At 72.6% G+C, this 56092-nt stretch carries 52 protein-coding genes, 1 pseudogene and 1 riboswitch (2 of these 54 cut by a window edge); of the genes and pseudogenes, 18 read left to right on the forward strand and 35 right to left on the reverse strand.

The genetic code is table 11. From position 1 onward, the window contains the following. Window positions 1–830, forward strand: the 3' portion of a protein-coding gene (locus tag ACGFYU_RS19425; RefSeq protein ID WP_393828518.1) for an AAA family ATPase. 1090 nt of this gene lie to the left of the window's left edge; 830 of the gene's 1920 nt are visible here — the last part of the coding sequence; its start codon lies beyond the left edge, outside the window; the stop codon is at window positions 828–830. Window positions 831–1044: 214 nt separating this feature from the next. Here the strand turns inward: ACGFYU_RS19425 and ACGFYU_RS19430 are convergent, their stop codons facing one another. The 10 genes from ACGFYU_RS19430 to ribD all read right to left on the reverse strand — a co-directional run bounded on the left by ACGFYU_RS19430 (window position 1045) and on the right by ribD (window position 9731). Then, entirely contained in the window at window positions 1045–2088 is a 1044-nt protein-coding gene (locus ACGFYU_RS19430; RefSeq protein ID WP_393828519.1) for a hemolysin family protein, read from the reverse strand. Continuing rightward, window positions 2085–3545 (reverse strand): hemolysin family protein, encoded by a 1461-nt coding sequence (locus ACGFYU_RS19435; RefSeq protein WP_393828520.1) that lies wholly within the window; start codon window positions 3543–3545, stop codon window positions 2085–2087. Before ACGFYU_RS19435 ends, ACGFYU_RS19430 begins: the two co-directional genes overlap by 4 nt. Window positions 3546–3745: 200 nt before the next feature. Beyond that, window positions 3746–4210: a PH domain-containing protein gene (locus tag ACGFYU_RS19440; RefSeq protein ID WP_393828521.1), complete on the reverse strand. Its 465-nt coding sequence runs from the start codon at window positions 4208–4210 to the stop codon at window positions 3746–3748. 38 nt (window positions 4211–4248) lie between these two features. Continuing rightward, the gene (hisG, locus tag ACGFYU_RS19445; protein ID WP_393828522.1) at window positions 4249–5097 is read right to left on the reverse strand and encodes an ATP phosphoribosyltransferase; all 849 of its coding nucleotides are present in this window, start codon (window positions 5095–5097) and stop codon (window positions 4249–4251) included. 59 nt (window positions 5098–5156) lie between these two features. Next, complete coding sequence (locus ACGFYU_RS19450; protein WP_393828523.1) at window positions 5157–5438, reverse strand: phosphoribosyl-ATP diphosphatase; 282 nt, start codon at window positions 5436–5438, stop codon at window positions 5157–5159. Window positions 5439–5496: 58 nt separating this feature from the next. Then, window positions 5497–5982 (reverse strand): 6,7-dimethyl-8-ribityllumazine synthase, encoded by a 486-nt coding sequence (gene ribH, locus ACGFYU_RS19455; protein WP_007262951.1) that lies wholly within the window; start codon window positions 5980–5982, stop codon window positions 5497–5499. Between the two features lie 51 nt (window positions 5983–6033). Next, window positions 6034–7332, reverse strand: coding sequence for a bifunctional 3,4-dihydroxy-2-butanone-4-phosphate synthase/GTP cyclohydrolase II (locus tag ACGFYU_RS19460; RefSeq protein ID WP_393828524.1), 1299 nt, complete (start codon window positions 7330–7332; stop codon window positions 6034–6036). Then, window positions 7329–7973 carry a nicotinamide riboside transporter PnuC gene (locus tag ACGFYU_RS19465; protein ID WP_393828677.1) on the reverse strand — a complete coding sequence of 215 codons (645 nt, stop codon included), beginning with the start codon at window positions 7971–7973 and terminating at the stop codon, window positions 7329–7331. The genes ACGFYU_RS19460 and ACGFYU_RS19465 overlap by 4 nt, the downstream gene beginning before the upstream one ends. Window positions 7974–7978: 5 nt before the next feature. Then, window positions 7979–8584 (reverse strand): riboflavin synthase, encoded by a 606-nt coding sequence (locus ACGFYU_RS19470; protein ID WP_393828525.1) that lies wholly within the window; start codon window positions 8582–8584, stop codon window positions 7979–7981. 1 nt (window position 8585) lies between these two features. After that, window positions 8586–9731 (reverse strand): bifunctional diaminohydroxyphosphoribosylaminopyrimidine deaminase/5-amino-6-(5-phosphoribosylamino)uracil reductase RibD, encoded by a 1146-nt coding sequence (gene ribD, locus ACGFYU_RS19475; protein ID WP_393828526.1) that lies wholly within the window; start codon window positions 9729–9731, stop codon window positions 8586–8588. Window positions 9732–9880: 149 nt separating this feature from the next. Next, a riboswitch (FMN riboswitch) is annotated at window positions 9881–10011 on the reverse strand. 286 nt (window positions 10012–10297) lie between these two features. Between ribD and ACGFYU_RS19480 the strand changes: the two genes are divergently transcribed. From ACGFYU_RS19480 to ACGFYU_RS19490, 3 genes are all read left to right on the forward strand, one after another. Further along, window positions 10298–12655 (forward strand): chitinase C-terminal domain-containing protein, encoded by a 2358-nt coding sequence (locus ACGFYU_RS19480; protein WP_393828527.1) that lies wholly within the window; start codon window positions 10298–10300, stop codon window positions 12653–12655. Window positions 12656–12753: 98 nt separating this feature from the next. Beyond that, window positions 12754–13644: an RNA polymerase sigma-70 factor gene (locus ACGFYU_RS19485; RefSeq protein ID WP_393828528.1), complete on the forward strand. Its 891-nt coding sequence runs from the start codon at window positions 12754–12756 to the stop codon at window positions 13642–13644. Between the two features lie 50 nt (window positions 13645–13694). Further along, window positions 13695–14444 (forward strand): SDR family oxidoreductase, encoded by a 750-nt coding sequence (locus ACGFYU_RS19490; RefSeq protein ID WP_393828529.1) that lies wholly within the window; start codon window positions 13695–13697, stop codon window positions 14442–14444. Window positions 14445–14503: 59 nt separating this feature from the next. Here the strand turns inward: ACGFYU_RS19490 and ACGFYU_RS19495 are convergent, their stop codons facing one another. After that, entirely contained in the window at window positions 14504–15655 is a 1152-nt protein-coding gene (locus tag ACGFYU_RS19495; protein ID WP_393828530.1) for an ROK family transcriptional regulator, read from the reverse strand. 147 nt (window positions 15656–15802) lie between these two features. On the opposite strand from ACGFYU_RS19495, the gene ACGFYU_RS19500 reads away from it, so the two are divergent. From ACGFYU_RS19500 to ACGFYU_RS19510, 3 genes are all read left to right on the forward strand, one after another. Next, window positions 15803–17017, forward strand: coding sequence for an MFS transporter (locus ACGFYU_RS19500; RefSeq protein ID WP_393828531.1), 1215 nt, complete (start codon window positions 15803–15805; stop codon window positions 17015–17017). 77 nt (window positions 17018–17094) lie between these two features. Next, on the forward strand, window positions 17095–18489 hold the full coding sequence (locus tag ACGFYU_RS19505; protein WP_393828532.1) for a uracil-xanthine permease family protein: 1395 nt from the start codon (window positions 17095–17097) through the stop codon (window positions 18487–18489). A gap of 87 nt (window positions 18490–18576) precedes the next feature. Continuing rightward, window positions 18577–19236, forward strand: coding sequence for a DUF5995 family protein (locus tag ACGFYU_RS19510; protein WP_393828533.1), 660 nt, complete (start codon window positions 18577–18579; stop codon window positions 19234–19236). Between the two features lie 79 nt (window positions 19237–19315). Here the strand turns inward: ACGFYU_RS19510 and ACGFYU_RS19515 are convergent, their stop codons facing one another. The 4 genes from ACGFYU_RS19515 to ACGFYU_RS19530 all read right to left on the reverse strand — a co-directional run bounded on the left by ACGFYU_RS19515 (window position 19316) and on the right by ACGFYU_RS19530 (window position 23152). Continuing rightward, window positions 19316–21013, reverse strand: coding sequence for a flavin monoamine oxidase family protein (locus ACGFYU_RS19515; RefSeq protein ID WP_393828534.1), 1698 nt, complete (start codon window positions 21011–21013; stop codon window positions 19316–19318). 55 nt (window positions 21014–21068) lie between these two features. Continuing rightward, window positions 21069–21869 (reverse strand): carbon-nitrogen hydrolase family protein, encoded by an 801-nt coding sequence (locus ACGFYU_RS19520; RefSeq protein ID WP_393828535.1) that lies wholly within the window; start codon window positions 21867–21869, stop codon window positions 21069–21071. A gap of 165 nt (window positions 21870–22034) precedes the next feature. Next, window positions 22035–22418, reverse strand: coding sequence for a hypothetical protein (locus ACGFYU_RS19525; protein ID WP_393828536.1), 384 nt, complete (start codon window positions 22416–22418; stop codon window positions 22035–22037). A gap of 593 nt (window positions 22419–23011) precedes the next feature. Next, window positions 23012–23152: a hypothetical protein gene (locus ACGFYU_RS19530; RefSeq protein WP_393828537.1), complete on the reverse strand. Its 141-nt coding sequence runs from the start codon at window positions 23150–23152 to the stop codon at window positions 23012–23014. A gap of 149 nt (window positions 23153–23301) precedes the next feature. On the opposite strand from ACGFYU_RS19530, the gene ACGFYU_RS19535 reads away from it, so the two are divergent. Beyond that, on the forward strand, window positions 23302–24012 hold the full coding sequence (locus ACGFYU_RS19535) for a GNAT family N-acetyltransferase (RefSeq protein ID WP_393828538.1): 711 nt from the start codon (window positions 23302–23304) through the stop codon (window positions 24010–24012). Between the two features lie 130 nt (window positions 24013–24142). Here the strand turns inward: ACGFYU_RS19535 and ACGFYU_RS19540 are convergent, their stop codons facing one another. Beyond that, complete coding sequence (locus ACGFYU_RS19540; RefSeq protein WP_007262967.1) at window positions 24143–24598, reverse strand: Lrp/AsnC family transcriptional regulator; 456 nt, start codon at window positions 24596–24598, stop codon at window positions 24143–24145. 10 nt (window positions 24599–24608) lie between these two features. After that, window positions 24609–26078, reverse strand: coding sequence for an amino acid permease (locus ACGFYU_RS19545; RefSeq protein WP_393828539.1), 1470 nt, complete (start codon window positions 26076–26078; stop codon window positions 24609–24611). Window positions 26079–26398: 320 nt separating this feature from the next. On the opposite strand from ACGFYU_RS19545, the gene ACGFYU_RS19550 reads away from it, so the two are divergent. From ACGFYU_RS19550 to ACGFYU_RS19595, 10 genes and pseudogenes are all read left to right on the forward strand, one after another. Then, window positions 26399–27523: an LLM class flavin-dependent oxidoreductase gene (locus ACGFYU_RS19550; protein ID WP_393828540.1), complete on the forward strand. Its 1125-nt coding sequence runs from the start codon at window positions 26399–26401 to the stop codon at window positions 27521–27523. Further along, the gene (locus ACGFYU_RS19555) at window positions 27520–28335 is read left to right on the forward strand and encodes an SDR family NAD(P)-dependent oxidoreductase (protein WP_393828541.1); all 816 of its coding nucleotides are present in this window, start codon (window positions 27520–27522) and stop codon (window positions 28333–28335) included. Before ACGFYU_RS19550 ends, ACGFYU_RS19555 begins: the two co-directional genes overlap by 4 nt. Window positions 28336–28373: 38 nt before the next feature. Beyond that, the gene (locus ACGFYU_RS19560) at window positions 28374–29378 is read left to right on the forward strand and encodes a GDSL-type esterase/lipase family protein (RefSeq protein ID WP_393828678.1); all 1005 of its coding nucleotides are present in this window, start codon (window positions 28374–28376) and stop codon (window positions 29376–29378) included. Between the two features lie 117 nt (window positions 29379–29495). Further along, a complete protein-coding gene (locus ACGFYU_RS19565) occupies window positions 29496–30416 on the forward strand; it encodes an SCO0930 family lipoprotein (protein ID WP_393828679.1) in 921 nt (306 codons plus the stop codon). 94 nt (window positions 30417–30510) lie between these two features. Then, window positions 30511–31329 (forward strand): LytR/AlgR family response regulator transcription factor, encoded by an 819-nt coding sequence (locus ACGFYU_RS19570; protein ID WP_393828542.1) that lies wholly within the window; start codon window positions 30511–30513, stop codon window positions 31327–31329. 153 nt (window positions 31330–31482) lie between these two features. Continuing rightward, on the forward strand, window positions 31483–31758 hold the full coding sequence (locus ACGFYU_RS19575; RefSeq protein ID WP_393828543.1) for a hypothetical protein: 276 nt from the start codon (window positions 31483–31485) through the stop codon (window positions 31756–31758). 218 nt (window positions 31759–31976) lie between these two features. Continuing rightward, complete coding sequence (locus tag ACGFYU_RS19580; protein WP_393828544.1) at window positions 31977–33707, forward strand: cation acetate symporter; 1731 nt, start codon at window positions 31977–31979, stop codon at window positions 33705–33707. After that, a complete protein-coding gene (locus tag ACGFYU_RS19585) occupies window positions 33704–34939 on the forward strand; it encodes a histidine kinase (protein WP_393828545.1) in 1236 nt (411 codons plus the stop codon). Before ACGFYU_RS19580 ends, ACGFYU_RS19585 begins: the two co-directional genes overlap by 4 nt. Before the next feature lie 104 nt (window positions 34940–35043). Further along, a pseudogene (locus ACGFYU_RS19590) lies at window positions 35044–35406 on the forward strand (ATP-binding protein); the annotation flags it as partial. Window positions 35407–36355: 949 nt separating this feature from the next. Beyond that, the gene (locus ACGFYU_RS19595) at window positions 36356–37786 is read left to right on the forward strand and encodes a LuxR C-terminal-related transcriptional regulator (RefSeq protein ID WP_393828546.1); all 1431 of its coding nucleotides are present in this window, start codon (window positions 36356–36358) and stop codon (window positions 37784–37786) included. On the opposite strand, the gene ACGFYU_RS19600 is transcribed toward ACGFYU_RS19595, so the two are convergent. The 18 genes from ACGFYU_RS19600 to ACGFYU_RS19685 all read right to left on the reverse strand — a co-directional run. Then, on the reverse strand, window positions 37756–38283 hold the full coding sequence (locus ACGFYU_RS19600; RefSeq protein WP_393828547.1) for a sigma-70 family RNA polymerase sigma factor: 528 nt from the start codon (window positions 38281–38283) through the stop codon (window positions 37756–37758). The genes ACGFYU_RS19595 and ACGFYU_RS19600 overlap by 31 nt on opposite strands. 406 nt (window positions 38284–38689) lie before the next feature. Next, complete coding sequence (locus ACGFYU_RS19605) at window positions 38690–40132, reverse strand: GuaB1 family IMP dehydrogenase-related protein (protein WP_393828548.1); 1443 nt, start codon at window positions 40130–40132, stop codon at window positions 38690–38692. 145 nt (window positions 40133–40277) lie between these two features. Next, window positions 40278–41417: an XdhC family protein gene (locus tag ACGFYU_RS19610; protein ID WP_393828549.1), complete on the reverse strand. Its 1140-nt coding sequence runs from the start codon at window positions 41415–41417 to the stop codon at window positions 40278–40280. Next, window positions 41417–42667, reverse strand: a complete 1251-nt coding sequence (locus tag ACGFYU_RS19615; protein WP_393828550.1) for an IS701 family transposase — start codon at window positions 42665–42667, stop codon at window positions 41417–41419. The genes ACGFYU_RS19610 and ACGFYU_RS19615 overlap by 1 nt, the downstream gene beginning before the upstream one ends. 133 nt (window positions 42668–42800) lie before the next feature. Beyond that, entirely contained in the window at window positions 42801–43448 is a 648-nt protein-coding gene (locus tag ACGFYU_RS19620; RefSeq protein WP_393828551.1) for a TMEM175 family protein, read from the reverse strand. A 103-nt stretch (window positions 43449–43551) separates the two neighbouring features. Continuing rightward, entirely contained in the window at window positions 43552–43893 is a 342-nt protein-coding gene (locus tag ACGFYU_RS19625) for a nuclear transport factor 2 family protein (protein ID WP_393828552.1), read from the reverse strand. A gap of 16 nt (window positions 43894–43909) precedes the next feature. Continuing rightward, window positions 43910–45400: an ATP-binding protein gene (locus tag ACGFYU_RS19630; protein WP_393828553.1), complete on the reverse strand. Its 1491-nt coding sequence runs from the start codon at window positions 45398–45400 to the stop codon at window positions 43910–43912. Continuing rightward, window positions 45397–46656 carry an MFS transporter gene (locus tag ACGFYU_RS19635; RefSeq protein WP_393828554.1) on the reverse strand — a complete coding sequence of 420 codons (1260 nt, stop codon included), beginning with the start codon at window positions 46654–46656 and terminating at the stop codon, window positions 45397–45399. Before ACGFYU_RS19635 ends, ACGFYU_RS19630 begins: the two co-directional genes overlap by 4 nt. 29 nt (window positions 46657–46685) lie before the next feature. Then, window positions 46686–47507, reverse strand: coding sequence for an FAD binding domain-containing protein (locus ACGFYU_RS19640; protein ID WP_393828555.1), 822 nt, complete (start codon window positions 47505–47507; stop codon window positions 46686–46688). Continuing rightward, window positions 47504–49945, reverse strand: a complete 2442-nt coding sequence (locus tag ACGFYU_RS19645) for a xanthine dehydrogenase family protein molybdopterin-binding subunit (RefSeq protein ID WP_393828556.1) — start codon at window positions 49943–49945, stop codon at window positions 47504–47506. The genes ACGFYU_RS19640 and ACGFYU_RS19645 overlap by 4 nt, the downstream gene beginning before the upstream one ends. 4 nt (window positions 49946–49949) lie before the next feature. Next, window positions 49950–50438 (reverse strand): (2Fe-2S)-binding protein, encoded by a 489-nt coding sequence (locus ACGFYU_RS19650; RefSeq protein WP_393828557.1) that lies wholly within the window; start codon window positions 50436–50438, stop codon window positions 49950–49952. 2 nt (window positions 50439–50440) lie between these two features. Then, entirely contained in the window at window positions 50441–51055 is a 615-nt protein-coding gene (locus ACGFYU_RS19655) for an NADPH-dependent F420 reductase (RefSeq protein ID WP_393828558.1), read from the reverse strand. 39 nt (window positions 51056–51094) lie between these two features. Further along, on the reverse strand, window positions 51095–52579 hold the full coding sequence (locus ACGFYU_RS19660; protein WP_393828559.1) for an aldehyde dehydrogenase family protein: 1485 nt from the start codon (window positions 52577–52579) through the stop codon (window positions 51095–51097). A 31-nt stretch (window positions 52580–52610) separates the two neighbouring features. Further along, window positions 52611–53351, reverse strand: coding sequence for a type 1 glutamine amidotransferase domain-containing protein (locus tag ACGFYU_RS19665; protein WP_393828560.1), 741 nt, complete (start codon window positions 53349–53351; stop codon window positions 52611–52613). Between the two features lie 70 nt (window positions 53352–53421). Next, window positions 53422–54165 (reverse strand): AAA family ATPase, encoded by a 744-nt coding sequence (locus ACGFYU_RS19670; protein WP_393828561.1) that lies wholly within the window; start codon window positions 54163–54165, stop codon window positions 53422–53424. Beyond that, on the reverse strand, window positions 54165–55424 hold the full coding sequence (locus ACGFYU_RS19675; protein ID WP_393828562.1) for a PP2C family protein-serine/threonine phosphatase: 1260 nt from the start codon (window positions 55422–55424) through the stop codon (window positions 54165–54167). The genes ACGFYU_RS19670 and ACGFYU_RS19675 overlap by 1 nt, the downstream gene beginning before the upstream one ends. Next, window positions 55406–55885, reverse strand: coding sequence for an ATP-binding protein (locus ACGFYU_RS19680; RefSeq protein WP_393828563.1), 480 nt, complete (start codon window positions 55883–55885; stop codon window positions 55406–55408). The genes ACGFYU_RS19675 and ACGFYU_RS19680 overlap by 19 nt, the downstream gene beginning before the upstream one ends. Before the next feature lie 191 nt (window positions 55886–56076). Further along, window positions 56077–56092, reverse strand: partial view of an STAS domain-containing protein gene (locus ACGFYU_RS19685; RefSeq protein ID WP_393828564.1) — the end only. Its footprint extends 296 nt past the window's final position; only the last 16 of its 312 coding nucleotides appear in the window; its start codon lies beyond the right edge, outside the window; the stop codon is at window positions 56077–56079.

The following is a 56092-nucleotide window of genomic DNA, read 5'->3' on the forward strand; positions in this document are numbered from 1 at the left end:
CCGTCAAACGGCAGGTGAAGGCGCTGTCCGCGCAGCTGCACATGGCGCGGCTGAGAGCGGGTCAGGGACTGCCGGTGCAGCCGCCGAAACGCCACTTCGTCTTCTCGGGGCCGTCGGGGACGGGCAAGACGACGGTGGCGCGGATCCTGGGGCGGGTCTTCTACGCGCTGGGGCTGCTGGGCGGGGACCACCTGGTGGAGGCCCAGCGGGCGGATCTGGTGGGAGAGTTCCTCGGCCAGACCGCCGTGAAGGCGAACGAGCTGATCGATTCGGCGATCGGCGGGGTGCTGTTCGTGGACGAGGCGTACTCGCTGTCGAACTCGGGCTACAGCAAGGGTGACGCGTACGGGGACGAGGCGCTGCAGGTGCTCCTGAAGCGGGCCGAGGACAACCGGGACCACCTGGTGGTGATCCTGGCGGGGTACCCGGCCGGGATGGACCGGCTGCTGGCGGCCAATCCGGGGCTGTCCTCGCGGTTCACCACACGGGTGGACTTCCCCAGCTACCGGCCGCTGGAACTGACCGCGATCGGCGGGGTCCTGGCGGATGCGAACGGGGACCGGTGGGACGAGGAGGCGCTGGAGGAGCTGCGGAGCATCAGCGGGCACGTGGTGGAGCAGGGGTGGATCGACGAGCTGGGGAACGGGCGGTTCCTGCGGACCCTGTACGAGAAGAGCTGCGCGTACCGGGATCTGCGGCTCGCCGGCTTCGCCGGGGATCCGTCGCGGGACGACCTGGCCACGCTCCGGCTGGCGGACCTGATGCAGGCCTACGGGGAGGTCCTGTCGGGCCGCGGCCCCCAGGAACGCCCCGAGCCGCCGCCCCTGTAGCCGGGGCCGGGCCGCGGGTGCCGCTGCGCGGAGCTGTCCCCCACCCCGCCCCTTCCCGAAGCCGGGGCTCCGCCCCAAACCCCGGCCCTCAAACGCCGGGCGGGCTGAAAATGCCGCTGCGCGGCATTTCCGCCTCGCCGGCGTTTGAGGCGCGGGTCCGGGCAGCGCCCGGGGAACGGTGGAAGGGCGGGTAGGGGACCGCTCCGCGCAGCGGCTACGCCCCCCGCACGTACGACCGGTGCGACGGGTCGCGGACCTCTCCCACCAGCATCTCCAGGACGTCCTCCAGGGCGACGAGCCCCAGCACCCGCCCGCCCGCATCGGCGACCTGCGCCAAGTGGGTGGCGTCCCGCCGCATGACGCTGAGGGCGTCGTCCAGCGGGAGGGTCGCGGACAGGGTCGTCATCCGGCGCCAGACCCGCTGCGGCACGGCCCGTTCCCGTTCCTCCAGGTCCAGGACGTCCTTGACGTGCAGGTAGCCCATGAAGGCGCCGCTGTCGGACCGGACGGGGAAGCGGGAGTAGCCGGTGCGCACCGTGAGCTGTTCGATCTGGCGCGGGGTGGCGGAGGGGCCGACCGTGACGATGCGGTCCCTCGCCAGGAGGACGTCGGTGACCGGGCGGCTGCCCAGCTCCAGGGCGTCCTCCAGCCGCTCCTGCTCGCCCGGCTCCAGGAGCCCGGCCTGCCGGGAGTCCTCGACGAGCCGGCCGAGCTGGGCGCTGGTGTAGACGGCCTCGACCTCGTCCTTGGGCTCGACCTTGAAGAGCCGCAGGACGAGCGCGGCGCATGCGCCCAGGGCGGTGGTCACCGGACCGCAGACACGGGCGAAGGCGACCAGGCCGGGGCTGAACCACAGGGCGGTCTTCTCGGGGGCGGCCATGGCGAGGTTCTTGGGGACCATCTCGCCGATGACCAGGTGGAGGAAGACCACCGCGGACAGGGCGACCACGTAGCCCAGGGGGTGGATCAGGCCCTGCGGTACGTGGACGGCGTGGAAGACGGGCTCCAGCAGCCGGGCCACGGTGGGCTCGGCGACCGCGCCGAGGGTGAGCGAGCACATGGTGATGCCGAACTGGGCGGCGGCCATCATGCGGGGCAGGTTCTCCAGGCCGTGGAGCACCTGGCGGGCCCGCTTGGAGTCGGCCGCGAGGGGCTCGACCTGGCTGCGCCGTACGGAGACGAGGGCGAACTCGGCTCCGACGAAGAAGCCGTTGGCGAGGACCAGCAGCACGGCGAAGAGGAGTTGGAGCGCGTTCATCGGGACGCGCCCTCCAGCTCGGCCGGCTGCGGGGCCGGATCGCCGGTGCGGCCGGGGCCCATCCGGGCCCCGGCGGCCGCCGGCTGCGCTCCGGCCCCCGCGCGTACGGCCTCGGGAGCGGACCCGTACGCACCGGCCGCGGGCACCGACGTCAGCCGGACCAGCCGCACCCGCTCGGCACGGTTGCGGCCGACCTGGCGGACGGACAGCTTCCAGCCGGGGAGCTCCGCGCGGTCCCCGGGGGCGGGGATCCGGCCGAGGAGGTCGGCGACGAGACCGGCGACGGTCTCGTACGGCCCTTCGGGCACCTCGAGGCCTATCCGGCGCAGGGTCTGCACCCGGCAGCTGCCGTCGGCCTCCCAGGAGGGGCGGCCGTCCTCGGCGGGCACGGCGGCCAGCTCGGGGCTGTCGTCCTCCATGAGGTCGTGCTCGTCGCGGACCTCGCCGACGAGTTCCTCGACGATGTCCTCCAGGGTGACCACCCCGGCCGTACCGCCGTACTCGTCGACGACGACGGCCATGGGCTGTTCGCTGCGCAGCCGCTCCAGCAGCGGCTGCACGGGCAGGGAGCCGGGCACCAGCAGCGGGGCGACGCAGATCCGCGCGACGACGGTGCGGGCGCGTTCGGACTCGGGCACGGCGAGGGCGTCCTTGAGGTGGACCATTCCGGTGATCTCGTCGATGCGGTCGCGGTAGACCGGGAAGCGGGACAGGCCGGTGGCGCGGGTCAGGTTGAGCACGTCGGCCGCGGTGGCCGTGTGCATGAGGGCGCTGACCTTCACGCGGGGGGTCATGACGTGCTGGGCGGTGAGCTCGCCCAGCGAGAGGGTCCGTACGAAGAGGTCGGCGGTGTCCTGTTCGAGGGCGCCGGCCTGGGCCGAATGGCGGACCAGGGAGACCAGTTCGCCGGGGGTGCGGGCGGAGGCCATCTCCTCGGTCGGCTCGACGCCCAGGGCCCGTACGAGCCGGTTGGCGACGGCGTTGAGGCCGGCGATGACCGGCCGGAAGGCGCGGGAGAAGGCCTGTTGGGGGCCGGCGACGAAGCGGGCCACCTGGAGGGGCCGGGAGACCGCCCAGTTCTTCGGGACGAGCTCGCCGACGACCATCTGGACGGCGGAGGCGAGCAGCATGCCGATGACGACGGAGACACCGGAGGCGGCTCCCTCGGGGAGGCCGGTCGCGGCGAGCGGCCCGGCCAGCAGTGCGGCGAGGGCGGGCTCGGCGAGCATGCCGACGACGAGGGAGGTGATGGTGATGCCGAGCTGGGTGCCGGAGAGCTGGAAGGACAGCTCCCGCAGGGCCTTGACGACCGTGCGGGCACGGCGGTCACCCTCGGCTGCGGCGCGCTCGGCCTCGGGCTTCTCCACGGTGACCAGCCCGAATTCGGCTGCCACGAAGAATCCGTTGGCGAGGATCAGTACGAAAGCCGCCACGAGAAGGAGTAGCGGGATGGTCATGCCGCCGCCTCCGTGGGGAGGGCGGCGCGGGTATTACCGGACGATCCGTCCATTGCTGGAGGGAGTCACTCCTCAAGTCGCAGGTGACCCGCAGGCCCCGGGGGCCCGGGGCGAGTGGGAGGGCGCACGGCTGCGCCCCGCACCAGGGTAGTCATTGAGATCGCGGCCGCAACGGTACGCAGCGACGAGGCTCGGCGGGGTCAGTGGTCGTTTTCGCCGGTTCCGCGCGATTCGGCGAGGGCGCGCAGGGCGCGGGCGTCGCCGATCGCCTGGGCCTTGGCGACACCGGGCTGGATGCCGAGGACGGGCAGGCTGGTGCCGTCGCTGAGGTCGAGGAACACCCACGGGTCGCCCGGGCGGAGGTTGACGCGCAGGATCTGCGCCCATTCCAGGCGGCGGGTGGTGGTCAGGTTCACGACGGTGACCCCCGCCTCGTCCGCGACCACCTTGGGGCGGCTGAGGAGGACGAGGACGGAGGTCAGCAGCACGGCGGTGAAGACGAAGCTGATCCGCTCCCCCGGGCTGAGGTTCTCCAGCAGGAAGGCGATCGCCGTGATGGTGGCGAACATGGCGAGCCCGACGCTCAGCAGGACGGCCCGGGTACGGGTCGGCCGGAAGGTGACCGGCAGGGCGGGCGGTACGGGCTGGGCGGCGGACTCGGCCATGGTGGTTCGGATGCCTTCTGGAGTTGTCGTGCGGCGGGTCAGAGACGGCAGGCGTGGATCGAGGTGGTGAGGATCGCGCGCGCGCCGAGCTCGTACAGGTCGTCCATGATCCGCTGGGCCTCCTTGGCCGGGACCATGGCGCGGACCGCGACCCAGCCTTCGTTGTGCAGCGGGGAGACGGTCGGCGACTCCAGGCCCGGGGTGAGGGCGACCGCGCGCTCCAGGTGCTCGGCGCGGCAGTCGTAGTCCATCATCACGTAGCTGCGGGCCACCAGGACGCCCTGGAGGCGGCGCAGGAACTGCTGGGCCTGCGGGTCGTCCGGGTCGGTGCCGTTGCCGCGGATGACGACGGCCTCGGAGGTCAGGATCGGCTCGCCGATGACCTCCAGGCCGGCGTTGCGCAGGCTGGTGCCGGTCTCGACGACGTCCGCGATGATCTGGGCGACGCCCAGCTGGATCGCGGTCTCCACGGCGCCGTCGAGGTGCACGACGGAGGCGTCGATGCCCAGGTCGGCGAGGTGCTTGGCGACGATTCCCTCGTACGAGGTGGCGATCGTCATGCCCTGGAAGTCCTGGGGGCCCTTCGCGGTGCCGGGCTTGGTGGCGTAGCGGAAGGTGGAGCGCCCGAAGTTCAGCGGCAGGATCTCCTCGGCGGAGGCGCCGGAGTCGAGCAGCAGGTCACGGCCGGTGATGCCGATGTCGAGCTTGCCCGAGGAGACGTAGATCGCGATGTCCTTGGGGCGGAGGTAGAAGAACTCCACCTCGTTCTCGGGGTCGACGACCACGAGCTCCTTGGACTCCTTGCGCTGGCGGTAGCCGGCCTCATGGAGCATCGCCGACGCCGGTCCGGAGAGTGAACCCTTGTTGGGGACGGCGATGCGCAGCATGGGGCTTCCTTTGATGCGTGGGTTTTGCGTGAATGACGGGCGGGTGTACGTGCCGGAGCTCAGAGGTGGGAGTAGACGTCGTCAAGGGAGATCCCGCGCGCCACCATCATCACCTGGACGTGGTAGAGCAGCTGGGAGATCTCCTCGGCGGCGGCTTCCTTGCCCTCGTACTCGGCGGCCATCCAGACCTCGGCGGCCTCCTCGACGACCTTCTTGCCGATGGCATGGACGCCCTTGCCCACGAGCTCGGCGGTGCGGGAGGTGCTGGGGTCGCCGTTGGCGGCCTTGAGCTGGAGCTCGGTGAAGAGCTCTTCAAAGCTCTTGGTGGGTTTGTTCGCCATGATGCCCTTAGAGTACGGGTTCACCCGGCCCCCCTGGTGCCGGGGTTCACTCCGTGGACTACCGCCAGGGTTCGCTGACGGTCCGCAGGGTCATGGCGGTGGAGACGGCGGCGGTGACCGCTTCGTGCCCCTTGTCCTCGTTCGACCCTTCGAGTCCGGCGCGGTCCAGCGCCTGCTCGTCGTTGTCGCAGGTCAGGACGCCGAAGCCGACGGGGACTCCGGTGTCGATCGACACCTGCACCAGGCCCTGGGTGACGCCCTGGCAGACGTAGTCGAAGTGCGGGGTGCCGCCGCGGATGACCACGCCGAGGGCGACGATGGCATCGTAACCGCGGCCGGCCAGGACCTTCGCCACGACCGGGAGCTCGAAGCTGCCGGGGACGCGGAGCAGGGTCGGCTCGTCGATGCCCAGCTCGTGCAGGGCCCGCAGGGCGCCGTCGACCAGTCCGTCCATGACCTTCTCGTGCCACTGGGCCGCGATCACGGCGACGCGCAGGTCTCCGCAGTTCTTCACGCTCAGTTCGGGTGCGCCCTTGCCGCTCACAGCTCTGCTCCTCGTGGTTCGTGGATGTTCGTACGGGGTGGTGGTGCGTGCTTACTGGTTGCCGCAGGCGGACGTGGTCACGGCCCCGTCCAGCCAGGGCAGGTCGTGGCCCATCCGGTCCCGCTTGGTGCGCAGGTACCGCAGATTGTGCTCGCCGGCCTCTACGGGCATCGGCTCCCGGCCGGAAACCTTGATCCCGTGCCGTTCGAGGGCGTCGGCCTTGTCGGGGTTGTTGGTCAGCAGCCGCACGCCGCGCACGCCGAGGTCGGCGAGGATCTGCGCGCCGGCCCCGTAGTCGCGGGCGTCGGCGGGCAGGCCCAGCTCCAGGTTGGCGTCGAGGGTGTCGCGGCCGCGCTCCTGGAGCTCGTACGCGCGCAGCTTGGACAGCAGTCCGATACCGCGGCCCTCGTGGCCGCGCAGGTAGATGACGACGCCGCGGCCGGCCTCCCGGATCCGTTCCATGGAGGCGTGCAGCTGGGGGCCGCAGTCGCAGCGCTGGGAGGCGAAGATGTCGCCGGTCAGGCACTCGGAGTGCATCCGGACCAGGATGTCCTCGCCGTCGCCGAGGTCGCCGTGGACGAGGGCGATGTGCTCGACCCCGTCGACGGTGGAGCGGTAGCCGTACGCCGTGAACTCGCCGAAGGCGGTCGGCAGGCTGACCTCGGCCTCGCGGCGGACGGTGGGCTCGGCGGAGCGGCGGTAGGCGATCAGGTCCTCGATGGAGATGATCGTCAGGCCGTGCTTGCGGGCGAAGGGGATCAGCTCGGGCAGGCGCAGCATGACGCCGTCCTCGCCGGCGATCTCCACGATGGCGCCGGCGGGGCGCAGGCCCGCGAGGCGGGCGAGGTCGACGGCGGCCTCGGTGTGGCCGTTGCGGACCAGGACACCGCCGGGCTTGGCGCGCAGCGGGAAGATGTGGCCGGGGCGGACGAAGTCGCCGGGCTCGGAGGTCCCGGCGGCGAGCAGCCGCAGGGTGGTGGCGCGGTCGGCGGCGGAGATGCCGGTGGTGACGCCGTGGGCGCCGCTCGCGTCGACGGAGACGGTGAAGGCGGTCTGCATCGACTCGGTGTTGTGCTGGACCATCTGGGGCAGTTCGAGCCGGTCCAGCTCCGGGGCCTCCATGGGGGCGCAGATCAGGCCGCGGCACTCGCTCATCATGAAGGCGACGATCTCGGGGGTGGCCTTCTCGGCGGCGATGACGAGGTCGCCCTCGTTCTCGCGGTCCTCGTCGTCGACGACGACGATGGGCCGGCCGGCGGCGATGTCGCGGATGGCCTGCTCGACGGGGTCGAGGCGGAAGGTCTCCTCGGGGACGTCGAGCAGGTGGGGCACGGGGTTGAGGGAGGTCATGCCGTTGCTCCTTCCAGGGCCGGGGCGGGGGTGGTGCGCGAGCGGAGCCACCAGTCGCGCATGCCCCACAGGACGAGCGCGCCGTAGATGACGTAGACGAATCCGGAGAAGGCGTAGCCGTTGGCGAAGTTCAGGGGGACGCCGACCAGGTCGACCAGGAGCCAGGCGAACCAGAACTCGACCATGCCGCGCGACTGGGCGTACATGGCGACGATCGTGCCGACGAAGATGTAGGCGTCGGGCCAGGGGTCCCAGGACAGGGCCGGGTAGGCGGTGAACAGCAGCGCGACGGCGACGGTACCGACGGCGGCTGCGCCCACCAGGGCGCCGCGTTCGCGCCAGGTGGCGAACCGGACCGCGAGCCCGCCGTCCTGGGCCTGCTGCCGGCCCCGGTGCCACTGGGCCCAGCCCCAGGCGGCGACGAGCATGACGACGACCTGCTTGCCGGCGCTGCCGGACAGGTGCCCGGCGGCGAAGGCCACGAAGAGGATGACGCCCGAGAGGAACTGGGCGGGCCAGGTCCATATGGAGCGCCGCCAGCCGAGGGCGAGGGCGATCAGACCGATCGTGTTGCCGATCATGTCGGACCACTTGATGTGCTGGCCGAAGGCGGTGAAGGCCTCGGAGTTCAGCCAGTTCAGCGTGCTCACTCCGCCGCCTTCCGGTCCGCGCCGAGCAGGCGCTCGACGTACTTGGCGAGGACGTCGACCTCGAGGTTGACCGGGTCGCCGTTGGTCTTGAGACCGAGCGTGGTCAGGTTGAGGGTGGTGGGGATCAGGCTCACGGAGAACCGGTCGGCGGCGGCCTCCACCACGGTGAGGCTGACGCCGTCGACCGTGATGGAGCCCTTCTCCACGACGTACTTCGCGAGGTTCTCCGGGAGGGAGATCTCGACGATCACCCAGTGCTCGGAGGGGGTCCGGCCGAGGATCCTGCCGGTGCCGTCCACGTGTCCCTGGACCAGGTGGCCGCCGAGGCGTCCGCCGAGGGCCATGGGGCGCTCCAGGTTGACCCGGGAGCCCTTGGTGAGGGCGCCGAGGCTGGAGCGGTTGAGGGTTTCCTGCATGACGTCGGCGGTGAACTCGCCGTCGGCGGTCTCCACGACGGTCAGGCAGACGCCGTTGACGGCGATGGAGTCGCCGTGCTTGGCGCCCTCGGTCACGACGGGGCCGCGCAGGCGGAAGCGGGAGGCTTCCGCGAGCTCCTCGACGGCGATGACCTCGCCCAGTTCTTCGACGATTCCGGTGAACACTTCAGTGCTCCTTGTGGGCTGTGGGGACGGACGGAGCCGTGGGGACGGCGGTGATGCGGATGTCTGTGCCGATGCGGACGGTCTCGGTGATCCGGAGCCGGAGCGCTTCGGTGAGGGTGCCGATGCCGGCGTCGGCGAGGGCCGCGGGGCCCGCGCCGAGGAGGACCGGGGCGAGGTAGCCGACGACCTTGTCGACGGCGCCCGCCGCGACGAAGGCCCCGGCGAGGGTCGGGCCGCCTTCGAGGAGGACGGAGCGGACCCCGCGGCGGTCCAGCTCGGCGAGGAGGGCGTCCACGGAGATCCCGTACTTGTCGTGCGGGAGCCGGGCCAGCTCGACCCCGGCGAGGTGGCGGGTGTCGGCGTCCTCGGCGACGGCGATGAGGGTGGGTGCGGCCTCGTCGAGGACGCGGGCGGTGGGCAGGATGGTGGCGTGGGTGTCCAGGACGACGCGCAGGGGCTGGTCGGCGCCTTCGATGCCGCGGACCGCGAGGTGCGGGTCGTCGGCGCGCAGGGTGCCGGAGCCGACGACGATGGCGTCGGCCTCGGCGCGCAGCCGGTGGACGTCGGCGCGGGACTCCGGGGAGCTGATCCAGCGGCTGGTGCCGTCGGCGGCGGCGATCCTGCCGTCGAGGGTGGCGGCGTACTTCCACAGGATGTAGGGGCGGCCCAGGCGTACGGAGGTCAGCCAGGCGATGTTCCCGGCCTCGGCCTCGTCCGCCAGCAGCCCGGCCCCGGTCTCGATCCCGGCGGCGCGCAGGGTGGCTCCCCCACCGCTGGCCTGCGGGTTCGGGTCGGAGACGGCGTAGACGACGCGGGCGATGCCGGCCTCGATGAGGGCCTGGGCGCAGGGTCCCGTACGGCCGGTGTGGTTGCAGGGTTCGAGGGTGACGTAGGCGGTGCCGCCACGGGCGGCGGTGCCGGCCGCGCGCAGGGCGTGGACCTCGGCGTGCGGGCCGCCGGCGCGCTCGTGCCAGCCTTCGCCGACGACGGTGCCCGTGGCGTCGGTGATGACGCAGCCGACGACCGGGTTGGGGCTGGTGGAGCCGAGTCCGCGGGCGGCGAGCTCGATGGCTCGGCGCATGGCGCGGGTGCCCGCGTCGGGTGCTGCGTGCGCGGCGTGTGTCGCCACCGGGTCCTCCTGCCTCATCGGGCACGGACTCCGGGGCCTGTCGGGATACGACAGATGAAGCGGTACAGCTCACACGGGGGCGCCGAGGCCGGAAAACGGTCCGATCGGGCATATCCCTGGGGATACGCCGACGAACCGCCGACGGCGGCGTACCGGTGACTGGCCCGCCGCGCACTGCCTCCCATCCGGACTTTAACCGTCGGTCCAGGAATCTCACCTGGTCAACCGGCCGCTGGCTGCGGACGGGTCGCGGACTATAACCGCCGGTTCGGAATTACACCGACCCCGGAGTGCGCTGCTACTGGTACTGAAGCCAGTCTGCCACGGGTGATCGGCGGCCATGCGGGTGATGGGGTGTGGCCTGGCTCACATGAGCCCACTTTCGAGAGTCCGTCAAGTGGACCCGGGGTTGGTCCAGACCTATTGACGGGTTGGTCTAGTCCTCTTAACGTTCCCTTCATCTTCCCCCGGGAACAGCCCGTCAGATGTGCGCACGTCACGGGCCAACAAGCGCCACCTTTCTGCATGTTGTGTCTTGCTGTGCCCTGATGTGTCCTGCCATCCTCCCCTCCCCAGGAGGCACAATGCTGTCCCCCACACGTACGAGAGCGATGCTCCTGGCATCCGGCGCCGCAATCGCCGGACTGCTGGTGGGCGGGCTCTCGGCGGGCGTCTCGCACGCCGCCGACAACGAGAGCTGCCGCCCGGACGGGCTGTACAAAACGGCCGGCGTCGACGTCCCGTACTGCTCGGTCTACGACTCCGAAGGCCGCGAGAAGATGGGCGCCGACCACCAGCGCCGCGTCATCGGATACTTCACCGGCTGGCGCGACGGCAGCAACGGCGAGCCCGCCTACCTCGCCAACAACATCCCGTGGTCCAAGGTCACCCACCTGAACTACGCCTTCGCCCACGTGGGCGCCGACAACAAGATCTCCGTCGGCGCGGACAACGCGAACAACGCCGCCACCGGCAAGACCTGGCCGGGCGTGGCGGGCGCCGAGATGGACCCGGCCCTCCCGTACAAGGGCCACTTCAACCAGCTGACCAAGTTCAAGAAGCAGTACCCGAACGTCAAGACGCTGATCTCGGTCGGCGGCTGGGCGGAGACCGGCGGCTACTTCGGGGACGACGGCAACCGGGTCGCCTCCGGCGGCTTCTACTCGATGGCCACCAACGCCGACGGCTCGGTCAACCAGGCCGGCATCGACACCTTCGCCGACTCCTCCGTCGAGTTCATCCGCAAGTACGGGTTCAACGGCGTCGACATCGACTACGAGTACCCGACCACCATGAAGGACGCGGGCAACCCGCTGGACTGGCAGCTGTCCAACGCCCGCCGCGCCGGACTGGTCCAGGGCTACGCCGCCCTGATGAAGTCGCTGCGCGAGAAGCTCGACCGCGCGGGCGCCGCCGACGGCAAGCACTACCTGCTCTCCGTCGCCGCCCCCTCCTCCGGCTACCTGCTGCGGGGCATGGAGACCTTCCAGGTGCAGAAGTACCTGGACTACGTCAACATCATGTCCTACGACCTGCACGGCGCCTGGAACGAGTACGTCGGCCCCAACGCCTCGCTCTTCGACGACGGCAAGGACGCCGAACTGGCGGCCGCCGGCGTCTACTCCACCTCCCAGTACGGCGGCATCGGCTACCTGAACACCGACTGGGCCTACCACTACTTCCGCGGCTCCATGCCCGGCGGGCGCATCAACATCGGCCTGCCCTACTACACCCGCGGCTTCAAGAACGTGCAGGGCGGCACGGACGGCCTGTGGGGCAAGGCCCCCTCGACCACCTGCCCGGCCGGCGCGGGCCTGACCAAGTGCGGCGACGGGGCGGTCGGCATCGACAACCTGTGGCACGACAAGGACACCAACGGGGCCGAGTCCCCGGCGGGCTCCAACCCGATGTGGCACGCCAAGAACCTGGAGAAGGGCGTCGTCGGCGACTACGTCACCAAGTACGGCTTCCCGGCGAACACCACCCTGACCGGCACCTACGCCCGCAAGTACGACTCCACCCTGGTGGCGCCGTGGCTGTGGAACAGCCAGAAGAAGGTCTTCCTGTCGACGGAGGACGAGCAGTCCGTCGCCGCCAAGGCCGACTACGTCGTGAACAAGGGCATCGGCGGCACGATGGTCTGGGAGCTGGCGGGCGACTACGCGTACAACGCGGCCAAGGGCCAGTACGAGATGGGCAGCACGCTCACCACCCTGATGTACGACAAGTTCAAGGCCGCCGCCCCGTACGGCGCCAAGAAGGCGGGCGCCGCCCTGCCCACCCAGGCCGTGGACATCAAGACGGAGTTCACCGAGTTCAAGCTGGGCGACTCCAACTACCCGCTCACCCCGAAGCTCAAGATCACCAACAACACGAACACCACGCTGCCCGGCGGCACCGAGTTCCAGTTCGACTACGGCACCTCGGCCCCGAACAACGCCTCGGACCAGTCCGGCTTCGGCACGACGGTGATCAGCAGCGGACACACCGGCACCAACGTGGGCGGCCTGAAGGGCGACTTCCAGCGGGTCTCCCTCAAGCTCCCGAGCTGGCAGACCCTGGCCCCGGGCGCCTCCGTCGACCTGGCCTTCAACTACTACCTGCCGGTGTCCACGCCCTCCAACTGGACGGTAAACATTTCCGGCACCACCTACGCCCTCGCCGGCGACCTGGCGCGCGGCACCACGCTGACGCAGCCCGGCGGCACCCAGCCCCCGACCACGCCTCCCACCACCCCGCCGACCACTCCCCCGACCACGCCGCCGACCACGCCTCCGGGCGGGACCTGCACCAACCCGGCGTACGTGGCGGGCACGGTCTACAACAGCGGCAACGTCGTCTCCCACAAGGGCCACAACTGGAAGGCCCAGTGGTGGACGCAGAACGAGGAGCCCGGCACGACCGGCGAATGGGGCGTCTGGAAGGACCAGGGCGCCTGCTGACACCCGGTGGGTGAAGCCCTGACGTGAGGACCCGGTGGCCCGGCGGCCACCGGGTCCTCGCACGTGTGCCCGTACGGGCTCCTACGTAGGCTGATCCGGTGAGCACCCATAACTCCGCAGCCATAGCGGACTTCGAGGAACACCGGCCCCGGATGTTCGGCATCGCCTACCGGATGCTCGGCTCCGCCGCCGAGGCCGAGGACACCGTCCAGGAGGCCTACCTGCGCTGGAGCGCCGCCGACCGGAGCGACATCCAGCACTTGGGGGCCTGGCTCGCCAAGGTCGTCACCCACCTGTGCCTCAACACCCTCACCTCGGCCCGGGCGCGGCGCGAGGAGTACGTCGGCCCCTGGCTCCCGGAACCGGTCCTCACCTCCGACGGGGTGCTGGGCCCGCTGGAATCGGCGGAGCAGCGGGAGGGCGTGTCCATGGCACTGCTGGTGCTGCTGGAGCAGCTCACGCCGGCGGAGCGGGCGGTGTACGTGCTGCGCGAGGCCTTCGCCTACGGCCACCGGGAGATCTCCGAGCTCCTCGACCTCTCCGAGGCCAACTGCCGCCAGATCCACCGCCGGGCGACGGCCCGGGTGGCGGCGGGGGCGCCGAAGCCTCGCTTCGCACCGGACCCGGCGCAGTGGCACGGCCTGGTGGAGTCCTTCCTGACCGCCGCGCACAGCGGGGACCTGGCCCGGCTGGAGAGCCTGCTGAGCGCCGATGTCCGGTACGTGTCGGACGGCGGCGGGGTCGTCAGCGCGGCCAGGCGGCCGATCCTGGGCCGGAACAACGTGGCCCGCTTCGCGATCGGGGCGCTGGAGAAGTACGTCGCGGGTGTGCCGGTCACCTTCGCGGAGATCAACGGATCACCCGCGCTGCTCTTCGGCGAGGTGGCGGTCATGATGGTCGAATTCGAGAACGGACTGGTCAGCGGCGTGAGTACGGTGGTCAATCCGGAGAAGCTCGAATTCCTTCGGCGGCAGCTGTCACATTCCTGAGGGCTGTCCGGTCTCCACCGGTGAAGGCACTTCCCCGAGAGGACGACACCATGAGCACCATCCTGGTCACCGGCGGCACCGGCACCCTCGGCTCGCTCGTCAGCGCACGCCTGCGGGCGGCGGGCCACGAGGTCCGCGTCCTCAGCCGGCACGCCCCGGACTACCCCGTCGACCTCGAGGACGGCAGCGGGCTGGACGCGGCGATGGCGGGCGCGGAGGTGGTCGTGCACTGCGCCAGCAACACGCGCCGCGCGGGCAAGGGCGACGAGGTGGGCACCGGGCACCTGATCGAGGCGGCCCGGCGGGCGGGGACCGTCGGCAACATCGTCTACATCTCGATCGTGGGGGTGGACGAGGTCCCCCTCGGCTACTACGAGAGGAAGCTGAGGGTGGAGCGGCTGCTGGAGCAGTCCGGGCTGGGCGTGACGATCCTGCGGACGACGCAGTTCCACGACCTGGTCGCGCAGGTGGTCGACGCGGCGGCGAAGCTGCCGGTCCTGCCGCTGCCGAAGGGGCTACGGTTCCAGCCGATCGCCGTCGAGGAGGTCGCGGACCGCCTGGCGGAACTGGCGGTCCCCACCCCCTCCGGCCGCGTCCCGGACATGGGCGGCCCGGAGATCCGCACCCTCCCGGACCTGGCCCGCAGCTACCTGAACGCAACGGGCCGCAACCGCCGCATCCTCCCCGTCCCCCTGGCAGGCAAGGCCTACGCGGGCTTCCGCCGAGGCGGCCACCTGACCCCGTCCCACGCGGCGGGCCGGGGCACGTTCGAGGAGTACGCGGCGGGGCGTGCGGGCTGACCGCCGGTATTCGCCCCCCTCTCACCGCCGGGCCGGGGCGGGGGTTGCCCACCCACCCCCTACCCCCCGAACACCGCCTCCTGTGCCGCCCCCCGGGCCGCCTCGCGCGCCCCCGACAGGATCGCCGAGCCTCCCAGCGTCGTGGCGCGGACCTCGGTCGGGACCGGGGTCAGGGTGGTCAGGCGGTGGGCGACTCGGGTGGCCAGGGCGGGGCCGCCCGCGCGGCCCAGTTCGCCGGCCAGGACCACGCAGCCCGGGTCCAGGACGGCGGCCACCGCGGCCGCGCCCAGGGCCAGGCGTTCGGCCAGGGCTTCGAGGAAGGCCTCCCCCGCGGCTCCCGCGACGGCTTCCTCCGCCGGGCCCGTGAAGCCGTGCTCGGCCGCCAGGGCCGTCACGGCGTCGCGGCCCGCCAGGGCGTGGAAGCCGCCGCCGCAGTCGGTGGCCGAGGGCAGGGCGCCGGTGCCCGGGACCGGGAGGAAGCCGATCTCGCCGGCTCCGCCGGAGGCGCCCCGGCGCAGCCGGCCGTCGAGGACCACGGCGGCGCCCACCCCCGCGCCGAGCCACAGCAGGACGAAGGAGTCGAGGTCTCGCGCCACGCCCAGGCGCTGTTCTGCGAGGGCGGCCAGGTTGGTCTCGTTCTCGACGATGACCACGGCGGGCAGGCTCCGCTGAAGGGCCGTCACCAGGTCCTTGTGCCAGGCGGGCAGGCCGCTGGTGTGGCGGAGTTCGCCGGTGGCCGGGGCGACGAGGCCGGGGGCTCCGATGACGACGGTGTGCAGTTCGTCGGCGCCGGCCTCGCGGGCGGTGCCCAGCAGGGCCGCCACCGCGTCCTCGGGGGCTCCGACGGGCAGGGCGGCCTCGGCGAGGGGGTGGCCGAGGAGGTCGGTGACGACGGCGGTCACGCTGTCGGTCCGTACGTCCAGGGCGGCCAGGTACGCCCGGCGGGCGACGATTCCGTACAGCTTCGCGTTGGGGCCGCGCCGCTGTTCGCCCGATTCCCCGACGACCTCGATCAGTCCGGCCCCGGTGAGCCGGTCGACGAGGTCGGCGGTCGAGGGGCGGGAGAGGCCGGTCATGGTCTTGAGCTGGGTGGCCGTCAGCGGCCCGGCCTCCTGGAGGAGTTGGAGGGCCAGGCGGTCGTTGATGGCACGGGCCGTGCTCGGCGAGGCCGGCGCCGTCGCGGACGCGGGCTTGGACGCGGGGGCGGTCACGGGCGCCGACGCGGGCCCGGTCGCGAGAGCGCCCGCGGACGCAGGGACGGGAACAGGCCGGGGGGCGGTGGAGGCAGGGGTCACGGCGCCATCCTATGGAGTCGCATCCACTAACTATCAGGTAGGCTCCCTGATAATTTATCTCTCATGACCGGGGAACCAGACCTCAGCCCGGCGCGCCTGCGCCATGCCCGTTTCGCGATCGCCGCCGTCTTCTGCGCCCACGGCGCCGTCACCGGCTCCTTCGCCACCCGCATCCCCTGGATCCAGGAGCACGCCCAGATCGGCGCGGGCACCCTGGGTCTCGCCCTCGCCTTCCCCGCCCTGGGCGCGGCGCTCGCGATGCCGCTGGCCGGGCGGATCAACCACCGCTTCGGCGCCCGCGCCGCACTGCGCGGGCTGCTGGCGCTGTGGACCCTCTCCCTCGTCCTCCCGAGCCTGGCCCCGAACCTGCCCGTCCTCTGCCTCGCGCTCTTCGTCTACGGAGCCACCTCCGGCATGTCGGACGTGGCGATGAACGCGCTCGGCGTGGAGACCGAGAACCGGCTGCGGCGCTCGATCATGTCCTCGCTGCACGGCATGTGGAGCGTGGGCGCGCTGCTCGGCTCGGCCGCCGGTACGGTCGCCGCGCACACGGGGGCCGACGCGCGGCTGCACCACCTGATCGCCGCGTGCGCGCTCACCGCGGCCGGGCTGGTCGCCGTACGGGGGGTGCTCGATCTGAAGTCCGACTCGGACGCGGAGGCTCCGGCGCACTTCGCGCTGCCGCCGAAGTCCGCGGTGCTCATCGGGGCGATCGGCTTCTGCGCGGTCTTCGCGGAGGGCGCGAGTCTTGACTGGTCGGCGGTCTACCTGCGGGACGTCCTGGACACCGACGCCGGTGTGGCGGCGGCCTCCACCACCGCGTTCGCGCTGACCATGGCGGTGGTCCGGCTCGCCGGGGACCGGGTGGTGGACCGGTTCGGGGCGGTGCGCACGGTCCGGGTGGGCGGGGTGTTCGCGACCGCGGGCGGGCTGCTCGTGGTGACGGCCCGCCACCCCGCGGCGGCGATGGCCGGCTTCGGGCTGATCGGGCTCGGCGTCGCGGTGGTGGTCCCGCTGGCCTTCGCGGCCGCGGCGCGCAGCGGGCCGGCCCCGGCGCAGGCGATCGCGGGCGTCGCGACGATCACGTACACGTCGGGGCTGATCGCGCCGTCGGCGATCGGCGCCGTAGCGGACGCGACCTCGCTCGTGGTCTCCTTCGGGCTGGTCACCCTGCTGGCGTTCGCGCTGGTGGCGGGGGCCGCCGTACTGCGGCAGAAGCCGTCCGGGCAGGGTCGCGACCAGGCCAATCGGGACGAACCCGCCGCAATCCGACCGTAAAATGTCGCCGGCCGCACTCCGGACGATCTCCGTGCGGCCTCGACGCTCGACCAGCTGAAGAACGGAAGTGGTGGACCATGGGCCTCGGCGTGCGCTGGACCCTGCACGGAGACGGGCGGACCCCCGCCCCCGGCGCGGTGGTGCGGCCGGACGAGCGGCTCTCGTGGCCGCGGACCGCGGGGCTCGGCGCCCAGCACGTCGTGGCGATGTTCGGCGCGAGCTTCGTCGCGCCGGTGCTGATGGGCCTGGACCCGAACCTGGCCATCATGATGTCCGGCATCGCGACGGTGATCTTCCTCCTCGCGACGCGCGGCCGGGTCCCGTCCTACCTGGGCTGCTCCCTCTCCTTCGTCGGCGTCGCCGCGGCGATCCGCGCCTCGGGCGGGGACAGCGCGGTCGTGACCGGCGCGGTCTTCGTCGTCGGCGCGGCACTGTTCCTCGCCGGTCTCGCGGTGCAGCGCTTCGGCGCGCGGATCATCCACGCGGCGATGCCGCCGGTGGTGACGGGCGCCGTGGTGATGCTGATCGGCTTCAACCTGGCACCGGTGACGGCCTCGACGTACTGGCCGCAGGACCAGTGGACGGCGCTGCTGACGATGCTGTTCACGGGGCTCGCGGTGGTGTGCCTGCGGGGGTTCTGGTCGCGGATCGCGATCTTCCTCGGGCTGGTCTTCGGGTACGGGCTCTCCTGGGTCCTCGACCGGATCTTCGGCAAGATCCACTCCACGGTGGGCGGGCCGGAGGCCGTGGACCACTGGCGCCTGGACCTGTCCGGGGTCGGCAAGGCGGACTGGATCGGGCTGCCGTCCTTCCACGCGCCGGCCTTCGAGTGGTCGGCGATCCTCATCGCGCTGCCCGTGGTGATCGCGCTGATCGCCGAGAACGCCGGGCACATCAAGGCCGTCGGCGAGATGACCGGCGACCCGCTGGACGACGAGCTCGGCACCGCCATCGCGGCGGACGGCGCCGCGTCCATGCTGTCCACGGCGGTCGGCGGCCCGCCGAACACCACGTACTCCGAGAACATCGGGGTCATGGCCGCGACCCGGGTCTACTCCACGGCGGCGTACTGGGCGGCGGCGGGCTTCGCGCTGCTCTTCGGGCTGTGCCCCAAGTTCGGCGCGGTCGTCGCCGCGATCCCGGGCGGGGTGCTCGGCGGCATCACCGTCATCCTGTACGGCATGATCGGCCTGCTCGGCGCCCAGATCTGGATCAACGGGCGGGTGGACCTGCGCAATCCGCTGAACCTGGTGCCGGCCGCGGCGGGCATCATCATCGGTGTCGGCGGGGTCAAGCTGCACATCACCGACAGCTTCGAGCTGGGCGGCATCGCGCTGGGCACGATCGTGGTGATCACGGGCTACCACGCGCTGCGGTACTTCGCCCCCGCGCACCTGAAGCGGCAGGAGCCGCTGCTGGACTCGGGCACCTCCGCCTACGACGACCAGGGCGGTGTTGACATGCCGCGTTGACGCGGGTGTTGACGAGGTTTCGCCCGAACCGGGGAAGCGTACGGCGACGTTCCCCGGATCCGGGGCACTGCCTGCGACTCTGCCCTCATGGAAGCGGTGCTGGCGCGGATGCGCACCCTGGACGAGCGGCTCCCGCCGCAGGACGGTGTCGCCGTCTTCAACCGGGTCTACCTGACGGTGACGGAGACCCTGCACCGGCGGATCGGGAGCGGCGGGTTCCCGGCGCCGCGGCGGGCCGAGACCCTCGGCGTGCGCTTCGCCGAGCGGTACCTGGCGGCCGTGGAGGCGGACCGGGCCCCGGCCTGCTGGCGCCCGCTGCTCCAGTCCCGCCGCCACCCCGGGATCCGCCCGCTGCAGTACGCGCTGGCCGGGATCAACGCGCACATCGGGCACGACCTGGCGGTGGCGGTGGTGTCCACCTGCCGGGCCCTGGACTGCGAGCCCGCCGCCCTCGAAGGCGACTTCGACCGGGTGGGCGACACCCTGGTCGCCCTGGAGGAGCACATCCGGGAGGAGCTGATGCCGGGCCCGGACCTGCTGGAGATCGCCGATCCGCTGACCCACCTGGTCGGCTCGTGGAGCCTGGAGCGGGCCCGCGCGGGCGCCTGGGCGGCGGCCCGTCTGCTGTGGACGCTGCGCCGCTCCCCCGACCTGGCGGAGGAGTTCCGGGAATCCCTGGACGCGGGCGTCGGCCTGGTCGGCCGCTGCCTGCTGACGCCGACGGCCTGTGTCCCCGTACGGGCGTGAGGAGGTACGGGCACGAGAACGGGCCGCCGCCGCGCTCGTGCGCGGGGGCGGCCCGTGGTCATCGGGGGGCCTGAGGGAATCAGTCCTCCGGGAGCTCGACCGGGGCGATCTCGTCGTAGACGTCGCCCGGGCCGGGGTTGGTGGCGTCCGTGGAGCCGCCGAGGTGGTGCATGACGCCCCAGACCGCGTTGAGGGCGGTCTGGACGGCGCCCTCGGCCCAGCCGGCCGTCCAGGAGATGTCGTCGCCGGCGAGGAAGATGCCGCGCTTGTCCTCGGGGAGGCGGTCCTGCATGAAGTGGGTGAACAGGCGCCGCTGGTAGCGGTAGTGGCCCGGCAGGTTGGCCTTGAACGCGCCCATGAAGTAGGGCTCGTTCTCCCAGGACACGGTCACCGGGTTGCCGATGACGTGGCGGCGGATGTCGACCTTGGGGTAGATCTCGCCGAGGGACTTCAGCATGACCTCCATCCGCTCGTTCGCGGACAGCGGCAGCCACTTCAGGCTGTCGTCGCACCAGGTGTAGGAGAGGCAGATGACGGCCGGCTGGTCCGGGCCGTTGTCCAGGAGGTACGTACCGCGGGTCATGCGGTCCGTGAGGGTCATCGACATGACGTCGCGGCCCGTCTCCTCGTCCTTGTCGAGCCAGAAGGGGCGGTCGACGGGGATGAAGAGCTTGCTGGACTCCATGTAGTGGGTGCGCTCGATCGCCGTCCAGTGGTCGATCGGGAAGAGCGTGTCGTCGCACGCGATCTTCGACAGGAGCATCCAGGACTGGGCCGTGAAGATCGCGGCGCGGTACGTACGGATGTCGCCGGACGCGTCGGTGACCGTGATGCGGTTGCCGGCGGTGCGGTGCAGGCGGGTCACCGCGGGGCGCGGGGTGCCCTCGTGCAGGGAGGACAGCGAGGTGCCCTGGGCCCAGTGGACGATCTTCTCGGGCTCGCGCTCCCACAGGCGCAGCGGGAGCTGCTGCGAACCGCCCACGATGCCGCGGTGGTGGTCGTCGGCCTCGGTGTAGACGACGCGCAGGATCTCCAGGATGGAGTTCGGGAAGTCGGTGTCCCAGCCGCCGGTGCCGAAGCCGACCTGGCCGAAGATCTCGCGCTTGCGGAAGGACTGGAAGGCCTCGGACTTGCAGAGGAAGCCGTAGAAGGTCTCGTCGTCGAGCTTCTCGACGAGCTTCGCCCAGATCTCGCGGATGCGCGGGACGTCCCGCTCGCGCATCGCGGTGTTCATGTCGGAGAAATCGGCGCCCTCGTCGAGGCAGGCGTTCCACGCGTCGGCGACGTCGCGGTAGATCTGCGGGAGGTCGGCGATGGTCTCGGCGTAGTGGGTCTCGCCCTTGAGGTCGACGACCGTGGAGGGGGTCGACTCGGCGAGCGGGTTCGGGAAGGGCTCCGTGACCAGGCCGACGAGGTCGATGTAGTGCTGGAGGGCGGTGGAGGACGGCGGGAAGCGCATGGCGCCCATCTCCGCGGTCAGGCCCTCGGTGCCGGCGCCCTCGAAGCCGACGGTGCGCAGGCGGCCGCCGATCTGGTCGGCCTCGTAGACGACGGGCTTGAGGCCCATCTTCATCAGCTCGTAGGCGGAGATGATGCCGGAGAGGCCGCCGCCGATGACGGCGACCTCGGTGCCGTGCTCGGTGGCCGGTATCTGGCCCAGGCCCGCCGGGTGGGCGAGGAAGTCGTCGTACGCGTACGGGAAGTCCGGACCGAACATGGTGATCGGCGGCTGTCCGTCGCTGTGCGGGACGGCGGTGGTGGGCACCGTGGACGTCATGGGGCCACGTCTCCTTGCGGCAGAGCTGAGCGGGGGGGGCGGGAAGCGGGGGGTTTCAGACGAGGGAGGCGTAGAGCCCGGGGCGGCGGTCGCGCAGGTAGGGGTTGGTCGTGCGCGACGCGTGCAGCAGCTCGGGGTCCGCCTCGCCGAACACCAGCTCCTCGCCGCGGCCGGCCCGGGTGCGGGTGACCCCGTCGGGGCTCGCCAGGCAGCTGAGTCCGACGAACTCGAACTCGCCTTCCGGGCCGGTGCGGTTGACGTACGCGATGTACATCTGGTTCTCGAAGGCCCGTACGGGGACGAGCTGTTCGGCGACGAACTGGAACGGGTGCATCTGCGCGGTCGGCACCAGGAGGAGGTCGGTGCCGGCGAGCGCGTGGGCCCGGACGTTCTCGGGGAACTCCACGTCGTAGCAGATCATGATGCCGATGCGGAGGCCGCCGAGGTCCGCCTGGACGACGGGGGTGTCGCCGGGGGTGAAGGCGTCCTGCTCGAAGCAGCCGAAGAGGTGCGTCTTGCGGTAGTTCGCGAGGCGCTCGCCGTCGGGGCCGATGAGCTGGGCCGCGTTGTACACGGCTTCGCCGGACCGCTCGGGGTAGCCGTACAGGACGGCCACCCCGTGGCGGCGGGCGATCTCGCCGATGGCGCGGGCGGACATGCCGTCGGCCGGTTCGGCGAGCCCGGCGATGTCCTGGGGGGCCAGGGCGTAGCCGGTGAGGAACATCTCCGAGGTCACGAGGAGCCCGGCCCCGCTCTGTGCGGCGCGCTCCGCGGCCTCGTCGAGCGCCTTGAGGTTCTCGGCGGTGTCGCCGATCCGTCCGGAGCTCTGGAGGAGTGCGGTGCGCAGCGGGGGCATGGGCTGACCTCTGTGGCAGGAGGGGTGGGGTTCACAAAACGGTACGTTCGCGCGTTCGACCCGGACAAGCCGTGACCGTTGCGCTGCGCGCATCGATTCGTTGCGTGTTGCGGGGCGGGTGCGGTGATTCGTTGCGCGGGGCCGGGTGGGGCCCCGCGCAGCCCCTTACTCGCCGGTACGGAAGGCCGGGTGCGCGGCCAGGAACCGTAGGTCGTCGAGGATGTCGGGGGTGTTGTTGGAGACGACGCGGCCGCTCCAGGTGTCGACGAGGGCGGGGACGGTCAGGTCGCCGTCGAAGTGGTGTCCGGCGGCCTCGTAGGCGAGGCGCAGCGCGGTGTGTCCGGGTGCGTCGGGGTCCGGGCCGAGGTGGGTGGCGGCGACGGAGGTCCCGAGGCCGAGCTCTGCGAGGGCGGCGGTCACGGGCAGGGAGCGGGGACAGCCGGAGGAGAGGTAGAGACGGTAGCGGTGCGGAACGGGGGAGAACCCGGCGCCGAGGCGGCCGCGCAGCTCGGGGGCGGGGGCGGTGCGGGGCAGGACGGTGTGCGACATGACTCTCCTTACGGGGCCGGCCGGGCTCCCGGACTTCCGCGGGCTCCTGGCGGGGGGCTTGCGGGTCGGCCGGGCGCGCTGACGGCGGGCTTGCGGGTCGGCGGAGGCGGTGGCGGTACCGGGCCCCCGGACTTCCGCGGGCTCCTGGCGGAGGGCTTGCGGGTCGGCCGGGCGCGCTGACGGCGGGCTTGCGGGTCGGCAGAGGCGGTGGCGGTGGTGGTGCCGGGCCCCCGGACTTCCGCCTTGCCGGCCTGTGAGGCGCGATCCGGGCGGAGCCCGGTGCCCGGCGGAGCCGGGTTCCCGGGCGCTGCGGGAGGGCGTACGGGGGTCAGGGCCCGGCCGAGGCCCGGCGCGATCGGCGCCGGGGACCCGGCAAGGGCCGTACGGGAGTCAGCCAGGGGACGGCGCGATCGGCGTCGGGGACCCGGCAGGGGCCGTACGGGAGTCAGCCAGGGGACGGCGCGATCGGCGCCGGGGACCCGGCAGGGGCCGTACGGCGTCAGCCGGGGCGGCGACGCGGGGCCTCCCGGCGGAGTCCGTAACCGGTCGGCCGAGCGGGCGGCGTCGGGGGGCCTGGCGGGTGGGGTACGGGGTCAGGCGCGGGCGCCGAAGGCGCTGCAGACCCGGAGGAGGTCGATGTGCAGGCGCCGGGTCAGCCACCAGCGGCGGAGGGTGTGCACCCCCGTGTCCGCCGTCCTGGCCTCGTCCACCGGTGCCACCCTCCGTCCCGTCATGTGCGTCCCGTCCTGCGGTGGTTACGCTTCCCGCGGGGGGCGCCGGCCAATCGTGGCCGTGCCCGCAGTTTCACGGCGGCGCAGGGGGCCGTCAAGAAGGCGGCGGCGACCGATCGCGCCGCCGCACCGACGGAAGGAGCTCCGCACCCATGTCCGCCGAGGCAACCGAGGCAGCCGAGGTACTCGACAATCCGGTCTGGGCCGCGCTGACCGGCCCGCACCGCGGCTTCGCCGAGTACGGACCCGCGGGGCTGGCCGCCCGCTACACCGGGGACACCGCCCCCTGGGCCGGGCTGTCCGATCCGGAGGATCCGCGCGCCTGGGCGGACCTGGCCGAGCTGGCGGGCCCCGGGGAGGAGGTCTGGCTGACCGGGCTGCCGACGCCGCCGCCGGGGTGGGAGCCGGTGCTGACCTTGCCGGGCGTCCAGCTGGACGGGCGGGCGGTACGGGCCGAGGCGGCGCCGGAGGCGGTACGGCTGGGGCCCGGAGACGTGCCGGAGATGCTGGAGCTGGTGGAGCTGACCCGGCCGGGGCCGTTCCTGGACCGGACGGTGGAGCTGGGCACGTACCTCGGGATCCGACACGAGGGGCGGCTCGTCGCGATGGCGGGGGAACGGATGCGGCCGCCGGGATGGTCGGAGATCAGCGCGGTGTGCACGCATCCGGAGCACCGGGGGCGGGGGGTGGCGGCCCGGCTGATACGGGCGGTGGCGTTGGCGGTGCGGGAGCGGGGGGACGTTCCGTTCCTGCATGCGGCGGCGGCCAACACGTCTGCCGTTCGGCTCTACGAGGCGATGGGGTTCACGCTTCGGCGCGAGCCGGTGTTCCTGGGCCTGCGGACCCCCGCGAAGCGGGCCTGACGGTCGGGTGTCCCCGAGACTGGGGCTCCGCCCCGGACCCCGCGCCTCAAACGCCGGCGGGGCTGGGTCTGCCTGGCGTGGCAGGGTGGGTGCGGCTCAAGGATTCGGGGCTCCGCCCCGGACCCCGCTCCTACGCCGGGGCGCCCGACGTGAAGCGGCGCAGGAGGGGCGACAGGACCAGGACCGACTTCGTGCGTTCCACGAAGGGTTCGCCCGCGATGCGTTCCAGTACGCGCTCGAAGTGCCGCATGTCGGAGGCGAAGACCTGGACGAGGGCGTCCGCGTCGCCGGTGACGGTCGACGCGGACACCACCTCGGGGTACCGCTCCAACCCCCGCCGGATGTCGTCCGGCGAGGTGTTGTGACGGCAGTAGATCTCGATGAAGCCCTCGGTCTCCCAGCCCATGGCGGCGGGGTCGACGCGGACGGTGAAGCCGGTGATGGCTCCCTCCGCCCGCAGCCGGTCGACGCGCCGCTTGACGGCCGGGGCCGAGAGGCCGACCTCGGAGCCGATGTCCGCGTAGGAGCGGCGGGCGTCCTCGGCGAGGGCGTGCACGATGCGTTCGTCGAGATCGTTCAGTCGCACTGCGGGTGGATCACTTTTCTGCTGTGGCCACTTCTTCCGTGGCCAGTCGGGAGCGGCGGACGCCGTACAGGAAGTAGAACACGAGGCCCACGATCATCCAGCCACCGAAGACCATCCACGTGGCCGTATCGAGCTCGAACATCATGTAGGCGCAGGCGATGGCGCCCAGGATCGGGGTGACGGGGAAGAGCGCCACCTTGAAGGTGCGCGGCATGTCGGGGCGGGTCCGGCGCAGGATGATGACGGCGACGTTGACCAGGCCGAAGGCGAAGAGGGTGCCGATGCTGGTGGCGTCGGCGAGCTTGCCCAGCGGGATGAAGGCCGCGAGGACGCCGCAGAACAGGGAGACGATCACCACGTTGGCGCGGGGGGCGCCGGTCTTCTCGTCGACCTTGGCGAAGACCTTGGGGACGAGGCCGTCGCGGGACATCGCGAAGAGGATGCGGGTCTGGCCGTAGAGGACGGCGAAGACGACGGAGAAGATCGCGACGATGGCTCCGGCGGCGAGGACGACGCCCCAGACGCTGGTGCCGGTGACGTCGGTCATGATCTGGGCGAGCGCGGCCTCGGTGCCCTCGAAGTCCTGCCACGGCATGGCGCCGACGGCGACGAAGGCGACGAGGACGTAGAGGACGGTGACGATCGCCAGCGAGAGCATGATCGCGCGCGGCAGGTCCTTCTTCGGGTTCTTGGCTTCCTCACCGGCGGTGGAGGCGGCGTCGAAGCCGATGTAGGAGAAGAAGAGGGTGGAGGCGGCGGCGCTGATGCCGGTGACGCCGAGCGGGGCCAGCGGGGTGTAGTTGCCGGCCTTGATGCCCATGACGCCGATGCCGATGAAGAGCAGCAGCGTGACGATCTTCACCCCGACCATGATCGAGTTGACCGTGGCGCTTTCCTTGGCGCCGCGCATCAGGAAGACCATCGAGAGCAGGACGACGACCAGGGCCGGCAGGTTGATGAACCCGCCCTCGCCCAGCGGCGCGGAGACCGACTCGGGAATCGTGCGCCCGATGGTCCCGTCGAGGAACTCGTTGAGGTACTGGCCCCAGCCGACGGCGACGGCCGCGACGGAGACGGCGTACTCCAGGACCAGGCACCAGCCGCAGATCCAGGCTATGAGCTCGCCCATCGTGGCGTACGCGTAGGAGTACGAGGAGCCGGAGACCGGAACGGAGCCGGCCAGCTCGGCGTAGGAGAGGGCCGAGAACAGGGCGGTCAGGCCCGCGAGGATGAAGGAGATCGTCACGGCGGGGCCGGCCTTGGGGGCGGCGGTGCCGAGGACGACGAAGATGCCGGTGCCCAGGGTGGCGCCGATGCTGATCATCGTCAGCTGCCACATGGTGAGCGAGCGGCGGAGCGTGCCGCCCTCGCCCTGGCCGCCCTCGGCGACGAGCCGCTCGACGGGCTTGCGGCGCAGCAGCGGGTTCACGGGCTTGCGCGTCTCCGGGGAGAGCGGGGGTGCCTGGCCCTGATCGAGCACGAGGGGACTCCTTTGACACTGCGGGATGGGGACGGTTCAGGCGTCGACCGCAGCGGTCCGGAGCAGTTATCAGACGGGTTTGGGCCCGTCTGGGCATGGGGGGACCGCCGAGCAGGCGGTCCGCGCCACTCCACGTACAGGGGGTGAGCCTACGAGCTGAGTGATACCGCCCGTAATGCACCATCCTTGCACATTGGCGGACGATCGTTGCGCGGATCCGTCCGCCATGGTCGTTTGTTGCGCGTGGACGATCGATCACTGCGCAGCCCACCCGCGCCCCCTTTCTTGACACTTCGTCAGATCTGCCGCAGCGTGCCGCCATGGATCTGGACGTGCTCTACGAGATCGACGTACCGAGGCCCTGGCACGGGGCCCATCCGCACGGTCAGCGGGCCGCCGAGCAGCGCGCCTACCGGGAGGCCGTCGAGCAGATCCGGCTCGCCGACCGGATGGGGTTCCGCACGGTGTGGGCGGTCGAGCACCACTTCCGCGAGGGCCGCTCCCACTGCCCGGCCCCCGAGGTGCTCCTCGGACACCTGGCCGGGCTGACCGAGCGGATCCGGCTCGGCTTCGGGGTGACCCTGACCCCCTTCGGCTTCACCGCTCCTCAGCGGATCGCGGAGAAGGTGGCCACCGTGGACGTGCTCTCGGGGGGCCGCGTGGAATGGGGCACCGGGCGCTCCACGCCCATGGAGCAGGCGGCCTTCGGGGTGGACCGGGAGCGGTCCCGGGAGGACTGGCGCGAGGCCGTCGGGATCGTTGCCGGAATGTGGCGCGAGGAGTACTTCGAGTACGCCTCCGAGCGGTTCCGCTTCCCGCGCCGGATGGTCACCCCCAAGCCCGTGCAGGACCCGCACCCGCCCGCCTGGATGGCGGCCACCTCCCCCGGCTCGGCCGAGGTCGCCGGGGCGGCCGGACTCGGGCTGCTCTCCTTCTCGATCATGCAGCCGCTGGAGGCGATGGCCCGCCAGGTGGCGGCGTACCGGAACGCCGCGCGCGCCCCGCGGCCGCTCACCGACGTCACGACGGACCGGGTCAGCGCCTACACCCTCGTCCACGCGACCGCACCGGGCACGGCACCCGGCGCCCGCGTGTGGTCCTCCGTGGCCTGGTGGTACTCGAACCTCGCGCAGTTCACGCTGGAGTGGGAGCTGCCGCACCTGGACCCCGAGGAACGCGAGCGGACCTTCCCGCTGCTCACCCCGATACTGGAAGGGGAGATTCCGGTACGGGAGTTCAGCGACGGGGACATGATCCTCATCGGGGACGCGGAGACGATCGTCGCCAAGGCCAAGCGGTACGCGGACCTCGGCGTGGACCAGCTGATCTGCTACGTGCAGTGGGGCTACCTGGAGCACCGGGAGATCCTGCGGACCCTGGAGATCCTGGGGAAGGAAGTCATTCCGGAACTGGCCCGCTACGAGCCCCGGACGGCCGCCCCGTGACCGCCGGGGGCCTCGACACCTCGCCCGTCCCCGACTACGCCGCCCTGCACCGCCTCGACGGCCGCCGGCTCGTCCTGCTCGGCGCCGGCAACGGCATCGGCCGCCAGACCGCCCACGCCCTCGCCGCCGCGGGCGCCCGCGTGCTGTGCGCGGACCTCGACGGCGAACGCGCCCGGGCCGTCGCCGCCGAGACCGGGGGCGTCCCGTACACCGCCGACGTAACTCGGCGCGCGGCCGTCCGCACCCTCTTCGAGGAGGCCACCGCGCTGCTGGGCGGACCGGTGGGCGGGGTCGTCGACATCGTCGGCATGGCCCGGTACGCGGGGCTCCCCGACCTCGACGACGCCGGCTGGGACTGGCACTTCGACATGGTCCTGCGGCACGCCTGGCTCGCCGTCCGGTACGGCGGTGAGGCCGTCGCCGCGGCCGGCGGCGGCCCGCTCGTCTTCGTCGCCTCCGTCTCCGGCCTGACCGCGGCCCCGCTGCACGCCGCCTACGGGGCCGCGAAGGCGGGGCTCATGTCCCTGGTGCGCTCGGCGGCGGTGGAACTGGGCCCGCGCGGGGTACGGGTGAACGCGGTGGCGCCGGGGGTGGTGTGGACCCCGCGGGTCGCCGCCCTGCTGGGCCCCGAGGGGCGGCGGCGCAACGCGGAGAACGCCCCGCTGGGCCGGGTCGCCGAAACCTGGGACATCGCGGCGGCCCTGTACTTCCTCGTCTCCCCGCTGTCCTCGTACGTGACGGGACAGACGCTGGTGGTGGACGGCGGGGTCGGGGTGAAGTTCCCGTATCCGACGATCGGAGGCGAAGAGTGAGACCACTGGGCGCTGACGGTGGCGGTGACGCCGACGGGCTGTGGCAGGACCCCGGCTGGCAGGACCCGGGCCCCTTCCTGCGCGGGGTCGCCTGGCTGGACAAGGGACGCCCGGTGCGGGCGGACCCGGCGGACACCATGCGGCTGCCGTGGGACACGGGCGAGCGGGCCACCCTGCCCATCGGGGTGCGGCTGGAGTTCACCACCCAGGCCGCCCGGGCCGTGGAGATCCGCTACCGGGCGGCCGTGCCCGGAGCCACCGACGCCCTGCGCGACCTCGCGCACGGCTTCGCGCTGTGGGACCGGCACGGGGTGGTCTGCGAGGTGTTCACCGAACCGGCCGCGGAGGCCGTCGTACGGATGGAACTGGGCGGCGGCAGCGGGCCCTTCACCCTGCACCCGCCGGAGACGCAGTCCCCCGTCATCCTCGGCCTGCGCGGGATCGGCGGCCCCCTCGCACCGGCCCCGCCCGCCCCGCGCTGGGTGGTGCACGGCGACTCCATCACCGAGGGCTGGTGGTCCACCCGCCCCGCCCACGGCTGGCCCTCGGTCACCGGGCGGGCGCTCGGCTGGGACACCGTCAACCTCGGCTACGCGGGCGCCGCCCGCGGCGAGCTCGCCACCGCCGAACAGCTCGCCGGCCTGCCCGCCGATGTGCTCACCCTCGCCTTCGGCACCAACTGCTGGTCACGGGTGCCCTATTCGGCTCCGCTGCTGTACGAGACCACGCGCGTGTTCCTCGAATTGGTCCGGCAGGGGCATCCGCGGACCCCGCTCCTGCTGCTCTCCCCCGTCCTGCGGCCCGACGCCGAACGCACCCCGAACCGGCTCGGCGCCACCCTGGGCGCCCTGCGCGACGCGATGGAGCGCGCCGCCCGGGACCGGATCGCCGCGGGCGACGACCGGCTGGCCGTGCTGCCGGGCCGGGACCTGCTGGGACCAGAACACCTGGAGGACGGGCTGCACCCCAACGACTCCGGACACCGGGTCCTCGGCCTCGCTGTGGCCACGGCCCTGCGGCGCGCCGGGTTCGACCGGGGGTGAGTGAAACAGCCCACAGCGATCGCCGTGAACAGATCTCTCCCACCGGGGCGTGTCCTGGGCACAGTTGCCGGCGCCGAGGCGGCGGACACGACGGACACCACAGTGGGAGAGATCACGATGGGCATCAAGCGCGGAACCACCCTTGCCGCGGCCGCGATCGCCGTCGCCCTGGCGGCGAGCGCCTGCGGTCCGGCGGACGACAAGGCCGCCGACACGGCCAAGCCGGCCGGCGCCGCCTCCGCCCAGGCCCCCTCGCCGGCCGCGGCGGCGGACGGCTCCGGCGCCAAGCCGGCCGGGCAGCTGACGGTCGCGAGCAGCGAGCGGCTCGGCTCGGTCCTGACCGACGGCGCCGGACACACCCTCTACCGGTTCGACAAGGACACCGCCAAGCCGTCGAAGTCCAACTGCGACGGGGACTGCGCGAAGACCTGGCCGGTGGTCGCGGCCGGTGACGCCACCGCCGCGGCGGGCATGGACCCGGCGCTGCTGGGCGAGGTGGTGCGCAGCGACGGCACCAGGCAGCTGACGGTGGCCGGCTGGCCCGCGTACCGCTTCGACAAGGACGCCAAGCCGGGCGACATCAACGGCCAGGGCGTCGGCGGGGTGTGGTTCGCCTTCGCCCCGGACGGCAAGAAGGCGGCGAAGACGACCCCGGCCGCGGGTGGCGCGGCGGAGGCGGGCGCCGGCCTGTCCGTGGCGAAGGACCCCAAGCTCGGCGACCACATCGTCGACGGCAAGGGCATGACGGTCTACCGGTTCAAGCCGGACACCGCGTGGCCGATGGTGTCGAAGTGCGAGGGCGACTGCGTGGCCAAGTGGCCGGTCGTCCCGCCGGTGGACAAGGCCAACGCCAAGGGGATCACCGAGCGCAACTACCTGGTGCTGGACCGCCCGGACGGCAAGAAGCAGCAGACGGTCGACTGCTGGCCCGTCTACACCTTCAGCGGTGACAAGAAACCGGGCGACATCAACGGCCAGGGCGTGGGCGGCACCTGGTACGCCGTCTCCCCCGACGGCAAGCTCATCACCGTCCAGTAGTGCCTCATGACCGCGCGGCCCCTCGCCCGACCTCCCCCCGGGCAGGGGCCGCGCACCGTTCCGCCGCGGTGGGCCGGTCCTTAGACTCGGCCGCATGCTGCGCGTACTGGCCGTCGACGACGAGAAGCCGCTCCTGGAGGAGCTCCTCTACCTGCTGCGCTCCGATCCCCGGGTGCGCAGCGCGGAGGGGGCCTCGGACGCCACCGAGGCGCTGCGCCGGATCACCCTCGCGCTGGAGGCCGGGCCGGACGGGGCGGACGGCATCGACGTGGTCTTCCTCGACATCCACATGGCCGGGCTGACCGGTCTGGACATCGCCCGGCTGCTGGCCGGGTTCGCGCGGCCGCCGCTGATCGTGTTCGTCACCGCCCACGAGGGTTTCGCCGTGCAGGCCTTCGACCTCAAGGCCGTGGACTACGTACTCAAGCCCGTGCGCCCCGAGCGGCTGGCCGAGGCCGTCCGGCGGGCGTGCGCGCAGCTGGGCCGGACCGGGGAGGCGCCGCCGCCGGCCGCCGAACCCGCCCCGGCCGTGCCGGTACCGCGCCGGCCGGCCGCCGAGGTCACCCTCGCCGACCGCAGCCCCGACCAGATCGCCGTCGAACTGGGCGGCGTCACCCGGTTCGTGGCGATCGCCGACATCGCCTACGTCGAGGCCCAGGGCGACTACGCCCGCCTGCACACCGACGAGGGCAGCCACCTGGTCCGGATCCCGCTGTCCACGCTGGAGGAGCGGTGGGCCGCGCGCGGGTTCGTACGGATCCACCGCCGGCACCTGGTGGCGCTGGCCCGCATCGACGAACTCCGGCTGGACGCGGGCACGACGAGCGTCCGGGTCGGGTCGGCTGAGCTGCAGGTGAGCCGTCGCCATGCGCGGGAGCTGCGGGACCTGTTGATGCGGCACGCCACCGGCTGACCGCGACCGGCCGTCCGCGACCGGCCGACCGTCCGGCGGCGCCGTGGTGCCGTTCGTCGCACGGCGAGTGGCGTACGGCGATCCGGCGGGGCCGTCCGCCGCCGATGGCCGTACGCCCGCGTATCGTGGATCTTCCGGCGCGGGAGGAGCGTGATGTCCGAAATCCAGGCGCTGCTCGACGCGCTGACCGGCCTGCCGCGCGGCCTGCCGGCCGGGCCGACCGAGGCGGAGGCGCTGCTGGCCCGCCTGCGGAGTGCGGCCGCACGGTGGGCCGATGTCCTGTACGAGGCGGGGGAAGGGGTCCGCGGCCAGGTGCCGCCCCGCGCGGAGGCCGCGCTGACGCTGGCCTTCCGGCGGGCCGAGGAGTCGTACGTGGAGCTGGAGATCGCCCTGCGCGACTGCGCGGACCACCGCGACCCGGCCGTCTGACCCCGCCACCGCCAGGAGCGGGGTCTGGGACGGAGCCCCTGGGGGCACCTCCCAGCGGTAGCTGGGGGAGGAACGGTGGAAGGGCGGGTAGGGGACCCGCTCCGCGCAGCGGCACCCGCAGCACGGGCGCAGGCACCGGCACGGGCCGGATCACGCCTGTCGCATGTGGGCGGCCCTGCATAGACTCCCGTAACCCGCCCCCGTCCGAAGGACCCCCGTTGAACCAGACGTACGCGCTGACCGCTGTCGGCGTCGTAGTGCTGGCCACCGTCCTCGTCGGAGCGCTGGGCCTGCGCATATCCCGCACCACCTCCGACTTCTACGTCGCCTCCCGCACCGTCGGCCCCCGCCTCAACGCGGCCGCCATCAGCGGGGAGTACCTCTCCGCCGCGTCCTTCCTCGGCGTGGCCGGGCTGGTGCTGCTGCAGGGGCCCGAGATGCTCTGGTATCCGGTCGGCTACACCGCCGGGTACCTCGTGCTGCTCGTGCTCGTCGCGGCGCCGCTGCGCCGCTCCGGGGCGTACACCCTGCCCGACTTCGCCGAGGCGCGCCTGGAGTCCCAGGCGGTGCGCCGGATCGCGGTGCTGTTCGTGATCGGGGTGGGCTGGCTGTACCTGCTGCCGCAGTTGCAGGGCGCGGGGCTGACGCTGGAGATCCTGACCGGGGCCCCGCACTGGGTGGGCGGGGTGGTCGTCGCGTCCGTGGTGGGCGCGGCCGTCGCCGCCGGCGGGATGCGCAGCATCACCTTCGTGCAGGCCTTCCAGTACTGGCTCAAGCTGACCGCCCTCCTCGTCCCCGCCTTCTTCCTCGTCGCCGCCTGGACCGGGGACGGCGCGCCGCGGGCCACCTTCGACGCCCCGGCCGTCTTCCGCGAGCACACGGCCGTGACGCTGGCCGAGGACGTCCGGATGTCGGTGGACGCCCCGCTGACGCTGACGGTGACAGGGCAGGTGGACGGGCGGACCCACGAGGCGGCCCCGCTGACGCTCTCCGCCGGGCAGCATTCCGTACGGGCCCACGCGCGGCTGGAGTTCACCCCGGGCTCCGTGGTCCCGGAGACCCGGGCGGAGGCCGGCCTCAGTGCGTCCAGCTGGTCGGAGCCGCTGTCCGGGGACCGGCCCGAGTACCGGCTGTACGCGACGTACGGGCTGATCCTGGCCACCTTCCTCGGCACCATGGGCCTGCCGCACGTCGCCGTGCGCTTCTACACCAGCCCCAACGGGCGGGCGGCGCGCCGCACCACGCTGGTCGTGCTCGGGCTGGTCGGGGTCTTCTACCTGCTGCCACCGGTGTACGGGGCGCTGGGCCGGATCTACGCCCCGGAGCTGGCGCTGACCGGCGACGCGGACGCCGCGGTGCTGGTGCTGCCGGAGCGGATGCTGGGCGGGCTGCTCGGGGAGCTGCTGGGGGCGCTGCTGGCCGGGGGTGCCTTCGCGGCGTTCCTGTCGACGGCTTCGGGGCTGACCATGGCGGTGGCCGGGGTGCTGCACCAGGACCTGCTGCCGACGCGCGGGGTGCGCAGCTTCCGCTTCGCGGTGCTCGTGGCGGTGGCGGTGCCGCTCGCCGGGAGTGTGGCGGCCCGTGACGTGCCGGTGGCGGACGCGGTGGGGCTGGCGTTCGCGGTGTCGGCGTCCTCGTTCTGCCCGCTGCTGGTGCTGGGCATCTGGTGGCGCGGGCTGACCCCGCCGGGTGCGGTGGCCGGGCTGGTGACGGGCGGCGGGGCGGCGCTGAGCGCGGTGCTGACGACGCGGGCCGGGCTGGCTCCGGCGGGGTGGGTGCACACGCTGCTGGCGTGGCCGGCGGCGTGGTCGGTGCCGCTGGGGTTCCTGACGATGGTGCTGGTGTCGCTGGGCACCCGGACGCGGATCCCGGCCGGGACGGCGGCCACCCTGGCCCGGCTGCACCTGCCGGAGAACGTGGCCGGGGACCGGGTGGGGGGCGGCCGGTGACCGGGGCGGTGATCGCACTGCTCGCGGTCGCGGGCGCCGTCCCGCTGCTCGGCGCGGGGTGGGCGGCGGGCCGGTGGCACGCCCGGCGCGGCGAGCGGGCGGCCGGGCCGGCTCTGGGGACCCCGGTGGAGCGGGCGACGTTCCACACCCTGCACACGGCTTCGCTGGCCGCTCCCCCGCTGCGCGCGGGGCTGACGGAGGACGCGGCGCGCAAGGCGGCCAAGCGGCTGCGGTCGCTGCTGGGCACCGAGGCGCTGTGCCTGACCGACCGGGAGTCGGTGCTGGCCTGGGACGGCCCGGGCGCCGATCACCACCAGCGGCGGGCGATGGCCCGGGTGGCGGTGATGCTGGAGTCGGGGCGCAGCCAGAGCGTGCGGACCGAGTGCCAGCGGCCGGAGTGTCCGCTCAAGTGGGCGGTGGTGGCCCCGCTGACCGGCGAGGACGGGATGCTGGGCGCGCTGGTGGCGTACGGGTCGCGGGAGTCGGCGGTGCTGGTGCGGGCCGCGACGGAGGTCGCGCGGTGGGTGTCCGTACAGCTGGAGCTGTCCGAGCTGGACCGCTCGCGGACCCGGCTGATGGAGGCCGAGATCAAGGCGCTGCGGGCGCAGATCTCACCGCACTTCATCTTCAACTCCCTGGCGGCGATCGCCTCGTTCGTGCGGACGGACCCGGAGCGGGCCCGGGACCTGCTGCTGGAGTTCGCCGACTTCACCCGGTACTCCTTCCGGCGGCACGGTGAATTCACCACGCTCGCCGAGGAGTTGCGGTCCATCGAGCAGTATCTGGCGCTGGCCGGCGCCCGGTTCGGGGACCGGCTGAAGGTCACCTTGCAGGTGGCGCCGGAGGTGCTGCCCGTGGCGCTGCCGTTCCTGTGCCTGCAGCCTCTGGTGGAGAACGCCGTCAAGCACGGGCTGGAGGACTCCACCGAGGAGTGCCGGATCACCATCACCGCGCGGGACGCCGGTTCGGAGGCGGTGATCACCGTGGAGGACAACGGGGTCGGGATGGATCCGGCCCTGCTGCGCCGGATCCTGGCCGGGGAGGGCGGGGGTTCCTCCTCGGGCATCGGACTGCCCAATGTCGACGAGCGGATCCGGCAGGTGTACGGGGACGCGTACGGGCCGGTGATCGAGACGGGGGTGGGCGCGGGCATGAAGGTGACCGTGCGGATCCCGAAGTACCGTGCGGGCGTGCACAGTTCACCACCCGGACAGCCGCCGCACCGGTACTGATCGGCCCGGGGGCGTGGCATGCTGACCAGCGGCGCGATGTGACCGGAAGGATCGCCGGCGTGCGGGTCGGGCGGGAACAGCTTCGTGACGGGTTACGGGAATGGGTGCGCGGGGGTGCGGAGGGCCGCGGAGGCTGCCTGACCGTGGAGGGCGAGGCGGGTGCGGGCCGGACCGCGTTCGTACGGGAGGCCCTGGCGCAGGCGGCGGCGCTCGGCTGCCGGGTCCGGTACGGGGCGGCCGACGCGCTCGCCGCGGACCTGCCGCTGCGTGCCGCCTTGGACTGCGTGCATCCGGCGGGCCCCGCCCGGGCGGCGGTGGTCGCGCTGCTGCGGGAGGCCGAGGGGGCGGCGGCGCCCGGCGGGGCGCTGCTGGCGGCCATGGACCTGCTGGCGGCCGCCGTCGAGGAGTGGTGTGACCGGCGGCCGCTGCTGCTGGTGCTGGACGACGCGCAGTGGGCGGACCCGGCGAGCCTGATGCTGTGGCGGCGCCTGGCCGCGGCGGCGGCCGAGGGCCGGCGGCCGCTGCTGCTGGCGGCGACCCGGCGGCCGCTGCCCCGCCCGGCGGACGCGGAGGGGCCGTGCGGGGCGCCGGGCGGGCGCACGGTGCGGCTGGAGCCGCTGTCCGGGGCGGAGTCGGCCGAGCTGGTCCGCGGCGTGCTGGGGGCGCCGCCCGGGCCCCGGCTGCGGGAGGCGGCGGAGCAGGCGGGCGGCAATCCGCGGCTGCTGCGGGAGCTGCTGGCGCACTGGTCGGGGCTGATCCGGATCGAGGGCGGCACCGCGGAACTGTCCGTCGCGGAGGAGGAGTTGCCGCCGCCACCGGACGCCGCGACCCGGGGGCTGGACTGCCTCTCCGGGCCGGCGCGCACCCTCCTGCGGCATGCGGCGCTGCTGGGCCGGGCCTTCGGCGCGCGCGAGCTGGCCCTCGTACGGGCGCGGCCCACACGGGAGTTGCTCGCGGACCTGGAGGAGCCGCTGCTGGCGGGGTTGCTGGAGGACACCGGGGACCGGCTGCGCTTCCGCCATCCGGCGCTGCGGCGGGCACTGTACGAGCAGACCCCCGGCCCGCTGCGCACGGCCCTGCACCAGGACGCCGCGCGGGCCTTCGCGGAGGCCGGGGTGGATCCGGCGCGGATCGCCGGGCAGCTGGTGCGCGGCGGGCGGCTGAGTCCGTGGGCGGTGCGCTGGCTGGCCGCTTCGGCGCCTGCGCTGACCGCGGGGGCTCCGGGGCCGGCGGCCGAGCTGCTGGAGCGGGCCATCGCGCAGGGGGGTGCGCGGGAGCGGGTGACCGTGGACGCCTTGGAGGAGCAGCTGGCGGACGCGGCGCTGATGCTGCGCCGCCCGGAGTCGGTGGCGCTGCTGCGCACGCTGCGGGCCAGGACGACGGATCCCGACCGGCGGGCGGCGGTGGAGTTCAAGCTTGTCCGCGCTGATGATCCAGGGGGACATGGCGGGCGCGCTGACGGTCACCGAGCGGGCGCTGGCGGAGCAGTTCCCGTCTGCGCAGTGGCGGCTGCGGCTGGATGCCTGCCGGGTGCTGGCGCTGGCCGATCTGCACCGGGCGGCCGAGGCGCTCGCGCTGGCCGGGCCGCTGGTGGAGCAGGCCCGGAGTCTGGGGGATCCGCTGTGCGGGTCGGAGGCCCATCACGCGCTGTCCTTCGCGCTGTTCCACCTGGGCCGGGGGCGGGATTCGCTGCGGCACGTCGCGGAGGGCATCGCGTACGCGCGGCGCAGCCCGGCCGCCAACGACATGCGGCTGCTGCTGTTGGCGAACCAGGCGGAGGGCCACATGCGCTTCGACGAGCAGCCGGTCGTGGCCCGGGCCCTGCGGGAGGCGCGGGAGCTGGCCGTCGCGACCCGTTCGACGGGGCGGCTGGTGGTGACCGAGGCCCGGCTCGCCGAGTTCCATTACCGGCTCGGCGACTGGGACGAGACGCTCGAAGGGGTGTCACGGGCGTGCGCGCTGCCGGTGTCCGACGGGTGGCTGCCGGTGGTGGTGCACGGGCTGCGGGCGCTGGTGCTGGGCCACCGCGACGAGCGGGAGGCGGCGCGGGCCGAGCTCGCGGCGCTGCCGGCCGGTGCCTTCGCCACGCCCGCGGCGCGCCGGTACGCCTCCCACGTGCTGCTGGCGCGGGCCCTGCTGGCGGAGCGGGACGGGCGACCGGGGGACGCGTTGCGGGCGCTGCTGCCGGAGCTGGCGGACGGGGCGGAGGAGGAGGCGGCGTACGAGCGCCCCTGGGTGCTGTCGGAGATCGTCCGGCTCGCGTTGGAGAGCGGGGAGGCGGCCACGGCGCGGGCGGCGGTGGCGGCGTGCGGGCGCGCGGCGGCGGCGCTGCCGGAGTATCCGGGGCCCGCGCTGGCCCTGCTGCGCTGCCGGGGGCTGTTCGCGCAGGATCCGGGGCTGCTGGAGGAGGCGGTGGCCCGCGGTGAGCGCGGCAGGTGGCCGCTGGTGCTGGGCCACACCCTGGAGGACCTGGCGGTGGCGCGGGCCTGGCACGGGGACCTCGCCGGCGCCCGGTCGGCGCTGACGCGCGCGGTGGCGGCGTACGAGGAGCCGGGCGCGCGGTGGGACATCGCGCGGGCCGACGCGCGGCTGCGGAGCCTGGGGGTGCGCCGGGGCAGCCGGTCGGCGCGGCGCCGGCCGGCGAACGGCTGGGAGGCGCTGACCCCGGCCGAGCTGAAGGTGGCCCTCCTCGTCGCGCAGGGCCGCTCGAACCCGGAGATCGCGAACGCCCTGTTCCTATCCCGCCGTACCGTGCAGACGCATGTCTCGCACATCCTGGCGAAACTCCAGGTCCGCTCCCGGGCGGCGGTGGCCGCTCAGGCGGCCGCTCGGTCTGCCGGGCCGTAGCCGGGCATGGCCGCGCGCAGCGCCCTCAGCGCGTAATGGGTGCGCGACTTCACGGTCCCCGCGGGCACCCCGAGCGCCTCGGCGGCCTCGCCGACGGAGGCCCCGCGGAAGTAGATCTGGTGGAGCACCGCGCGGTGCTCCGGGCTGAGCCGTCGCAGGGCGTGGCGGACGTCGAGGACGACGACGGCCTGCTCGGTGCGGTCGTCGGCGGCCGGGGAGTGCTCCAGGGCGTCCGGCCCCACCTCGGCGGGCCGCACCATGCGGGCCCGCCGGGCGTCGATGGCGAGGCGCCGGGCCACCGTGTACAGCCAGGGCCGCATGGAGGCGTGCCCGCTCTCCAGCGCCTCGGGGTGCGTCCAGGCCCGGAAGAGGGTCTCCTGCAGCAGGTCCTCGGCCCGGTGCCGGTCCCCGAAGGTCAGGCCGAGGAGAAATCCGTAGAGTGCCTTCCCGTGCTCGCTGTGCAGCCGGGCGAGGGCGTGCGCGTCGGTTCTGGCCACGGGGTACCCCTTCCAGGTCGGATACCCCGAGCGTCCCGCGACGGCCCCGCGGAGTTATCCGCCGCATGGCCGATCCCCCCGTCGGCTGCGCCGAACGGTCCCCCGCACGCCGAACGGTCACCGCGACCGGTCCACACGGCCGCTGCGCGGAGCCGTCCCCTACCCGCCCTTCCATCGTTCCCTGGGGCTCCGCCCCAGACCCCGCTCCTCAAACACCGGAGGGCTAGATATCCAGCCTCGCCGGCGTTTGAGGCGCGGGGGCACGGGGGCGGAGCCCCCGGGAAACGGCGAAAGGGCGGGTAGGGGAACGCCCCGCGCAGCGGCAGAGCGGACCGCCCGGGACCGGGTACGGCCGTGGCCCCGGCGCCGCCCGGGGAGGGGCGGGGCCGGGGCCACGGGGAAAGTGCTAGCTCCAGCTGGCGTGCAGCGGCTTGCCTTCGGCGTAGCCGGCCGCGGACTGGACGCCCACGACCGCCTTCTCCTCGAACTCCGCGAGGGAGCCCGCACCGGCGTAGGTGCAAGAGGACCGGACACCCGCGATGATCGAGTCGATCAGGTCCTCGACGCCCGGACGGGCCGGGTCCAGGAACATGCGCGAGGTGGAGATGCCCTCCTCGAACAGACCCTTGCGGGCCCGGTCGTACGCGGACTCCTCCGACGTGCGGTTCTGCACCGCGCGCGCCGAGGCCATGCCGAAGGACTCCTTGTAGAACCGCCCGTCGGCGGACTGCTGGAGGTCGCCCGGGGACTCGTACGTCCCGGCGAACCAGGAGCCGATCATCACGTTCGACGCACCGGCGGCCAGCGCCATCGCCACGTCACGCGGGTGACGGACACCACCGTCGGCCCACACGTGCTTGCCGTACTTCTTCGCCTCCGCCGCGCACTCCAGCACCGCGGAGAACTGCGGCCGGCCCACACCGGTCATCATGCGGGTGGTGCACATGGCGCCGGGGCCCACACCGACCTTGATGATGTCCGCGCCGGCCTCGATCAGGTCGCGCACGCCCTCGGCGGCGACGATGTTGCCCGCGACGATCGGGACCTGCGGGTCCAGCGCGCGGACGGCCTTGATCGCGTTGATCATCGACTCCTGGTGGCCGTGCGCCGTGTCGATGACGAGCGTGTCCACGCCCGCGTCGAGCAGCTGCTTGGCCTTCTGCACGAAGTCGCCGTTGATGCCGACGGCGGCCGCGATGCGCAGCTTGCCGTTGGCGTCGGTGGCCGGGGTGTACAGGGTCGCGCGCAGCGCGCCCTTGCGGGTCAGGATGCCGACCAGCCTGCCGTCCTTGTCGACGGCGGGGGCCAGCTTGCGGTGGCCGGCGTCGAGCTGGTTGAAGGCCTCGCGGGGGTCGATGTCGGCGTCGATGAGCAGCAGCTCCTTCGACATGACCTCGGAGAGCTGGGTGAAGCGGTCCACGCCGGTCAGGTCGTGGTCGGTGACCACTCCGATCGGGCGGTTGTCGGCGTCGACGACGACACCGGCGCCGTGGGCGCGCTTGGGCAGCAGGGACAGCGCGTCGGCGACGGTCTGGGTGGGCGCCAGCGTGATCGGGGTGTCGAGCACGAGGTGGCGGGTCTTCACCCAGGAGATGACGTCGGTGACGACCTCGATCGGGATGTCCTGGGGGATGACCACGATGCCGCCGCGGCGGGCGACGGTCTCGGCCATCCGGCGGCCCGCGATGGCGGTCATGTTCGCCACGACCAGCGGAATGGTGGTGCCGGTGCCGTCGGGCGAGGAGAGGTCGACGCCCTGGCGGGAACCCACCGCGGAGCGGCTCGGCACCATGAACACATCGTCGTACGTGAGGTCGTACGGCGGCTTCAGGTCATTGAGGAAACGCACGTGCTGAACATCCCAGTCGATCGGAGGGGCCGGCCCTACCCGTCAGGGCAAGCCGAGGAAACGCACGTACTTCATTCTCCCACGTCCCGGCGTTCACCACGCCCCGGCTGATCGTCCAGGACATACCGGGCCCCGTGGTCTGTTCCTACGGGACCTTGGTCCTGGTGCGGTGGACGGGGCCCCGGGTACCGGTGAGGGGGAGGACCGATCCGCCGTACCGGACGGCCGTGAGTTCGGCGGCGATGGCCAGGGCGGTCTCTTCGGGGGTTCCGCCGCCGAGGTCGAGGCCGATCGGGGAGCGCAGCCGGTCCAGCGCCGCCTGCGGGACGCCTTCGTCCCGCAGGCGCCGGTCCCGCTCGGCGTGGGTGCGGCGCGATCCCATGGCTCCGACGTAGGCGAGCGGCAGCCGGAGGGCGAGTTCCAGGAGCGGCACGTCGAATTTGGCGTCGTGGGTGAGGACGCAGACGGCCGTACGGGCGTCCAGGCGGCCGGCGTCCCATTCCGCGGCGAGGTGGCGGTGCGGCCAGTCGACGACCACCTCGTGGGCGTCGGGGAAGCGGGCCGGGGTCGCGAAGACGGGCCGGGCGTCGCACACGGTGACCCGGTGTCCCAGGAAGGCGCCGATCCGGGTGAGGGCGGCGGCGAAGTCGATGGCCCCGTAGACGATCAGGCGGGGCGGCTCGGCGGCCGATTCGACGAGCAGGGTCAGCGGCTCCCCGCACAGTCCGCCCGCGGTGCCGAGCTCGGCGGTGCCGGTGCGGCCCGCCAGCAGCAGGGCGCGGGCCTGCGCGGCGGCGGCCCGGTCGAGGGCGGCCCCGCCGCCGAGGCCGCCCTCGTGGGCTCCGTCGGCGTGGACGGCGAGGGCGCGGCCGAGCTGGGGCTCCGGGCCGGAGACCACCCGGGCCAGCGCGACCCGTCTCCCGCCGGCGGCGGCGTCGAGCACGGAGCCGATGACGGGGCGTACGGGGTCGTGCCGGCGGACCGGGGTGACCAGGACGTCGAGGACTCCCCCGCAGGTCAGGCCGACGGCGAAGGCGTCCTCGTCGCTGTAGCCGAAGCGGTGCACGCCGCCCTTGCCGGAGGCGATCGCGTCGAGGCACAGCTCGTGCACGGCGGACTCGACGCAGCCCCCGGACAGGGAGCCGAGTGCGGTGCCCCGGTCGTCGACGGCGAGGGAGGCTCCGGGGCCGCGCGGGGCGCTGCCGCTGACGGCGACGACGGTGGCGAGGGCGAAGTCCCGCTGCGCGGCGCACCAGGCGCGGAGCCCGTCGGTGATGTCGAGCATCAGCGGATGTACTCGCGGCGCGTGGCCTGTCCGGGGATGAGGGGCCGGGGCGGCAGGGCGGCCGGGGTCGGGGGCCGGGCCGCGGATCTGCCGGGGGCGGCCGGCCGGCCGGCGGCGGAGCGGGTGGGCGCGGCGTAGCCCTCGGGGGTCCGGCCGCGCGCGCCGAGGAGTTTCGCGGCGTGGGCGACGCTGGCGAGGGTGGCGTGGTGGTGCCAGCCGCGGAAGGAGCGGCCCTCGAAGTCGCGGATGCCGACGGGTTCGCAGGTCTCGGTGAAGTCGAGGGAGACGCGGTCGGTGAGTTTGGCGAGCAGGAAGAGCTGGGCGAGGGGCCGGTCGCCGATGTTGGTGATCCAGAACTCGGAGGGCAGCAGGGCGGCTTCGGTCCAGGCGCCGACGAGCAGCAGCGGGGTGGTCGGTGCGGGCAGGGGCCGGTCCTCGCAGGGGGTGGCGAGGATGGAGGCCGAGGTCAGCAGGGTCACCGCGCCCTCGGCCCGGCCGTGACGGGTCCATTCGACGACGCGGCGCTGGGAGCGCAGGGAGTCGATGAGTTCGCGGGCGGGCGCGGTGTGCGGCCCGGGTTTGTGCCGGCCGGCGCCGCCGAAGGAGACGGGCAGCGAGCCGTCGACCTTGAAGACGAAGGGGATGTCCTGGAGGGCGAAGGATTCGATGCTCTGCGGCAGATCGCAGTTGGCGACCTCCATCACCACCGGCCGGCGCTGGAGTTGCCAGGTGGCGGCCATCCGCTGGACGGCGTGTACGGCGTCCTGGGCGGGGGTGAGGGAGCGGGCGGTGTCGGGGATGCCGGCGCGGCGGCGGCGCAGGAGTTCGCTGGTCCAGGGCCCGGGGAGGGTGAGGGTCCATTCGACCGGGAAGCTGGCCTCGCTGGAGGCGAGCCAGATGCCGCTGGCCTGCTGACAGTTGGCGGTGCGGCCGAGCTGGGGGACGAACTGCCGGCCGACGCCGACCGAGCGGTCGCCGGCCTTCTCTATGACCATGGGCTGGAGCACCCAGGCCAGGGGGCGCTGGGCGGTGCGTTCGAGGTGCTGGGCGAGGGAGCGGCGGACCGGGGTCCAGTCCCAGGGGGACTTGCTGATGAACTGCTGGAGGCTCTGCTCGACGGAACTGGCCCCTGTTCCGGCGATGTTGCGGATTGTTTTCTTCCCGCTTGTTCGTACCAGGCCGTTCAGATAAACGCGGGCCCAGTTTCGCTGGTCCCGCCGGGGTAAGGACTCAAAAAGAAGAGAGATCATGACATCGATCAATTCGGAGATTTCCTTCGTGGAATCCTCCGGAAGGACTACGCGAGCCATCTGGTGCCTCCCCCGCGACCAGCTAGATCCAATACCCTACTTGACCGTGGAGAACGGCCGTAGGCCCCGGCGGCTACTTCCTGAGGTCGCTGGCAGAATCGAGCCGCTCTTCCTCTATCACGAGGGGGATGGGGATCTGGTTCGCCGCATAGTAGAGCGCGATCAGGAAGTGTGCGACAAGCGTCAGTGTCGCGGAGTAGAAGGCCAGGCCGACGGTGAGGGGGTAGGCGATGGCGCCGAGGCCGAAGCGCACCCGCGTGGCGCGGGCCCCCTCCTTGTCCACCTCTTCGTGGAAGAGGTGGCCTAGGCGGGTGACGTACCACCAGAAGGCCAGGAACGCCAAGGCGTAGGCCACGGTGACGGCACTGTAGAGAACCGCGGCGGCGTTGGCGGAGCCGCCTTCCAGCATGAGGTGCTCGGCGAGGACGTTGGTGGTGTACGGGATCACCGACACCACCATCAGTACCAGGAGATTCAGGAACAACAGGGGTCGGTCGACCCGCTTGATGTGACTGAAGATGGTGTGGTGGTTCACCCACATCACACCGATGATGAGGAAACTCACGACATAGGCGGCATAATGCGGCCACTGCTCCCGGACGCCGTGCCAGAACTCCGATCCCGTTCCCTCCGGAACCTTCAATTCCAGGACGAGAATGGTGATGATGATGGCGAATACGCCATCACTGAATGCCTCGACCCGCCCGGTTTCGCTTTCCATGGCCTCCCCTTCACCGCTTCTTGCATATATCTACGGCCTGCCACGTATACGGGGAGGGCGGACGTCCCCGCCCTCCCCGCACACGCTACCCAGATTTCGGCGATCAGCCGCCGAACCCGGCCGTCTGCCGCCAGATTCGGCCATCGCGGACGACAAGTGTCCCGAACGCGTGCTCCGGTTCGCCGTTCAAGTTCATGATCGCGCGGTAGAAGATGGTGTCGTCGGTCTCGATGTACTCCTGGAGTTCGACCAGGGTGGGCTTCACGGTGAGATAGCCGGTGAACGTCTCACGAACGGCCTCGATGCCGACCGAGACGCCCTCGAAGCGCAACAGCACCGCGTCGTCGGTGTAGTTCTTCATCACCGCGTCGATGTCCAGGGCGGCCAGGGCTTCCATCTGGCGGACGAACACCGGGTGCAGCTTGGAGATGTCGTACTTGGCCATGTCGACTCCCATTCGTTCAACTGGTGGAGGTTGGTGCTTCGGCAGATGAGGCGCAGCCTTGGGTGCTGCCCGTGAAGGGCAGCCGGACGACCATCCGGGTCTCCCCCGGCCGCGAGCGGGCGGTGATCGACCCGTGGTGCCGCTGGGTCACGATGCGGTAGCTGAGGTGCAGCCCCAGGCCCGTTCCCTTGCCCACGTCCTTGGTGGTGTAGAAGGGTTCGAAGATGCGCGGCAGGGAGTCCTCCGGGATGCCGCGGCCGGTGTCGGTGATCTCCACGACCATGCAGGCGCCCTCGGCGCGGGCGCGCAGCGTCAGGACGCCGGAGCCCTCCATCGCCTCGGCGGCGTTGTCGACCAGGTTGGTCCACACCTGGTTCAACTCGCTCGGATAGCCCGTCAGTTCGGGCAGGTCGGGCTCGTACGCACGGACGATGCTGATCCCGGTGAGCTTGGAGCGCAGCACGACCAGCGTGTTCTCCAGTCCGTCGGTCACCGGGAAGCGCTGTTCGGGGGCCCGGTCGAGATTGGCGTAATCCCGGGTCGCGGAGACGAGTTGGGAGATGCGCGGGCCGGCCGCCCGCAGCTCGGCGGCGAGGGAGCGGATCTCCAGGAGGGCCGCCAGGTGGTCCAGGGCGGGTGCGAGGGCCGGTTCTCCGACGCCCTCCAGCCGCTCCAGCAGCCAGCCGAGCTCCAGCCCGAGGTCGGACACGCCCGATCCGAGCAGGCCGGGCCGTTCGGCGCCGGCCTCCTCGGCCCAGTCGGTGATCTCCTCCTCGGCATCGGCCTGGGCGAGCGGGTCGGTGGTCGCCGGCGGCGGCAGCTTGTCCAGTTCGTCGGCGAGCCGGTCGAACACGGAGCGTTCCGCACCCGTGGCGGCGGCCCCCCACGCCTGGGCGGTGCGGGTGAGCCGGTCCAGGGCGGGGGCCAGCTCCTGCGCGGCCCGGGCCACGGCGGCCGCCGGGTTGTTGAGCTCGTGGGCCAGTCCGGCGGCCAGGGTACCCAGCGCCTCCACGGTGGCCCGTTTGCGGGCCTGCACCTCGGAGGACTTGATCCGCCAGGCCAGTACGGGGATCAGTACGGCCGCCACCCCGTGGCAGCGGGTCAGCATCTCGAAGAACACCGGCTTCGGATAGGCGACGACGGTGGTCGACGGCCCGCTCGCGGACGCGGTGGCCACGTACGCGCCCTCGGTCAGCAGCGGCAGTTCGCCGGTGAACCGGTGGGCGGCCGACGGTTTGCCGTCGTGGTCCTCGGCGGCGGCGCTCTCCTCCTCGGTGGAGTGCCGGGTGAGGACCTCCTCCCGGCCGTCGACGACCTTGGTGACGACCAGCCCGCCCGAGAGCAGGACGTGGAAGCCGGTGGCCTCCTCGCCGTCCCGGAAGAGGATCTCCCCGTCGGCGAGGACCCGGGGCTCGGAGACCGAGACCAGCCAGTCCAGCTGTTCCTCGGTGATCCCGGCGAAGACCTCCAGCCCGCGCAGCGCGGACCTCAGTTCAGGGGCGATCACGCGGTGCTCCCCTCGGCCCGGGTGCGGGCGGCCAGCCGCAGGGTGACCAGCAGGGCCAGCGCGCACACCCCCGCGACGGCGGCCATGAAGCCGACCGAGGTGCGGTGCAGCCCGTGGATGTTGGTCAGCATGCCGGCGAGGACCGCCGGCACGCTCATCGCGAGGTACGCGAAGACGTAGACGGCGGCGGTCAGCTCGCCGCGGTGCGCCGGGTCGGCGAGGGTGCTCAGCGCACGGAAGGAGCCGAGGAAAGCGGCGCCCCAGCCGCTGCCGAGGACGGCGGTGGCCACCAGGAACACGGCGGCCGAGCCCACTCCCAGCGCGAGCAGGACCAGTGCGAGCCCGGCGAGCAGCCCCAGCAGGCCCAGGACGGCGGTGCGCAGGGCCTCGGTGCGGCCGAGCACCAGCTGGGCGGCGGTGGCGGCCCCGGCGAGCAGGGCGACGGTGGCCCCGCCGACGAGGTAGTTGGTGGACCGGAGCAGGGAGAGGGCCAGATGCGGGCCCAGCGAGAGGTAGAAGCCGCCCACCGACCAGACGGCGACGATGGTCAGGACCAGGACGGCGAAGCGGCCGCGGGCGCCGGCGGGCACGTGGATCCGGTGCGGGGCCACCCGGAAGCGGCCACCCGCGCCCGGGGCGCTCTCCCGCATCCGGACCACGCCCACCAGGGTCACGGCGAAGGCCCCGACCAGCAGCAGGTAGCTCAGGACGGTCGGGGCGGGCGCGTACTGCACGAGCAGTCCGGCGCCGATGCCGCCGAGCCCGATCCCCACGGTCGGCCCGGCGCTGTTGACCTGGGCACCGAGCGCGGGCCGGGTGCGCGGGGCGAGTTCCAGCAGGGCGGCGCCCATGGCCCCGGTGGCGAGGCCGACGGCGAGCCCTTGGACGGCGCGGGCGGCCAGGAGCAGCCCGAGCCCCTGGGCCCCGGCGAAGAGCCCCATGGAGACGATCGCGAGGACCAGCCCGGCCCCCAGGACCGGGCGCCGGCCCAGGGTGTCGGACAGGGACCCGAAGAGCAGGAGCCCGGCGAGCACGGTGACGGCGTACAGGGCGAAGACCACCGTGATGATGCCGGAGGACAGCCCCCACTTCTCCTGGTAGAGCACGTAGAGGGCGGAGGGCACGGAGGAGGAGAGCATCAGCAGGACAAGGACCGCGCCCACCACCCAGAAGCCGGACCCTCTGGGTGCACTGGCCGCTGTGGCGGCTGGGTGCACGGCAACTCCCGTGGTGGTCGTCTTGGATGTGTCGGCCACTGCTTGATCAACTCCCCCGTGGTGGACGGTCAGGCGAGGGCCTGGGCCCTCGCCAGTGCGCGGGCCGTGAGCACCCCCGCCAGGTGGCCGAGGTACTCGGCCGAAGTGCCGCGCCCGGGGACGAACAGCTCCCGGGGCTCGGCGCGGAAGGCGGCGAGCACGGCGTCGGTGGTGTACGGGCCCCCGCGCAGCCGGTCTTCGACCCCGCGCAGCCGCAGCGGGCGGGCGGTGGCCCCGGTGACGGCGATGCGCGGCCCGCCCGGGGTGACCCGTACGGCGGTGGCGCACACCGGGTAGCGGGTGGCCCGGTCGGCGGTCTTCTCGAAGGCGGCGGCGCCTCCGGCGGCGGGCACCAGCAGTGCGGTGACCACGGCTCCGGCCGGCACGCCGGAGGCCGCGAGCTCCTCCGCCGGTACGGTGCCGCGCCCGGCGGGGCCGGCCAGTTCGACCACCGCGTCGGCGGCGATCGCGGCGACCGGCAGGTCGGTGGCGCGTCCGCCGGCGGAGAGGTTGCCGCCGACGGTGCCCAGGTTGCGGACCTGGGGGTCTCCGTTGGCGCGGGCGGCCGCGGCCAGCTCGGGCGCCCGGTCGAGGACCAGCGGGTCGGCGGCGAGCTCGGCGAGCGTGGTGAGCGCGCCGATCCGGATGCCGTCGGCGGTACGGCCGATGCCGCGGAGCTCCTCCAGGTGCCGTACGTCGACCAGCAGGTCGGCCCGGTCGGCGCCGGACCGCAGGTCGGGCAGCAGGGACTGCCCGCCGGCGAGCACCCGGGCGCCGCGCGTCCCGGAGAGCAGGGTCAGCGCCTCGTCGAGGCCGACGGGCCGGACGTAGTCGAACTCGGTGAGGATCACTGCGCTTCTCCTCGCAGGCGGCGCCAGACCTTCTCGGGCGTGACCGGCATGTCGATGTGCTGCACGCCCAGGTCGGACAGGGCGTCGACGACGGCGTTGACGACCGCCGCGGCGGGCGGGACGGTGGCGATCTCGCCGGCGCCCTTGGCGCCGAGCGGGTTGTGCGGGCTGGGCGTGACGGTCTTGTCGAGCGCGAAGAACGGCACGTCGGCGGCGCGCGGCAGGGCGTAGGTGGTGAGGTCGGAGGTGACGAGGAGTCCGTCCTCGTCGTATTCGGCGGCCTCCATCAGCGCCTGGCCGAGGCCGTGCACGATGCTGCCCTCGATCTGGCCGAGGACCACCTTCGGGTTGCCGATGTTCCCGGCGTCGTCGACGGCGGTGTAGGCCACCACCTCGGTCTCGCCGGTGAGTTCGTCGATCTCGACGACGGCCACGTGCGTGCCGAAGGGGTAGTTGAAGTCCGGCGGGTCGAAGTGGGTGGTCTCGTCGAGGGCGGGCTCGATCTCCGGGGGCAGGCCCCAGCCGTACCACATGCCCATCGCCAGCTCGGCGAAGGTCTTGGTGTTCTCCTCGTTGCCCTCTTCGTAGGCCTTGCCGCCGGAGTAGACGACCTTGTCCTCGGGGATGTTCAGGAAGACGGCGGCGGCCTTGACCAGCTTGGCCTTGATCTTCCGGGCGGTGAGGGCGACGGCGGGCGCGGCCATGCTGTAGGAGCGCGAGCCGTAGGTGCCCTGCCCGTAGGGGGCCTTGAGGGTGTCGCCCTCGTACACCTGGACCTGGGCCGGGTCGATGCCGAGCTCGTCGGCGGCGACCTGCGCGAAGACGGTGCCGTGGCTCTGGCCGGTGGAGGCGGAGCCGACGGTGACGGTGACCTCGCCGGTCGGGTGGACGCGGATGTTGGCGCTCTCCCACGTGCCGCCGAGCATGCCCTCCTGGGACATCCGGGTGGAGGGGCCGACCCCGCAGATCGCGACGTAGGTGGCGAGGCCGACGCCGAGCCGCTTGCCGCGGGTGCGGGCCTCGGCCTTGCGGGCGGGCATGTCGGCGTAGCCGGACAGCTCGATGGCCTTGTCGAAGTTCAGCCGGTAGTTCCCGGAGTCGTAGGTCCAGCCCAGACCGTTGTCGTACGGGAACTTCTCCTTCGGCACCAGGTTCTTGCGCCGCACCGCCGCCGGGTCCATGCCGATCTCGGAGGCGTACCGGTCGACGAGGCGCTCCATGAGGAAGGCGGCCTCGGCGCGCCCGCTGCCGCGCTGGGCGCCGAGCGAGACGGTGTTGGTGAAGGCGGCGTAGACCTCGCAGAAGGCGGCGGGGATGTCGTACATGCCACTGATGGAGCGGCCCATCAGGGCGGTGGCGACACCGGGGCCGATGGTGGAGGGGTACGCGCCGAGGTTGGCGTAGCTGGTGGCGCGCACGGCGGTGATGCGGCCGTCGCGGGTGCCGGCGAGCGTGACGTGCTGGCGGTGGTCGCGGCCCTGGACGGTGGAGTTCATCAGCCCGGTGCGGGTGTCCACCCATTTCACGGGCCGGCCCAGCTCCTTGGAGAGCAGGAGGACCAGCGCCATGTCGGGGTACAGGTAGCCCTTGGTGCCGAAGCTGCCGCCGACGGTCGGGGCGATCACCCGGAGCTTGTTGAAGGGGATGCCGAGGACCAGTGCGGAGAGCAGGAACCGGTGGTTGTGCGGGCCCTGGGTGGAGGCGTAGAGCGTGTACTCGCCGGTGGCGGCGTGGTAGTCGCCGACCGCGCCGCGGGGCTCGATGGGGCTGTTGATGGTGCGCTGGTTGACGAGGTCGAGCTCGACCGTGACCTCGGCCTCGGCGATGGCCGCGTCGGTGCGGTCCTTGTCGCCGCAGGTCCAGTACGCGTTCAGGTTGCCCGGGACGGCCTCGTGCAGCTGGGGCGCGCCGTCGGCGAGCGCTTCGTCGGCCCGGGTGACCACGGGCAGCGGCTCGTACTCGACGGCGATGGCGGCCAGCGCGGCGGCGGCCTGGCGCGGGGTCTCGGCGACGACCACGGCGATGGGGTCGCCGACGTGGCGGACGGTGTCGCCGGTCAGGACCGGGCGGGCGCCGGGAAGTCCGTAGGGGTGGGGCGGGAAGTGGCTCTCGACCCCGCCGGGTATCCAGATGCAGGGCAGCGGCATGACGTCGGTGAAGTCGGCGGCGGTGGCCACCTTCAGGACGCCCGGCAGCTGCTGCGCGGCCTTGGTCTCGATGGAGAGGATCTTCGCGTGGGCGACCGGGCTGCCCAGGATGGCCATGTGGGCGGTGCCGGGCAGGTCGATGTCCGCGACGTACGTGGCCTCGCCGCGCAGCAGCTGCGGGTCCTCCCGGCTGTCGAGCGGCTGTCCGAGCACGGTGTGCTCGGGTTCGGGCACGGGTGTTGCCGGTGACTCCTGCGGCTGCGCCGTCTGCTCCCCCGTCACTGCGGTCATGTCCTCACACCTCCTGTCTCGCCGGGTCGATGAGCGGCTCCGCCGCGGCGGCGCAGGCGCGCTGCACCCCCCGTACGACGCTGTGGTAGCCGGTGCAGCGGCACAGGTTGCCGGTGAGCCATTCGCGGATCTCGGGCTCGGTGGGGGCCTCTCCGCCGGCGGTGGAGTCGACGAGCTCGCCGAGGGCCATGACCATGCCGGGGGTGCAGAACCCGCACTGGGTGCCGTGTTCCTGGCGCAGGGCCTCCTGGAGGCCGGAGAGTTCGCCGCCCGCGGTGGTGACGCCCTCGATGGTGGCCACTTCGGAGCCGGCGGCCGAGGCGGTGAGGATCAGGCAGCTCTTCACGGAGCGGCCGTCGAGGCGGACGACGCAGGAGCCGCACTGGCCGGTGTCGCAGCCGACTTTGGTACCGGTCAGACCGAGGCCGTCGCGGAGTCGTTCCACGAGCAGTTCGTTGGGCTGCGCCGAGAACTGCTCGGGTCTTCCGTTCACGTTCAGTGTGATATCCATGCCAGCGCCTGCGCTTCCGTGAGCGGCCGGTTGAAGAGGGGCCCGCCGGGCTGCTGGAGAATTCCCCCGGAGTGCAGCGGACCGGTGTCGACGGGTGCGAATCCGAGATCCGTGATGATTCCCGCGACGATTTCCTTCGATTTCCCGTCGTCGCCCGCCGTGAAATGCGCGAGGCGCTCACCGCTCGCGGTGCCGGCGACGGCGAGGGTTTCGAAGTGCATGGTGTTCAGGGATTTCACGACCTGGGCGCCGGGATACCACTCGGCGGTCAGATCGCTGGAGCCGCGCCCGCCGAGGTCGGCGGGGGCGCCGGCGCCGGCGAACGCGTTCGTGGCGTCCACCAGCACCTTGTCCTGTACGACGTGCGGCGGGAGCAGCCCCCGCACGCTCGGGAAGGGCACCATCAGCACCAGCAGGTCGGCCCGGCCGGCCGCATCGGCGGGGTGCGCCGCCGATGCGGCCGGTCCCAGGTCGGCCACGAGCGGGCCGAGGGTCTGCGGGCCCCGGGCGCCCGCGAGCACGACCTCGTGGCCTGCCGCCACGAGGATCCGCGCGAGGACCGTGCCGATCCGCCCGGTGCCGATGATGCCTGTCCGCATTGACGCTCCTCGGGAAGGGGGTCCGGTGCCGTGCCGGTCTCAGTCCATGCCGATCCAGACCGACTTGGTCTGGGTGTAGCTCTCGAGGGACTCGGGCCCGCACTCGCGGCCGTAGCCGGAGGCCTTGTAGCCGCCGTACGGCACGGAGGGGTCGTACTGGTTGTAGCAGTTGACCCAGACCGTGCCGGCCTTGATCTGCGAGGCGACGCGGTGGGCGCGGCGCAGGTCCTTGGTGTGGACGCCGGCGGCGAGGCCGTACGCGCTGTCGTTGGCGATGCGTACGGCGTCCTCCTCGGTGTCGAAGGGGATGATCGACAGGACCGGCCCGAAGATCTCCTCCTGGGCGATCCGCATGCCGTTGTCGACGCCGGTGAAGACGGTCGGCAGGAAGTAGAGGCCCTGGCTGGAGGCGCCCTCGGGGGTCCACCCGGTACCGCCGGTGCGCAGGATCGCGCCTTCCTTCTCGCCCACCTCGATGTAGGAGCTGACCTTCTCGAACTGGCCGCGGTGGGCCAGCGGGCCGAAGAGGGTCGCCGGGTCGCGCGGGTCGCCGGGCTTGAGGGCCGCGGCCCGCCGGACCAGGCGCTCGACCAGCTCGTCGTGGATGGGGCGCTGGAGCAGCAAGCGGGAGCCGGCGGTGCAGATCTCGCCCTTGTTGTAGTAGATGCCGAAGAAGGCGAGTTCCTCGGCGGCGTCGAGGTCGGCGTCGGCGAAGACGATGTTGGCGGACTTGCCGCCGAGCTCCATCGTCACCTTCTTCAGGGTGCCGGCCGCCTTGCGGATGATGGACTGGCCGACCGCGGTGGATCCGGTGAAGGCGATCTTGTCGATGTCCGGGTGGTCGGTGAGGGTCTCGCCCAGTTCCACGCCCGGACCCGTGATCACGTTCAGCACGCCGTCCGGGATCTCCGCCTCCTGGAAGAGTTCGGCGATCTTCAGGGCGGTGAGCGGGGTGGCCGGGGAAGGCTTGTGGACCACCGTGTTCCCCGCCGCCAGCGCCGGTGCGATCTTCGTCATCGACAGCAGCAGGGGGAAGTTGAACGGGGTGATGGCACAGACCACGCCCAGCGGTTCGCGCAGGGTGTAGGCCAGCTGCCCGCCGGCCGGGGCCCGCGAGGAGCCGTCGACGCGGGTCACGGCGCCGGCGTAGTAGTGCATGAGCTGGGCGGCCATGGGGGCGTCGACCGTGCTGGAGAAGGCGAACGGCTTGCCCATGTCCACGGTCTCCAGCAGGGCGATCTCCTCCAGGTCACGCTCGATGAGCTCACCGACCCGGTTCAGCCGCAGCGCGCGTTCCTGGGCGGACAGTCTGCTCCACGGACCTTCCTCGTATGCCTTGCGGGCGGCGGCGACGGCCGCGTCCGCGTCGGCTGCGGTGGCCTGGGCCACCGGCACGATCTCCTGGCCGTCCACGGGGCTGATGTCCGGTTCGGTACGGCCGTCCTGGGCCGAGACCCATGTGCCGCCGATGAACAGCTTCCCGGGGTTGGCCAAGGGCTGGTCGCTGAGCGCGCGCTTGGTCATGGCTGCCTTCCGTGTCGGATGCGGGGCGGTACTAGCCCTTCGCGAGCTGCGTTAAGAAGGTCTCCGCGAGGGCCTTGGAGGAGTACGGGTTCTGGCCGGTGGTCAGCTTGCGGTCCACGACCACGTGCGAGTCCCAGATCGCTTCGGCCTTCTCGTAGCGGGCGCCGAGGCGGGTGAGTTCGACCTCGAGGATCAGCGGGAGCCGGCCGGCCATGTTGGTGACCAGTTCCTCGCTGTGCGAGAAGGCCGTCATCCGGTAGCCCTCGAAGGGCCAGCGGCCTTCGCCGTCGCGCAGGGCGAGCAGCGAGGTGTGGCCGTGGCAGACGGTGGCGAGGGGCTTGTCCTGGGCGATGACCCACCGCAGGATCTGGGCGAGTTCGTCGGACTTCGGCAGGTCGCCGATGGCTCCGTGGCCGCCGCTGACGTAGACGCCGTCGCAGTCGGCGATGTCCTTCTCGGTGAGCGTTTCGAGGGCGATCGGGGCCTTCAGCTGCGGGGTGTTCTCGATGACCCGGACGTACTCGGCGGCGTTGGCCGCGTCCTCGTCCGGCGAGCCCTGCGGGCGGACCCACTGCAGGAACTGGGGGTCGATGCTCGTCTGGTCGACCGTGGGCGTCCGGCCGGCGATCGTCGCCACGTCCACGGTGTGGCCGGCGGCCTTGAACAACGTGAAGGGAACGACGAATTCCTCGGCCCAGAATCCCGAGGGGTGCTGTTCGCCGTCCAGCAGATGGAGCGTGGCCTTGGCCGTCATGACGACGAGAATCTTCATGATTCTCTCCTTGTTCTGGATTCGCTGCCGATTCAACACGGCCCCGCGCAGGGGGCGTAAGGGGGCGGCGTCAGGCACGCGATACTTCGTCACGTGCGTCCAACGCCGAGATGATGGTGCGGAATTCATCGACCAGTGGGTGGTCGGGATGGGCTTCTGCGAATATGCGTTCGCCGTACAGGGCCGCCATTTCCGGCGAGTACGGAAGGATTCCGGCCAGGGGTGCGCCGTAGACGTCCTCGGCGCGCCGCCGTGCCTCCACGGGGTCGATCCCCTCGGGTGCCATGCTCAGCACCAGGGTCCGCCGGCAGGCCAGGCGCCCGGCGAGGGCGATCGTCTCCTCCACTCCGGAGAGGTCGATCCGGTCGGCCCGCGCCATGATCATCAGTACGTCGGCGCTCGCCATGGAGGTCACCGACTCGTTGTTGAGTCCGGCGTGGGTGTCGAGCAGCAGCACGTCGAGCGCGTAGTGCTCGGCGAGCCGGTCGAAGCCCTCCGGGAGCAGCCCGACGTCGTACCCGCTGGTCATGATCTCCCGGAGGGCGGCGGTGCCCGTCCTGGCCGGTACGACGTACAGCCCGGGCAGAGCCACCTGCTGGGCGGCGGCCTCGATCTCGCAGCGGCCGAGCAGGTAGTCGGCCAGCGAGGGGCCGGGGCCGAGGCGGAACAGCAGGTCGAGGGTGGGTGACTGGATGTCGGTGTCCACCACTCCCACCCGGCGCCCCTCGGCCGCGATCAGCAGCGCCAGGTTCGCCAGGACCGAGGACTTGCCCGTCCCACCGCGGTGCGAGTGCACGACGATGGTGCGGGTCATCAGGCCACCACCCGATAGCCGGTGCCGTCCGCGTGCGGCCCCCGCGCCGCACGTGGCCGGTGCAGGGCCAGCATGGTGACGTCGTCGTGCTGTTCGGCGGTGCCCGTGTGCTCGCGCACCGCCAGGTCCATCCGGTCGACCACGTCCTTGCCGCTCACCGGGGTGCCGGCGAGCAGTTCCAGCATCCGTTCGTCTCCGAGGAACCTGCCGTTCGGGCAGCGGGCCTCGGGTACGCCGTCGGTGTAGGCGAAGAGCGTGTCGCCGTGGTTGAGCTGGGCGTAGCCCAGGGTGTAGACGCAGTCGGGCAGTACGCCGACCGCGGGACCGGTGACGTCCAGTGCGATGGGCCGGCTGCCGTCGGCCCGCAGCAGCAGCGGCGGGTTGTGACCGCCGTTGATGTAGACCAGGCTGCCGGTGAGCGGGTCCAGCACCCCGAAGAACAGGGTGGCGAAGTAGCCCTGCCGCAGGTGGTTGCGGGTGAGGTAGCCGTTGGTCGCGGTGACCGCGTTGAGCAGTGGGGTGGCGCCGACGACCGGGACGCGCCGGCTGCCGCCGGTGCGCCCGGCGGCCACCAGGTGCTGGAGGCCGCTGTTCTCCGCGGTGTGCCGGAGCAGGGAGCGGATGAGCGCCATGAAGAGCGCGGCGCCGACCCCCTTGTCGCAGACGTCGGCGACGACGAAGGCGAGCCGGCGGCCGCGGGAGATCTCGAAGACGTCGTAGAAGTCCCCGGCGACCTGGCGTGCGGGCCGGAAGCGGACGTCGATCTCCCAGCCGTCCGGGACGGGCAGGGATTCGGGCAGGAAGCCGGCCTGGATCTCCCGGCCGATCTCCAGTTCCTTCTCGTAGCCCATGAGTTCGGCGCGGGCGTCCGCTTCGCGCAGGGTGCGGCCGAGTCCGGCGCGCTCCGAGCAGCTGTGCAGCCGGGCCCCGACGAGGGCGGGCAGGAAGGGCGGTACGAGGTAGTCGTGGCCGATCCGGACGTGCTCCTCCAGGGCGGCGAACTCGGTCACCGTCCAGACGACCACGATGGGGGCCCCGGCCCAGCGGCGCAGCCGGCGTACGGCGAGCCGTACGGACTCCCCGTCGGACTCGGCCGGGGCGAGCAGCACGTCCGCGACGGGCAGCAGCTCCTGCGGTCCGTCGCGGAGCTCCGTCAGCGTGCGGGTGACGAGTTCCGCGTCCATGATCCGCAGCGCGTCGAGCAGTTCGAGCGGCGGCGGCGGGTACTCGTCGAGGATGATCACGGTCGTGGAGGGCATGGGTCCGTCCCCTCAGTCCCTTCGGCCTTCACAGTCAGCGTGCTGATGTTGCGGCCGTCCCTGTGCACGTAGGTGAACTCGTCCACGCTGGTCAGCGCCAGGTGGATGCCGAGGCCGCCGATCCGCCGGTCCTGCGGGGGAACCCCGGGGGCCGGCGGGAGGCGGCCTTCGACGGGGTCGAAGGCGGGTGCGGTGTCCATGAGGGTGATCTGCACCCCGCCCGGGCCGGAGCGGCCGCGGACGGTGATCCGCCCGTCGCCGCCCCGGTACCCGTGCATCACGATGTTCGTGGCCAGTTCGTCCACGGCCAGCCGGATCCGGTAGGCGGAGCCCTTGTCCAGGCCCGCCCGTCCGGCCAGCCGCAGGACGAACGCGGCGATCTCGCCCAGTGCCCCCACCGTCGCGGGCACCTCCAGTACGGAGGGCGTCCTCGCCAGTTCGACCATGTCACCATCCGTCATTACCAACCGTCCGTCGGGTGATAACGTGGTCTCGCGGAGCGAGAACCAAGCCCGCATGGCAGTTCCTTCCACAACTTCATAGATGCGGGCTGGTTTCAACCCGCCTGGCGTTGATCGCGTAAGACTCAATCGTTCGCTGAGCGACCGAGCCGCGTGAGCCAGGAATCCCTCTCGTCTACGAGGGGGAGGATTCAATCATCGGAGAGA

Source organism: Streptomyces sp. NPDC048337, from assembly GCF_043201175.1.
In the GTDB taxonomy this organism is placed as follows: Bacteria; Actinomycetota; Actinomycetes; order Streptomycetales; family Streptomycetaceae; genus Streptomyces.

Bases quoted from the DNA above. Each gene is read 5' to 3' on its own strand.
- ACGFYU_RS19430 (WP_393828519.1), bottom strand. From the start codon at position 2,088: ATGAACGCGCTCCAACTCCTCTTCGCCGTGCTGCTGGTCCTCGCCAAC.
- ACGFYU_RS19435 (WP_393828520.1), bottom strand. From the start codon at position 3,545: ATGACCATCCCGCTACTCCTTCTCGTGGCGGCTTTCGTACTGATCCTC.
- ACGFYU_RS19440 (WP_393828521.1), bottom strand. From the start codon at position 4,210: ATGGCCGAGTCCGCCGCCCAGCCCGTACCGCCCGCCCTGCCGGTCACC.
- hisG (WP_393828522.1), bottom strand. From the start codon at position 5,097: ATGCTGCGCATCGCCGTCCCCAACAAGGGTTCACTCTCCGGACCGGCG.
- ACGFYU_RS19450 (WP_393828523.1), bottom strand. From the start codon at position 5,438: ATGGCGAACAAACCCACCAAGAGCTTTGAAGAGCTCTTCACCGAGCTC.
- ACGFYU_RS19460 (WP_393828524.1), bottom strand. From the start codon at position 7,332: ATGACCTCCCTCAACCCCGTGCCCCACCTGCTCGACGTCCCCGAGGAG.
- ribD (WP_393828526.1), bottom strand. From the start codon at position 9,731: ATGAGGCAGGAGGACCCGGTGGCGACACACGCCGCGCACGCAGCACCC.
- ACGFYU_RS19480 (WP_393828527.1), top strand. From the start codon at position 10,298: ATGCTGTCCCCCACACGTACGAGAGCGATGCTCCTGGCATCCGGCGCC.
- ACGFYU_RS19490 (WP_393828529.1), top strand. From the start codon at position 13,695: ATGAGCACCATCCTGGTCACCGGCGGCACCGGCACCCTCGGCTCGCTC.
- ACGFYU_RS19500 (WP_393828531.1), top strand. From the start codon at position 15,803: ATGACCGGGGAACCAGACCTCAGCCCGGCGCGCCTGCGCCATGCCCGT.
- ACGFYU_RS19505 (WP_393828532.1), top strand. From the start codon at position 17,095: ATGGGCCTCGGCGTGCGCTGGACCCTGCACGGAGACGGGCGGACCCCC.
- ACGFYU_RS19510 (WP_393828533.1), top strand. From the start codon at position 18,577: ATGGAAGCGGTGCTGGCGCGGATGCGCACCCTGGACGAGCGGCTCCCG.
- ACGFYU_RS19515 (WP_393828534.1), bottom strand. From the start codon at position 21,013: ATGACGTCCACGGTGCCCACCACCGCCGTCCCGCACAGCGACGGACAG.
- ACGFYU_RS19520 (WP_393828535.1), bottom strand. From the start codon at position 21,869: ATGCCCCCGCTGCGCACCGCACTCCTCCAGAGCTCCGGACGGATCGGC.
- ACGFYU_RS19525 (WP_393828536.1), bottom strand. From the start codon at position 22,418: ATGTCGCACACCGTCCTGCCCCGCACCGCCCCCGCCCCCGAGCTGCGC.
- ACGFYU_RS19530 (WP_393828537.1), bottom strand. From the start codon at position 23,152: ATGACGGGACGGAGGGTGGCACCGGTGGACGAGGCCAGGACGGCGGAC.
- ACGFYU_RS19535 (WP_393828538.1), top strand. From the start codon at position 23,302: ATGTCCGCCGAGGCAACCGAGGCAGCCGAGGTACTCGACAATCCGGTC.
- ACGFYU_RS19550 (WP_393828540.1), top strand. From the start codon at position 26,399: ATGGATCTGGACGTGCTCTACGAGATCGACGTACCGAGGCCCTGGCAC.
- ACGFYU_RS19565 (WP_393828679.1), top strand. From the start codon at position 29,496: ATGGGCATCAAGCGCGGAACCACCCTTGCCGCGGCCGCGATCGCCGTC.
- ACGFYU_RS19570 (WP_393828542.1), top strand. From the start codon at position 30,511: ATGCTGCGCGTACTGGCCGTCGACGACGAGAAGCCGCTCCTGGAGGAG.
- ACGFYU_RS19575 (WP_393828543.1), top strand. From the start codon at position 31,483: ATGTCCGAAATCCAGGCGCTGCTCGACGCGCTGACCGGCCTGCCGCGC.
- ACGFYU_RS19610 (WP_393828549.1), bottom strand. From the start codon at position 41,417: ATGCTCGACATCACCGACGGGCTCCGCGCCTGGTGCGCCGCGCAGCGG.
- ACGFYU_RS19615 (WP_393828550.1), bottom strand. From the start codon at position 42,667: ATGATCTCTCTTCTTTTTGAGTCCTTACCCCGGCGGGACCAGCGAAAC.
- ACGFYU_RS19620 (WP_393828551.1), bottom strand. From the start codon at position 43,448: ATGGAAAGCGAAACCGGGCGGGTCGAGGCATTCAGTGATGGCGTATTC.
- ACGFYU_RS19625 (WP_393828552.1), bottom strand. From the start codon at position 43,893: ATGGCCAAGTACGACATCTCCAAGCTGCACCCGGTGTTCGTCCGCCAG.
- ACGFYU_RS19645 (WP_393828556.1), bottom strand. From the start codon at position 49,945: ATGACCGCAGTGACGGGGGAGCAGACGGCGCAGCCGCAGGAGTCACCG.
- ACGFYU_RS19655 (WP_393828558.1), bottom strand. From the start codon at position 51,055: ATGCGGACAGGCATCATCGGCACCGGGCGGATCGGCACGGTCCTCGCG.
- ACGFYU_RS19660 (WP_393828559.1), bottom strand. From the start codon at position 52,579: ATGACCAAGCGCGCGCTCAGCGACCAGCCCTTGGCCAACCCCGGGAAG.
- ACGFYU_RS19665 (WP_393828560.1), bottom strand. From the start codon at position 53,351: ATGAAGATTCTCGTCGTCATGACGGCCAAGGCCACGCTCCATCTGCTG.
- ACGFYU_RS19670 (WP_393828561.1), bottom strand. From the start codon at position 54,165: ATGACCCGCACCATCGTCGTGCACTCGCACCGCGGTGGGACGGGCAAG.
- ACGFYU_RS19675 (WP_393828562.1), bottom strand. From the start codon at position 55,424: ATGCCCTCCACGACCGTGATCATCCTCGACGAGTACCCGCCGCCGCCG.
- ACGFYU_RS19680 (WP_393828563.1), bottom strand. From the start codon at position 55,885: ATGACGGATGGTGACATGGTCGAACTGGCGAGGACGCCCTCCGTACTG.